Genomic DNA, 57,093 nt, shown 5'->3' with positions numbered 1-57,093 from the left:
GCCGGTCGCGCGCAGCGCCCTGTCCCACGCCTCGACGTCGGCGATCGTGGTCGCGTCCACGCCGTCGATCTTGAGGTAGTCGACGCCCCATGAGGCCATCTGGTTCGCCCACGAGTTGATGAACGCCTGCGCTCCCGGGTGGGAGTATTTCAGGCGGTACATGTTCTTGCAGTTGTAGTTCTTGTGCGTCTGGGTGGTGTCGGCGATGTCGGCCGCGTGGTAGCTCGTGCCCTCGACCGGGGTGTTGCGGGTGACGGCGTTCTTGGCGATGCCGGGCGTGACGTAGAAGCCGAACTTCAGGCCCTTGGCGTGCACGTAGTCGGCCAGCGCCTTGATGCCCGAGGGGAACTTGGCCGCGTCGACGGCCCAGCGGCCGAAGGAGTCGACCATGAAACCGTTGGCGTCGCACTTCTGGTAGAAGTCGTCGAGGTTGATGTAGACGTAGCCCTTGGCCGACAGGCCGCTGCTGACGAGCGCGTCGGCCTGGGCCTTCATCTTGGTCTCGTCGGGCCAGCGGCGGACGAAGCTCCAGCTGCTCCAGCCCATCGCGGGCCGGATGGACAGGCCGTTGTCGGACGCCGCCGCGGGGGTGGACGGGGCGGCGGTCAGGGCCGCGCCGGCGAGCGCCAGCGCCGTGACCAAGGACGCCAGTTTCCTCTTCAGCATGCTTCTCCTCGGCGATACGGCGGGCTGGTCACCCGCGCGGGTTCCTTCGGGGGTCGATACGGCTGCGCGTTTCCGCGACGGGTCGATACGGCGGGACGACGCGGACCGTCAGGAGAGGGTGATCTTGTCGAGGTCCGGTGCGTAGGCGGTGTCGTTGAAGAAGCGCAGCGTGTTGGAGCCCGCGTTGAGCGGCACCGTGACGGTCGTCGTGACGGGGGTGTTGAAGTCGGGCCCGGTCAGCGTCGCCGTCACCGGCGCGCCGCCGTTGGCGCTGACCGAGAACGACCGCGTTCCCCCGACGGTCCCCGCGATCGTCACCTGACGCGGCCCCGAAGCGGCCGAGGTGACGGTCAACGTGACCGAGTTGGCCGCCGCGTTCCCGATGAAGCGCACCTTCGACCCGCCGGAGCATGCCGTGCACGACGACACCGCGGCCGCCCCGCTCAGCGCCCCGGCCTCCCCCTCGTAGGAGGAGGCCGGAGGAGCGGCGGGCGACACGTCGAGCCTGTCGAGGTTCGGCCCGCCGTTCGCGGTCGTGGCGGTGGCGGTCACGGTGTTGGCCCCCGCGTTCAGCGGCGCGGTGACGGTCACGTCGCGCCACGTCGTCCACGCCCCTGTCCCGGGGAAGTCCACGGTGGTGGAGGTCCCGTTGACCGCGATCGTCATCGGCCTGTTCACCGTCGTCCCGTTGGCGTAGCGGAGGGTCAGCGACGCCTGACCGGCGGCGGCCGCGTTCACCTGGAAGGAGACGGACGAGCCCGCCACGTTGTCGTAGTTGACGAACCCGGTGCCCGAGTAGCCGGTGTGGTTGGACTCCACGACGCCCTGCGTGACGGTGCCGTCCTCGGCCTCGTACCGCCCAGGAGGCGCGGTGGTGCCGGGGTAGGACGTCCCGACCCACGCCTCGTCCACGCGGAGCCTGGCGATGCCGTGGCTGTTGACCTTCTCCAGGCGGACGTACCTGGTCGTGGTGGCGGGCAGGTCGATGATCTGGACGCCGCGGTGGTTGGGCAGCGTGCCGGTCTTGACGGGTGAGCCCCACGTGGTCCCGTCGTCGCTGACGTACACGCGGTAGTCGCGGATGCGCGCCGACTGGGCCACGGGGTGGGTGGTGGAGTCCTCGCGCTGGTTGATGCCGAGGTACTGCACGCGACGGGCCGAGCCGAGGTCGAAGCGGAGCGAGACCGGCTGGGTGGTGCCGGCGTCCCAGTAGGTGAGGTAGTCGCCGTCGCCCGCGGCGGCCGCCGACGTCGTGACGCCGGACAGGATGCCCTCCCGCCCACTGGAGACGACCTTGAACACGGTGTCGTAGGCGTCCCATGAGGTGATCCCGCTGAGCGTCAGCGTGCCGCCGCCCTGGCCGAAGGTCACGGGAGCGCCGGTGCGCAGGTTCGTGACGGAGGAGACGCGGTAGCCGTTGTCGCGGAGCGCGAGCGTGCTGCCGGACGGCCTGGTGAGCACGTGGACGTAGTGCAGGTTCGGGTCGGCCTTGCTGACCGTGGTGACGCCGTGGGCGCCGTCGTTCCAGAAGCCCGGCTTGAGCCCGCCGAGCATGTAGCCGCCGCCCTCCGTGCCCTTCAACGACTCCCAGATGGCGTCGAGGTAGCCGTCGGCGAAGGTGTTGAAGGACGCCTGGCTCCCTGGGAAAGTGCCGTTGACCTGCGCGGTTTCAGCCATGAGCGCCTTCACGGAGGATCCCGCGTTGGTGATCAGCCTGCCGAGGGTGAGCATGCGGTCCACGCCAGGGTTGGACCCGTCGTACCACCACGCGCCCGAGGTGGGCAGCTTGAAGTCGGCCTCGATGAGCCTGGGCAGCGCCGTGTAGACCGCCTGCGGGTAGTCGTAGGACGGCGTCATCCCGGTCTTCTGCTCGTTGCTGATCATGTCCATGATCGCGGTGTCTTCGTTGTTGTTCGACAGCGTCATGTCGGGCCGCTGCTGGTAGATCTTGGCGTAGAGGTTGTTGCGCTCCCAGTAGGCGTTGTCGTTGTCGATCCAAAACCCGGCCAGCTTGGGATAGCGCTGCATCTGCTCGAAGAACTGCAGGTAGCTGAACTCGCCGAACCCGTCGCGGGTCGTCAGGTCGACGCTGTGGCCGACGTAGGCGGAGAAGGCGGCGGAGTTGAGCCACGACCCCGAGCTCAGCCCTTCCTGGTGCCACTGCGGGTCGTCTGTCATGTAGTGGATGACCTTCAGCCCCCGCGCGTCGGCCGCGTCGATGAGCTCACCGAGGAAGTCCCTGGTGGTGCGGCAGGAGCCGGGGATCTGGGAGGGGTACGGCCTCGCGTAGCCGAGCCTGCTGTGGAAGGTGGCCAGCACGATGTACTCGGCGTGCAGTTTCTCCGCCTCGTTCACCCAGTAGCCGGCGTTCCATCCGCCGTTGGTGACGTCGGCCTCCCACTGGGCGCAGTCGGTGTGCTGGGGCGAGGTGCGCTGCCCCCAGTGCAGGAACAGGCCCGCGACCGCGTTGCGAAGGAACGCCTGGCGGGGATGCTGGAGGTCGGCGGCGGCGGGGGCGAGGACGGACATGCTGAGCAGGAGCGCGAGCAGCGTGACTCGTAAGACGCGGGAGCGCACCTACACCACCTCCACGTAGTCGAGGTTGGGACCGCCGTTGGCGGTGGTGGCGGTCAGGCGGACGGTGTTGGCGCCCGCCACCAGCGGCACGGCCAGCGACGTCGTGGCCCAGGTGGTCCACGCGCCGGTGCCGGGGAAGTCGCGGTTCACGGCGGCGCCGTTGACCGCGACGGCCATCGGCCGGTTGACGGTCGTGCCGTTGGCGTAGCGGATGCGCAGCGTGCCTGGCCCCGCGGCGGTGACGGCGAACTCGACGTAGGAGCCCGTCACGTTGTCGTAGTTGACGAAACCGGTGCCCGAGTAGCCGGCGTGGTTGGACTCCACGACGCCCTGCGAGATCGTGGCGTTCTCGGCCTCGTGCCTGGTGCCTGTGGTGGTGGAGATGTCCGTGCCGTTGACGAACACGCCGGACAGCACGAGGTTGTCGACGTTCACGGCGGTCGGCGTGGCCGTCGTGACGCCGGTGAACGCGCTGTTGGAGATCGTGACGTTCTTGATGTGGTCGGTCGGGCGTCCGTCCAGGTTGAACGCCTGGGCGGCGCCGTTGATCGTCAGCGCGTCGGCGGTGATGTTCTGCACGAGCGGCGGGATCGAGCCGCTGGTCTCGTAGTTGAGCGTGACGTAGAGGGCGCTGCGCTCCAGGTTCCTGCCGGTGATGCGGCGCAGGTGGACGCCGTCGATGAAGCCGCCCCTGTTGAAGCTGGTCTTGACGTAGAGCGCGTACTTCACCGGGTAGCGACCTGGGAAGTCGGCCGCGTTGCACGCGCAGTCCTCGGCGAAGACGTTGCGCACGCCGCCGGACATCTCGCTGCCGATGGTGACCCCGCCCCACCTTCCGCTGAACTTGCAGTCGCGGATCACGATGTTCTGGGAGGGCCTGCCGACGCGGCGGCCGTCGCGGTCGCGACCCGACTTGATCGGGACGCAGTCGTCGTTGGTGTTGAACCGGCAGCCCGTGATGAGCACATCGGTGCAGGAGTCGGGGTCGCACCCGTCACCCTGGGAGTTGGTGCTGTAGAAGGTGACGTTCCTGACCGTGACGTTGGCGCAGTAGACGGGGTGCAGGGTCCACATGGCAGGGTTGCGCAGGTTGACGCCCTCGACGAGGATGTTCGTCGAGTTGTAGATCCCGATCAGGTTGGGGCGCAGCTTGTGGCCGGCCCCGAACTGCCGCTGGGCGACCGGGGTGTCGTCGGCGCCCCACTCCCTGAGCCGGTCGCGGTCGGCGCCTCCGCCGCCCCATGACGACCACTCGCCGGCGGGCGCGTTGCCGTCGATCGTGCCCGAGCCCGTGATGGCCAGGTTGGTCTGGCCGTTGGCGTAGATGAAGGGCGAGTAGTTGTAGCACTCGATGCCCTCCCACCTGGTGAAGACGTTCGGCAGGTAGGCGCCGGTGTCGGAGCGGAATCTGATGGTGCCGTTCACCTGCAGGTTCACGTTGGACAGCAGGTGGATCTTGCCCGTGCGGAAGGTGCCGCTCGGCACGACGACCCTGCCGCCGCCCGCGGCGTTGCAGGCGGCGATCGCGTCGCGGAAGGCGCCCGTGCAGTCGGTGCTGTTGTCGCCGACCGCGCCGTAGTCGGTGATGGGGAAGGCGCGGTCGGGGAAGGTCGGGGGCACGATGCGGGCCAGGATGGCGGGGACCTCGTCCCATGGCGAGGCCGCCCTGGCGGGCAGGGCGGGTGCTCCCACCACCAGCGCGCCCCCGGCCAGCGCCCCCGCCCGCAGCATGTCGCGCCGGGTCAGGTTCATACCAGGATCTCCAGGTAGTCGAAGTTCGGGCAGCCGCCCGCGGTGGTGGCGGTGGCCCTGATCGTGTTGGCCCCCGCGACGAGGGGCACGGTGATGCTCCTGGACTGCCAGGTGCTCCACGCGCCGGTCGCGGGGAAGTCGACGTTGGTGGTGGCGCCGTTGACGGCGACGGCGACGGGGCGGGTCGCGGTGGTGCCGTTGGCGTACCTGAAGGTCAGGGTGGCGCTCCCCGCGGCGGCGGCGGCGAAGCCCCACTGCACGTAGGCCCCCGCGACGTTGTCGGTGTTGACGAAGCCGGTGCCGGAGTAGCCGGCGTGGTTGGACTCCACCGCCCCTTGCGAGATCGTGGCGTTCTCCGCCTCCAGCCTGGTGCCGGTGGCCTGGACGAGCTTGTAGGCGCGCAGGTTGGTGAGCAGCAGGTGGCAGTCCTGCAGCGAGCCCGAGACGTCGCCGAGGGAGCGGTAGATCCCCCACTTGGGCCTCACACGGTCGCCGAGAAAGGTGTCGACGCCGGTCCTGGTGGCGTCGACGACGGTGGTGCCGCCGCTCCTGACGACCCAGCGCACCGAGCCCGTGCTGCCGTCGCCGATCTTCATCTCGTACTCGATGTCGATCCACTTGTTGTGCAGCGGCGTCAGTGCCGTGCGCCCGACCAGGATGTCCTGCTCGAAGACCTTGTGCTCGATGGTCTGCGCGCCGTCCACCCTGCGCAGCGAGGTGACGGTGATGGGATCCGTCCCCGTGCCCGGCATCTTGGTCTGCATGATGTGGGTGAAGCTCGTCGTGGCCTTCAGGGTCGAGGGGATGTACATCGAGTAGGTCAGCCGCCAGGTCTCCCCGTTCAGCCACTGGAGGAAGCCGGCGGGCGTGCGGTTGCCCGTGACCTCCTGGCGCTGCCGGTCGGTGGAGGTGTCACGGTCGACCATGTGCATGTTGAAGCGGAAGTTGTCGCCTTCGGGGAAGATGTGCGGCTGTCCCGCCGGATGGGAGTCCGCCCTGTCGTCCTCGATGGTCTCGAACGCCCGCATGCCGTCGACGCGCGCCGCCGGCGACCACATCAGCTTCCACGCGGGCGCGGCCACGGTCGCGGCCGTGGCGGGGCGGGCGGTCAGCTGGGGGGCGAGGAAGGCGGCGCCGACGAGGGTTCCGAGCTGGCGTCGTGAGAGATCCATGGGGTCCTAACCAATAGTGATCTTGTCCAGGTTGGGGCCGCCGTTCGCGGTGGTGGCGGTGGCCCTGATCGTGTTGCTCCCAGCCGCGAGCTGGGCGCTGACGGAGGAGGTCTGCCAGGTGGTCCACGCGCCGGTGCCGTTGAACGCCTTGCCCGCGGCGACGACCGTGCCGTTCACCGCGATGTCCATGGGCCGGTTGGCGGTGGTGCCGTTGGCGTAGCGGAAGGTGATGGTGGCCGCGCCACCGGTGCCCGTCACCGTGAACTCCACGTAGGAGCCCGCGACGTTGTCGTAGTTGACGAATCCGGTGCCGGTGTGGCCGGCGTGGTTCGACTCCACCGCCCCTTGCGAGATCGTCGCGTTCTCGGCCTGATAGTCGGTGCCCTGGGGCGGCGTGCCGTACAGGACGCCGTTGATCCTGACGTTGTTCAGGACCACGTTGTCGGCGTTGCCGATCTGCGGGGCGGGGGTGTCGATCGCGGTGAAGGTCGAGTTGGCGATCGTCACGTTCTTGATGTGGCTGGCCGACGAGCCCGACAGCTTGATCGCGAACGGCGAGTCGTCGATGTTCAGTCCCTCGACGGTGAGGTTCTGGATGACCGGGTTGACGATGGGGCCGTGGCCCGGGCCGGTCAGGCTGTAGTTCATGTCGATGTGGAAGCCGCCGCGGTCGCACGGGCCGCCGGTCAGGTTGCGCACGTGGATGCCGTCGATCACGCCGCCGCGGCGGTTGTTGGTCTTGAGGTAGAGGGCGTAGAAGGAGTGATAGGACGAGCCGGGGAAGATCCGGTTGTTCTCGGCGAAGACGTTGCGGACGCCGCCCGACATCTCGCTGCCGACGGTGATCGCGCCCCAGCGGCCGTAGTAGGTGTTGCCGCGGATCACGATGTTCTCGCTGGGCACGCCCACGCGGCGGCCGTCGGTGTCGCGGCCCGACTTGATGACGGTGCCGTCGTCGCCGGTGTCGAAGGAGCAGTTCTCGATCAGCACGTCGGCGCAGGACTCGGGATCGCAGCCGTCGACCATGGCGCCCCTGCTGTAGACCTTGACTCGCCTTACCGTGATATTTCGGGATAGGACGGGGTGGATGGTCCACATCGCGGGGTTCCTGATGTCGAGGTCCTCGATGAGGATGTTCTCGCAGTCGTAGAGCTGGATCATGTTCGGCTTGAGGAAGTGGCCGTCGCCGAACTGCCGCTGCTCGACGGGGACGCCGTCGACGGCCTGCTCCTGCAGCCGCTCCCAGTCAGGCCCCCGCTGGGAGTCGAAGCCGAACCAGGGGCCCGCCGCCGCGTTGCCGTCGATGGTGCCCGTGCCGGTCAGGGCGAGGTTGCGCTCGCCCCTGGCGTAGATGAAGGGCGAGTAGTTGTAGCACTCGATGCCCTGCCACCTGGTGTAGACGGTCGGCAGGTAGGAGGGCGCGTCGGAGCGGAAGCGGATGGTGCCGCCCGACTCGACGTGCAGCCGCACGTTGGACAGCAGGTGGATCTTTCCGGTGCGGAACCTGCCCGTGCCGGGCACCAGGACCGTGCCGCCGCCCGCCGCGTTGCAGGCGGCGATCGCGTCGCGGAAGGCGGTGGTGCAGTCGGTGGTGTTGTCGGGCTTCGCGCCGTAGTCGGTGATGCGGAACGTGCGGTCGGGGAAGGTCGGAGGGACGACACGGGCCAGGATCGCGGGGACCTGGTCCCATGGGGAGGCGGCCGCGACGCGGGCCGTACTCGACAGTACGGGCAGCGTCAGCAGCGCGCCCTTGAACACGTCACGCCGAGAGGGTCTCATCGCGGCCGCCATCCTGGGGTGTGAGGGTTACTGGATGTTGGAGCGCCTGATCACGTCGGCGCTGCCGTTGCCGTTGTTGTCGGAGTTGGTGGAGCCGAACCAGATGGCGCTGGCGTTCGGCACCTTCTCCACCAGGCGGAGCCTGCCGTAGGTGCCGTTGAAGTAGGAGTTGGCGGAGGAGACGTTCTCGCCGTTGAGCACGATCCGCCACAGCCGCTGGCCGCGTAGCGCCGCCATGAAGACGGTGTTGCTGACGATCGCGATGCCGCTGGGCGAGGCCTCGGAGACCGACCACGTGTACTTGGGGTTGGTCATGCCGGAGACGCTGCAGTTGCCCTCGCAGGTGGGCCAGCCGTAGTTCTTGCCCGGCTGGATCAGGTTGAGCTCGTCTCGCGAGGAGTTGCCGAGCTCCGAGGACCACAGCCGTCCCGCCGAGTCCCACGCGATGCCCTGCGGGTTGCGGTGGCCGTAGCTGTAGACGCGGGTGTTGAACGGGTTGCCGGGAGCGGCCGCGCCGGTCTTGGTGATACGCAGGATCTTGCCGTTGAGCGAGGAGAGGTTCTGCGCCAGCGCGGGCGTCTGCGCCTCGCCGGTCGTGACGTACAGGTAGCCGTCGGGGCCGAACCTGATGCGGCCGCCGTTGTGGTACCTGTTCTTCTCGATGCCCTGCAGGATGGAGGTGTAGCCGCTGAGGGCGGTGCCGTTGAAGTTCATCTTCGCGACCCTGTTGCCCTCGGAGGAGGTGTGCATGAAGAACACCTCCTGGTCGGTCGTGCCGTTCCAGCCGGGCGAGAAGTCGATGCCCATGAGGCCGCCCTCACCGCCGGTGGTCTGCGCGTTGGGCACGGTGCCGACCTGCGTCTTGGTGCCGGAGGGCGTCACCTTGAAGACCTTGAACGTGTCGCGCTCGGTCACCAGGGCGTAGCTGCCGTCCGGCGCCCACGACATGTCCCACGGCACGTCCCATCCGCCGGCGATCGTGCTCGGCGTCTGCGGCACGGTGCCGCACGAGCCCGTGGTGAAGGCGGCGGACGGCGCGCTCGGCGCGGACAGCTGGTTGGCGGTGTCACGGGCGACGACGTGCAGCTGGTAGGTCTTGTTGCACTCCAGCGGCACCGTGGCGGTGGTCGCGGGCGGGGTGCCCGTGACGGTCTGCAGCACGGTGTTGGCGGCGTCGCGGATCAGGTAGGCGCGCACGCCGTTGTCGTCGGTCGAGGCGCCCCACGACACGCTCGCCTGGGTGGGCTGCACGCCTGAGACGGTCGGCCGGCCCGGCTGGGACGGCGGGTCGTCGGGTGGCGCGGGCAGCGTCCTGCAGTTGGCCTCGGGGCTGCTCGACGACACATTGCCGGAGGCGTCGCGGGCGAAGACCGACAACTGGTAGGCGAAGTCGGAGTTCAACCCCGTCAGCGTGTACGGCGAGGCCGGCGCGGTGGCGATCTGGGTTCCCTGGTGGAAGATGTCGTAGGCGACGACGCCGATGTTGTCGGATGACGCGCCCCAGGTCAGCGTGAGGCTGTTGTGCGTGATGCCGCTGCACGAGGGCTGGCCTGGCGCGGCGGGCTTCTCGGTGTCGCCTGGGCCCGTGACGCGCAGCCTGTCGAGGTTGGGCCCGCCGTTGGCGGTGGTCGCCGTCGCCCTGACCACGTTGGCTCCCGCGTTCAGCGCGGCGTCGACGGTCACCTCCTGCCAGGTCGTCCACGCCCCGGTGCCGTTGAAGTCCCTGGTCACGACCGTGCCGTTGACCGAGATGTCCATGGGCCTGTTGGTCGTGGTGCCGTTGGCGAACCTGAAGGCCAGCGACTGCTGTCCCGCCGCCGCCGCGCTGACGGTGAACTCCACGTACGAGCCCGCGACGTTGGCGTAGTCGACGAAGCCAGAGCCCGTGTAGCCGGCGTGCTTGGTGTCGACGATGCCCTGCGAGATCGTGGCGCTCTCGGCCTGGTAGTCGGTGAAGTCGGCGGGCGGCTGCACCTCGAAGTCGAGGAAGTCCCAGTTGGGGTTGCCGCCGACGGCGGAGGCGGTGGCCCTGATCTTGTTCTGGCCCGCGACGACGGGGGCGGTCAGCGTGCTGGTGGCCCAGGTGGCCCACGCTCCGGTGGGGTTGAAGGCTCGCTCGTCGGCGACGACGGCGCCGTTGACGGAGATGTCGCTGGGCCTGTTGGCCGTGGTGCCGTTGGCGTAGCGGAGCGCGATCGTGGCGGTGCCCGCGCTCGCAGCGGTGACCGTCCATTCGGTGTAGGCGCCCGCCACGTTGTCGCCGTTGACGAATCCGGTCCCCGAGTAGCCGGCGTGGTTGGACTCCACGACGCCCTGAGAGATCGTGGCGCTCTCCGCCTCGTACCGCGTGGGCGCGGCCGAGGCGAGCGCGGGAGTGGACACGAGGAGTAACCCCGTGATTACGACGAGAGTGCGTAATCTCATGTGGATCTCCGCGGAGAGATTGGAGCTTTGCACCGTGATCCCACAGATAGTCACAGCGGTCAACAGGATCGGGGACCCAATTTAGGAAAGCTTCCTAACTTCCATGGACGCGTTGACCACGATGGCGTATGAGTTGTGCAGGGCAACTCGCCCAAAACTGCGCCTCACACACTCGCTAGCCGCAGATTAGACATGGGAGGTCTTGTGCGCGTGTCAATCAGATTCCGACATCTGGCTGCGGTGGTCATGGCGCTTTTGCTGGAGGCCGAGGCCGCCACGATCTCGCAGGGTGTGGTCGAGTCCAACCACGCCGGGTTCACCGGTTCCGGCTTCGTCAACTACGACAACGTCGTGGGCTCCGCCGTGGAGTTCACCGTCGACGCGGCGACGGCGGGGCCGCACACGCTGACCTTCCGCTACGCGAACGGGACCACGGGCAACAGGCCGATGAGCATCTCGGTCAACGGAACGGCCGCCGCCGTCGACTTCCCCCCGACGGGCGCGTGGACCACGTGGCGGACGGCGGTCGTCAACGCCACGCTCGGGACCGGCGCCAACACCGTCAAGGCCACAGCCACGGCCGCCGCGGGCGGGCCGAACCTCGACTCGCTGCAGGCCGACCCCGTCGACTGGTCGCGCGCGGTCGTGGAGTCCACGATGGCCCGCCACACGCCCTCCTCGCTGGGCGGCTGGAGCTACACGCGCGGCCTGTACCTGTGGGGGCAGTACCTCGTGTGGCAGCGCACCAGGGACCCGCGCTACCTGACCTACATCAAGGACTGGGCCGACCGGTTCGTCGACTCCTCAGGCGGCATCGGGCAGAGTTTCAACAACCTCGACAGCATGCAGTCGGGCAACATCCTGCTCGCCCTCTACCGCGAGACGGGCCAGGCCCGTTACAGGACTGCCGCCGCCAAGATCAGGAACCGCCTCAACACCTACCCGAGGACGAGCGACGGCGGCTGGTGGCACTCCACCTCCGACTCACGCCAGGGCCAGCTCTGGGCCGACGGCGTGTTCATGGTCAACCCGTTCCTCGCCCGCTACGGGGCGTGGGTCGCCGCCGACTCCTTCACCCGCGACGAGCCCGCCAAGCAGCTCGAGGTCTACTACAGCCACCTCAAGCGCGCCAACGGGCTGCTCTACCACGCCTACGACGAGCCGGGCGGGCTCACCGCCTCCTGGGTGAAGCCGTCGCTCGGCAACACCAACGGCCTGTCCTGGTGCAGGGCCATCGGCTGGTACGGCATGGCGACCACCGAGCTGCTGGAGATCATGCCGCCCGACCACCCGCGCAGGGCCGCGCTGGTCGACATCCTCCGCTCGCTCGTCCAGGCCTACGCGCGCTGGCAGGACCCCGCCACCGGCCGATGGTTCCAGGTCGTGACCGAACAGGGCGACCAGGCGAACTGGACGGAGACCTCCTGCTCGGCGATGTACACCTACACGATCTCGCGGGCGGTCGAGCGCGGCTACGTCGACGCCTCCTACGGCGCCAACGCCGACCGCGGCTACCGCGGCGTGCTGGCGAAGGTGTCGCTCGACTCCGACGGCCGCACGACGATCACCGACATCAGCGAGGGAACCAACGTCGACGACGTCCTCGCCTACTACTACAACAGGGCGCGCCCGGTGAACGACTTCCACGGCCTGGGCGCCTTCCTCATCATGAACGAGCAGCTGGCCAGGGTCAGCCATCCTTCCTGAGCGCGGCGCGGCCCTCGGCCGCGCCGACGAACCGCATCTTGCCCAGCGGAACCTCCGCGGGCTCGGGCGCGGTCCTCCTGCTGGTCCGGCCCGCGTCGCGGTCGGTGGGCAGCACGTAGGGCCGCCTCAGCACCTCGTCCAGGATGAACACCGTCTCGGTGGCCTTCACCGCCGGAATGTTCGCCATCCGCTCGGTCACCAGCCTGTGCACCTCCGCCACGTCGGAGACCCGCACCTGGATCATCGCGTCGTGCTGCCCGGTGGTGATCGCGCAGTACTCCACCTCGGGCATCCGCGCCAGCTCGGCCCTGAACTGCTTCCACATCTGCTGCCGCACGGTCACGAAGACCAGCGCGGTGATGCCGAGCCCCGCGCGCAGGTGGTCGATCTCGGCGGTGAAGCGCTTGATGGCGCCGTCGGCGCGCAGCGCCTCGAAACGGGTGTAGGCGTTGGCCCGTGAGATGCCCACCCGTTCGGCCAGCGCGGCGACCGAGATCCTGCCGTTCTCCCGCAGGACCTCGAGGATCTTCATGTGGGTGTCGTCGAGTTCGAGCCCGATACCGATCCGTCCAGCCGGATCCCCGGGCCTTCCGCTATTTCCAGACATTTCACTCATTGTGGGGTCAATCCTTTCAGATCCATCTCACCCCCCTGACATGAGCTGGACATTCTGCCGCACAATCCTCGACCAACCCCAACCAACCGTCCAGCTTCGGAGGACACCCCATGGCGACCCGCTCTCAGACGGCAGCTTTGCTGGTCGTCGGTGCTCTCGCGCTCGCCGCCTGCTCCGCCGGCGGCGTCAAGTCGTCGGCCGCACCGCAGTCCGGCGCCAAGACCCTCGTCATCGACACGTCCTTCGACCTGAAGACCGCCGACCCGGGGCGCACCTACGAACCGACCGGCTTGTTCGTCGGCAAGGCCGTCTACGAGACGCTGCTGACCTTCGACGGCGCGGACGTGACCAAGCCGGTGCCCGCGCTGGCCGAGTCCTACACCCTCTCCGACGACGGCAAGGTGCTGACGCTCAAGCTCAAGCAGGGCGCCACGTTCGCCGACGGCTCGCCCGTGACGGCCGACGACGTGGTGTTCACCCTGACCAGGGTGCGCGACATGAAGGGCACCCCCTCGTTCCTGCTCGACGGGGTCGAGGTGGCCAAGACCGACGCCTCGACGATCACGCTGACCTCCAAGGCGCCCAACCCCGCCCTGCCGTACATCCTGCCCAACCCCGCCCTCGGCGTGCTCAACAGCAAGGTCGCCAAGGAGCACGGGGCGACCACGGACGCGGGCGACAAGGCCGAGCAGTACCTCAACTCGGCCTCGGCCGGTTCGGGCCCGTACACGATCGAGTCGTTCAACCTGACCAGCCAGGTCGTGCTCAAGGCGAACCCGAAGTACTACGGCAGCAAGCCCGCCTACGACCGGGTGGTCATCCGCAACGTCGAGGCGGCCACGCAGAAGCTGAACATCCAGCGCGGCGACAGCCAGGTGGCGCTCAACCTGTCGGGCGACCAGGTGGTCGGGATGCCCGCGACGCTGCAGGTGAAGAAGACCGCCTCGGCGAACGTCATCTTCCTGCTGGCCAACCAGGACTCCTCGGTCAGCAAGACCACGGCGAACGCCAAGTTCGTCGAGGCGCTGCGCAAGGGCGTCGACTACTCGGGGCTGCTGGAGCTGGCGGGCGAGGGCTCGACGCAGGCGCCGGGGATCATCCCCTCGCAGCTGCTCGGCGCGCTACCCGCCGACCAGGCGGCCAAGCGCGACGTGGAGGGCGCCAAGGCGGCGCTGGCGGCCAGCGGGGTGTCGAACCCGACGGTGAAGCTGGAGTACCCGAGCGAGCTGACCGTCAACGGGCTGTCGTTCCAGCCCCTGGCCGAGCGCGTCCAGGCGAACCTGAAGGAGGTCGGGATCACCGTCGACCTCGCGCCCGCGCCCGTCACGACCGCGCTGGACAACTACCGCAACGGCAAGGAGGAGCTGGGCCTGTGGTACTGGGGCCCTGACTTCCCCGACCCGAGCGACTACCTGGCCTTCCTGCCCGGCAAGCTCGTCGGCCTGCGCGCCGGATGGAAGGAAGGCGCGGCCAAGGACATCTCCGCCGCGGGCGACAAGGCGGCCACCGCGATCGGCGACGACGCGCGCAAGGCGGCGTACGCCGAGGTCCAGCAGAAGCTGAACAAGGGCGGCCCGTTCATCCCGCTCATCCAGCCGAGCCAGAACATCGTGACCGCGTCGTCGGTGGCCGGCCTGGAGTACCACCCGGTCTGGACGGTCGACCTGGCCGACCTCAGCGCCAAGTAGGCCCCTGAGATGACCGTCTCCGGCGACGTCTCCGGCGCGGACACCCCCGGCCCCCCGCCCGCCGCCGCCCAGCGCGGCGGCCGGGCGCGGGTCCGCCGCCATCCGCTGGCGCGCTTCCTCCTGCGCAGGGTGCTCATCGCGATCCTGCTGGCCTGGGGGATCACGCTGGTCACCTTCGTCCTGACGAACCTGGTGCCGGGCGACCCCGCCGCCGCCAACCTGGGTCAGCGCGCCCTCGGCGATCCGGCGATCGTGGCCCAGTGGCGTCAGGAGCACGGGCTGGACAAGCCGCTCCCCCAGCAGTACCTCATCCACCTGGGAGGACTGCTCCACGGTGATCTCGGCACCAGCCAGCAGAGCCACCGCCCCGTCAGTCAGGACCTCGCGGAGACCGTGCCGGCCACCCTGGAGCTGGCCGGCGCCGCAATCGTGGTGTCGCTGGTCCTGGGGGTGGCGTTCGGCGTGGTGGCGGCGCTGCGCAGGGACCGGCTGACAGACCACGCGCTGCGGGTGCTGAGCCTCATCGGCATCTCGGTGCCGACGTTCTGGCTGGCGCTGGTGGCCTTCTACGTCTTCTTCTACCGCCTCCAGATCACCCCGGGCAGCGGGCGCATCGACCCAGGGCTGACCGCGCCGCCGCCCGTCACGGGTCTGGCGACGGTCGACTCGGCCCTGGCCGGGCAGTGGGACGTCTTCGCCAGCGCCGTCGGCCACCTCCTCACTCCCGCGCTCGTGCTCGCCCTCTACACGATCGGCCTGCTCACCCGCTTCACCAGGAGCGCGGTGCTGGAGGTGCTGGGCCAGGACTACGTCCGCGCGGCCAGGGCCAAGGGCCTGCCCGGCAGGGTCATCCTGTTCAGGTACGTGCTGCGCTCGGCGCTGGTGCCGATCATCACGGTGGCCGGCCTGGCGTTCGGCAGCCTGCTGTCGGGCACCGTGCTGGTCGAGGCGATCTTCGCGTGGCCGGGCGTCGGGCAGTACGCCTACAAGAGCGCCACCACCCTCGACCTGCCCGCCGTCATGGGCGTGGGCCTCGTCGTCGGCGGCGTCTACCTGGTGATCAACCTGATCGTGGACGTGCTGTACGGCGTCATCGACCCCCGAGTGAGACTGCAGTGACACGACGACTCCCCGAAGCCTGGCGGCAGCCCCTCGCCATCGTCGGCGGGGTGGTCGCGCTCGCCTGGCTGGTGATCGCGCTGGCCGCCCCATGGCTGGCCCCGCACGACCCGCTCGCGCAGGACCTGCCCAGGCTCGCCGCGCCGGGCCCCGGCCACTGGTTCGGGACCGACCAGCTCGGCCGCGACATCCTTAGCAGGGTCCTGTACGGCGCGCGGGTCTCGATCCCGCTCACGCTGATGCTGGTGGCCCTCTCCGTTCTGGTCGGCGGCCTGCTGGGCGCCTGCGCCGGATATTTCGGCCGATGGGTGGACGAGACGATCATGCGGGTGGCGGACCTCGTGTTCGCCTTCCCCACGGTCATCCTGGCCATGGTGGTGGCCGCCGCGCTGGGCGCGAGCCTGACCAACGCGGTGCTCGCCGTCCTCGTGGTGGCCTGGCCCGCCTACGCCCGCGTCACCCGCGGGCTGGTGCTCGGCGTCCGGGAGCGGGAGTTCGTGCTGAGCGGCAGGCTCCTCGGCTTCTCTGTGTGGCGCTCCCTGCGCGTGGACGTGCTGCCGAACGTCACGGGACCCGTGCTCGTCCTGGCCACCCTCGACATCGGCACCGCCCTCCTGCTGCTGTCCGGGCTGTCCTTCCTCGGCCTGGGCGCCAAGCCGCCCTCCCCCGAGTGGGGCGCGATGGTCGCGGGCGGCGTGGAGGTCTTCGACAGCTGGTGGGTGGCCACCTTCCCCGGCCTGGCGATCCTGACCGTCGTGCTGGCCTTCAACTTCCTCGGCGACACGCTGCGCGACGCCCTCGACCCGCGTACGGCCCGCGCCATCAAGGAGCGTGCCCTCTGATGCTGGACATCACCGACCTCAGGGTCGCCATCGGCGGCAGGGACGTCCTCGGCGGCGTCCACCTCTCCCTCCGGCAGGGCCAGGTCCACGGCCTGGCGGGCGAGAGCGGATCGGGCAAGACCATGACGGGACTGGCCGTACTCGGGCTGCTCCCGCACGGCGCGCGCGCCACCGGCACGATCGCGCTGGAGGGCAGGGACCTGCTCGGCCTGCCGCAGAAGGAACTGAACAAGGTGCGCGGCGGCGAGGTCGCCATGGTCTTCCAGGATCCGGCCACGAGTCTGCACCCGATGCTGACCGTCGGCAGGCAGCTGACCGAGCACATGCGCCATCACCTGAAGCTCGGGCGCGCGGAGGCCCGCGAGAGGGCGGTGGAACTGCTCGGCAAGGTGCGCATCCCCGGCCCGTCCGAGGCGTTCGGCCGCTACCCGCACCAGTTCTCCGGCGGCATGCGGCAGCGCATCGCGATCGCCATCGCGCTGGCCTGCGAGCCCAAGGTGCTGATCGCCGACGAGCCGACCACCGCGCTCGACGTGACCGTGCAGGCAGGCGTTCTGCGCCTGCTGCGCGGCCTCTGCGACGACCTGGGGCTGGCCGTCCTGCTGGTCACGCACGATCTCGGGGTGATGTCGGCGGTGGCCGACCAGGTGAGCGTGATGAAGGACGGCCTGGTGGTGGAGACGGGCCCGCGCGCGGAGGTCCTCCGCGCGCCCTCCCACCCCTACACCCGCTCGCTCCTCGACTCGCTGCCCGACGCTCCCGCCCCGCTCGCCGCGGGGCTCGCCGACGGCGCCGCCGAGGACAGCCAGGAAGATCGCCGAGCCGACGGGGAGAGCGCATGACGACGCTGGACATCCGCGACCTGGTGGTGGAACACCGCTCACCTGGACGGCCCGTGGTCCGGGCGGTGGCGGGCGCGAGCCTGACCGTCTCGCCCGGCGAGGTCGTCGGTCTCGTGGGCGAGTCGGGCTGCGGCAAGTCGACGCTGGCCCGCGCCGTCTGCGGGCTGCATCCCGCGGCCGAGGGCGAGATCACCTTCGACGGCCGCCGGGTGACCCCGCTCGGCCTGCGCAGGCGGGCGCTGACCGGGATCCAGATGGTCTTCCAGGACCCCTACGCCTCACTGAACCCGCGCCGCCGCGTCGGCGACCAGATCGCCGACGGCCTGCGCACGGCGAAGGACACCACCACGGCCCCGGCCGACCTGCTGGAACGCGTCGGACTTCCGCGCGAGTTCGCCGGCAGGCACCCGCACGAGTTCTCCGGTGGCCAGCGGCAGCGCATCGCGATCGCCAGGGCCCTGGCGGCCAGGCCGCGGCTGCTGATCGGCGACGAGCCGATCTCCGCCCTGGACGCCTCGGCGCAGGCGCAGGTGGCGAGGCTGATGCGGGACCTGGCGGTCGGCTCGGGCGCGGGGCTGCTGTTCATCAGCCACGACCTGTCGGTGGTACGGCTGATCGCCGATAGGATCGCGGTGATGTACCTGGGCAAGATCGTCGAGGTGGGCCGCACCGAGGAGGTGTGGGCCGACCCGCGGCATCCCTACACGCGGGCGCTGCTGGCCGCCATCCCCCAGCCCGACGGCCTCGGAGTGCTTCCCGCCGAGCTGCCAGGCGACGTCCCCGACCCCGCCGACCCGCCGCCCGGCTGCAGGTTCCACCCGCGCTGCCCGCACGTGATGGACGTGTGCAGGGTGAAGGAGCCCGACTTCGGCCCCGCCGCCTGCTGGCTGCACGCTCCCGAGTGATGAGGGAGCAGCTCGTCAGGCAGGCGATGGCCGAGGCGGGGGTGGACGCGCTCGTGCTGCGCCCCTCCCCCGACTTCCGCTTCCTCGGCGGCAGCGGTGACGGGTTCCTCGTCGTCACGCGCGGCGGCCCTTTGATCGAGACCGGCGACCCCGTGCCGTGCATCCCGCGAGGGGCGCGCAGGGTGGGCGTGGACGACGAGATGCGGGTCGCCGAGCTGTTCGGCATGCGGATCGACGCGGAGCTCATCCCCGCGTCGGCGGTGCTTCGCGACCTGCGGCTCAGGAAGTCGGCGCAGGAGGTCGAGGCCGTGGCGCGGGCGGCCGCGGCGGCCGACGCGGTCATGGCGGCGGCGCGCGAGCTGGCCTGGTTCGGGGCCAGCGAGCGGGAGATGGCGCGCAGGCTGCGGGTGCTGCTGATCGAGTCGGGCTGCGAGGAGGTCGTCTCGGTGCGGGTGGCCGCAGGCGAGCACACCGCGGCGAAGGAGCACCGGCCCACCGGCCGGATCATCAACCCGGGCGACGCGCTGCAGGTCGCGGTGTGCGGCAGGTGGGACGGCCTGTGCGCGGAGGTGGCCAGGGCGTTCGCCGTGGCCGAGCCGCCCGAGGACTACGAGGCGATGCTGTCGGTGGTGCTGGCCGCGCGCGCCGCCGCCCTCGACGCGGTACGGCCCGGCGCCCCCGCCGAGCAGGTCGCCGCCCGCGCGCGCCAGGTGATCGAGGACAGCGGCTACGGCGGATTCGCCGACGTCAGCGGAAGGGGCGTCGGCTGGGGCCACGAGGAGGGCCCCTCCCTGTCCGATCCCGAGCCCCTCTCGGCGGGGATGACGCTGTGCGTCGCTCCGGCCATCTACCTGACGGGGCTGTTCGGCGCGCGGGTGGCCGACACGGTCGCCTGCGCCCCCGACGGCCCCGTCCTGCTCAGCCCAGGCTCCCCCGCCCTCCACGTACTGGACGCCTAGCCTCCTGCCCGTCCGGCCCGCCGGTGAGCGCGGCGCTCCGGCCTCACCGCCCACTCAGAGCAGGGCCACCGCCGCGTCGACGGCCGAGACCACGTCGTCGTCCGGCGGGTACAGCAGCGACCTGCCCACCGCGAGACCGCGCGCGGTCGGGCATGCCAGCGCCTTGCGCCACCTGGAGAACACCGCCTCCTGGTCGGAGTCGACCTCGCCGCCGAGGATGACGACGGGCAGCGTGGTGGCCGCCATCACCCGTTCCATGTCGTCGACGACGGGCAGCTTCAGCCACGTGTAGGCCGAGGTGGTGCCCAGCCCCGCGGCGATCGCGGCCGCTTTGACCACGGCGTCGGTGGTGAGCACGTTGCGCGCCTTGCCGTCGACCCTGCGCGAGATGAACGGCTCGACCATCGCCAGCAGGTCGCGCGAGGCGAGGTCGGTGACGGCCTTCGCGGTCGACTCCAGCGTGTCGACGCTGGCGGGGTCGGCGTAGTCGATCCTGGTCAGCGTCTTGCCGCCGTCGAACCGCATCGCCTCGATCATGGCCGCGTCGTAGCCGGTGAACCGGTCGTCCATCTCGAACACCGCGCCCGCGAGGCCGCCGCGGTTCATGGAGCCGATGACGACCTTGCCTTCGAGGGCGCCGAGCAGGAGCAGGTCCTCGAGGATGTCGGAGGTGCCGAGCACGCCGTTGACGCCGGGCCTGGCCAGGGCGGTGCAGAGCCGGTCGAGCAGGTCGAGCCGGTCGCCCATGGCCAGCGGGCGGTCGCCCGCGCCGAGCGCGCCGCGGGCGGGATGGTCGGCGGCGATGACCATGAGCTTGCCGTGCTCGCCGAGGGGGCCGGTGGGGCGGGCGCGGCGAGCGGCGGCCTCGGCGATGGCAGAGGGGCGGTTCGCCCTGGTCTCGACGAGCGCCGCGAGCCTGTCCTGGTTCATGAGGGCTCTCCTGGTGGTGTGGCTGCGGTTCCTCGGAGGACAGGCGGGAGCGGGTGGCGTGGTTCGGAGGGTGGGGGTGTCGTCCCTTCGCGGGGGTGGGCCGCCGTCGGGGGTGGGGTCACCGGCGCTCGGCCAGCCAGGTGAGGTTGTGGCGCTGGTCGGCCAGGGTGGCCTCCCATGTCTCGGGGGTGACGGGGGCGCTGTCCTGTTCGATGACGTACCAGCCCGTGTATCCGTTGGCCGTGAGCTGGTCGAGGAACGCTTCGAGGGCGACGTCGCCGCGACCGAGCGGGCAGGCGACATCGCCCCACCACTTCTCCAGGCGCGCGTCACCTCTGGCCTTGGCGGCCTCGACGACCGCGTGGCGGACGTCCTTGACGTGGACGTGGTGCACGCGGTCGGCGTACTTCTTCGCGTATGCGGCGGGTGCGGCGCCGCCCAGCTCGAAGTGGCCGCTGTCGAGGCAGAGCGCGACGTCGGTCAGCTCCATGAGCGTGTCGATCTCGGCGGCCCGCTCCACGTAGGTGGCGTAGTGGGGGTGGAAGACGGGACGCACGCCGTACGACCTGACGAGCTCACAGGCGGCGGCGACGCGGTCGGCCGCGCGGCGCCAGGCGGCGGCGTCCCACCCGCCGCTCCGCCACGGGTTGGCGCGCAGCGCCTCGTCGCCCCCGTCGGCCAGGACGGCCACCACCTCGGGGTTGCCCGAGGCGGCCAGCTCCTCCAGTGTGTGCCGCATCCCCGCCAGGTCGCCGGTCGGCGCCTCCTCCGGCTGCGACAGGTTCAGCGGCACGTAGGCCCCGACGACCGTCAGCCCGTTGTCGGCGAACGCGCGGGCGGTCTCGTCGGGGGAGCCGAAGAATCCAGGAGGGCCGAGTTCGCTGCCCGTGTAGCCCGCGGCGGCCATGGCCTCGAGGAGTTCGACCGGCTTCATGCCGATGCCGTGCCCGCTGTGGACGCCGTAGCTGCAGGGCGCGGACGCGATCTTGTTCATGCGAGGCTCCTGGCGATCTGCTGGAGGGCCGCGGTGTCGTAGGCGGCGCCGGCGGCGGTGGACAGGACGGGCGCGCCCTCGGTGACGGAGGCGTGGAAGGCGAGCAGCTCGTGGAGGAAGCCGGTGCGGTGGTCGGACCGCAGGCGCGTGGCGGCCCGCTCGCCGCCCTGGACGCTCTCCACCACCAGTGAGGCGCGGGCGTCGCGCAGGTAGGGGCCCGGCATGTTCAGGTAGAGGCGGCCTGCGGAGCCGAAGACGGCGATCTCCTCGCCGTAGTCGGGGTAGTCGGGCAGCCAGTTCCACGACAGCGACAGCTGGGCCTCGCCGAACGTGCCGAGCGCCTGCAGCTGCGGCGGCTCCTCCAGCTTCACGCCCGGCTTGAGCCCGGCGGCCTGGGCGTGCGCGATGGCGATCGGCTGCTCGCCGAACAGGGCGCGCAGCACCGAGAGCTCGTGCACGACCGAGCCCTGCAGCACGTTGGCGTAGATCGAGACGTACGGCTCGCCCAGGTCGCCGACCGCCTCGAAGGCCTTCTCCCGCCCGTAGGCGTCGTCGGGGACCACCGCGTCGTCGTAGCGCAGGAAGCGCTGGTGGGAGAACTGCGGCCGGTCGTCGGGGTGCAGCACGGTGACCCGGACCAGCCGGATCGCCCCCAGGTTCGCCAGCTCCGCCCTGGCCCTGTCCATGATCGGGTCGTACATCTTCATGTACGCCACCTGCAGCACCAGGCCCTTGGCCGCGGCCAGCGCGTCGAGCTCGACGCATTCGCCGACGGTGTGCGCGAACGGCTTCTCGGCGAGCACGTGCTTGCCCGCCTCCAGTGCCCTGCGGGTCAGGTCGGCGTGGGTGCCGGGGGTCAGCAGGAGGACCGCGTCCACCTCGGGGTCGGCCAGCACGTCCGCCGCGTCGGTGGAGTGCCGCACGGGCCCACCGTACTCGGCCGCGATCTGCGCCGCCAGCGTGGCCGACAGATCGCAGACGTGCGTCACCTGGTACTTCTCGCGCAGGGCCTGCAGGTTCTGCAGGTGAACGGCCTGAGCGATGAGGCCGAGACCGATGACGCCGAGGCGCATGGACGTGCTCCTTGAGTCGGTGGAGGTCAGTTGCTTTCTATCGAGTCCCGCGCCGACGTGTCAAACCTTTGTTAAGACATTAGGTGGATCTAATGTGTGGTCCCAGTGCGGCGCGGCAGGACCAGGACGGCGGCGACGCCGAACGCGACGATGACCGCCGTCGCGACGAGGGCGTCGTGCACGGCGGCGGCGAGCGCCTGCCGTACGGGCTCGGCGCCCGGGCCGCCGAGGGCGCGGGCGGCCTCGTCCACGGAGGTGGCGCCGCCCATCCGGTCGGCGAGCGCGGTGTTGGCGACGGCGGCCAGGATCGCGGCGCCGAGCGCGCCGCCGCCGATCCTGAAGAAGACCACGCCGCCCGTGACCACGCCCCTGCGCTCCCAGCCGACCACGGACTGGGCGCCGACCAGCATCGACACCGACAGCAGGCCGAGGCCGCAGCCGTTGACGAAGGCGCACAGCCCCGCGTACAGGAGGGAGGAGTCCGGTGTGAGCCGGACGAACAGGACCACCGACACCGCGATGAGCGCCAGCCCGGCCAGGGCGGTGTCGCGGAAGCCGTACCTGAGGTAGAGCCTGGCGGAGAAGAACACGGTCATCGGCCAGCCGAGCGACTGCACCGCCAGCGCGAAGCCCGCGGCCACGGCGCCGGCCCCGAGCACGCCCTGGGCGTAGGTGGGCAGGTAGACGGTAGGGCCGACCAGGATCATGCCGACGACCGCGCTGCCGAGGAAGGAGCCGAGCAGTACTCTGTCGCGCCACATCCACGGCGGCAGCAGCGGCTCGGCGGCGCGCGTCTCCCACCAGGCGAACAGCACCAGCACCGCCACGCCCGCCGCGACCGGCCACGGCGAGCCGTTCTGCAGGCCGAGCATGACCGTCACCACGCCGGCGACCAGCAGCGCGGTGCCGAGCAGGTCGAGGCGGTGCCTGCCGCGCTCGACGTGCTCCTTCAGGAACAGGGCGATGATGGTCACCGCCACCGCGCCGACGGGCAGGTTGAGCAGGAAGATCCAGCGCCAGGTGGCGTACTCCGACAGCAGGCCGCCCAGCGCGGGCCCGACCAGGGCGGACACGCCCCATACGGAGGAGAGCAGCCCGCTGATCTTGCCGCGCTCCTCCAGCGGGTACAGGTCCGCGGCCACGACCTGGACGATCGACTGGATCGCGCCCGCGCCGACCCCCTGCACCGCCCTCGCCACGATCAGGGCCGGCATCGACCACGCCACGCCGGCCAGCAGGGAGCCGACGAGGAAGACGGCCATGCCGGTGAGCAGCATGGGCTTCCTGCCGAACAGGTCGGCCAGCCTGCCGTAGACGGGCGTGGAGACCGCCTGGGTGAGCATGTAGCCGGCGATCACCCAGGGGAACAGCGAGAACGAGCCGAGGTCGCGGACGATCGAGGGGACGGCGGTGGCGACGATGGTGCCGTCGATGGCGGCCAGTGCCATGGCCGCCATCAGCCCGGCGGAGATCGCCGCCCTGCGGCTGGTCACAGCGTCTCGGCCAGGCGCCTCGCCTCGTCGGCCCATCCGACCAGGAACATCATCGCCTGGCCTCGCTCGCGGTAGCGGCGGGCGGCCTCGACGGGCCTGGCGCCGCCGTAGTCGAGCTGCTCGCTGTCGACGGCGCGGAGCATGCCGGGGACGAGCCAGTCATACTTGATCGCCGAGGCGCAGACGGCCAGCCGGACGAGCCGCTCGTCGCCCCGCCAGCCCGCCTCGCGCAGGCCGCGCACGTAGGAGCCGTAGCAGGCGCGGTCGAGCGCGGGCAGGTCGGCGGCGGGCACGAAGAGGTCGAAGACGCTGTCGGGGATGTGGTTGCCGAGGTCCTCGCCGAGCGCGCCGTCGCCGACGAAGGCCCAGTCCAGCAGGACGGTGTCCGGGCCGGAGGACACCAGGTTGTTCGGCCAGAGGTCAAGGTGGCACAGCGCGCGCGGCAGCGACTCCGTCAGTTCGAGGAACCACTCGCGGTCCCTGTGCAGCCTGACCAGCTCGCCGCGCAGTCCCTCGGGGAAGTGGTCGCGCACCAGCGGGTGCCGCCAGGCCTCGCCGTCGTCGAGCAGCTCGTACGGCACCGCCTTCGAGCCGACGTAGCCGCGCAGGAACGACCTGCTCAGCCACGGCCGCTCGATCTCCGGCGTGCCGCCCTGGGCCCTGCCGAGCTGGAGCGCCATCAGCGCGTGCCTGTCGAGCGACCACGAGGCGCCGCCGTCCGAGACGTCCTCCAGGTAGAGGGCCACGTCGCCGTCGTCTCGCTCGACCACCGCCAGCGGCTCCGGCGCGCGCAGGCCGCTGTCCTTCCACAGGCGGGGCAGCCCTTCGGCGTAGACCTCGGCCTCCCTGCGCCAGTAGTTCCAGTGGCGCGGATCGTGGGAGGACTCCCAGCCCGGCCTGCCATTGTCCGAGCCCGTGAGCACCTTGAGTATCACCGGCCGGTCGGCCGTGATCCGCCAGATGCCTCTGGTCACCGCGTTCATGGCGTTGTGGGTCAGCGGCTCCGACGTCCATTCCGTCCAGCCGAGAACTCTCCGGATCTCGTCAGCGCTCACCTGGAGATCATAGGCACGGGGCGATCGGAGTCCGCGGCCGCCCGTCCTCGTCAGACCCAGGGCATCTCCCCCGTGGCCACCTTGGCGCCGAGCTCCAGGTTGACCAGCCCGCCGAGCGACGGATACCGCCTGGTCATCGCCCTGCGCAGGGTCCTGGCCTGGTCGTCGCGGCGTCGGGCCTCGTGCAACTCGGTCTCGAAGGCCACCAGGTAGTCGCGGGTGAAGCGGATCACCGAGCCGTCGAGCGGGCCGCCGGCGGCGGCGCGGTGGCCCGGCACGACGTACTCGGGATCGAGCGCGCTCATCTCGTCGAGGGTCCGCCGCCAGCCCTGGCGTTCCTCCGTGGTGCCGGTGTCGGCGGTCCACAGATGGACGCCGCCGAACAGGGCGGCCCCGCCGAGGATCGCCCGGCGATCGGCGTTCCACAGGTACTCGGTGCGCCACGCGATGGCGGGGTCGCCCCGCCTCACCTCGAACACGTGCTCCTCGAGTTCGAGACAGCAGCCGAGCAGCGGCTCGGGGACCACCACGTCGGTGGCGAGGTTGCCGCCAAGCTGCTTCCAGATCTCCAGCTTGGACCGCCACGTGGCCTCGATGCGCTCGACGGTCTCCGGCGTGGCGAGCACCCGCACGTTCGGGAACGCCTGCCTGATCACCTGCAGGCCGAAGTAGTAGTCGGGGTCGGCGGCGCTGACGAAGACCGTCGACAGGTGCTTGCCGCTGTCGATCACGTCGGCGAGGACGCGATGTTGCTCGGCCAGCGTGAACTGGCCGTCGATCAGCAGCGCCTGCTGCTCGCCTGCCACCAGGACGGACGTCTTTCCCAGGCCCGTCTCCCCTGCTGTGTGAACGCTGAAGCGCACGTTGGGCATGCCGGGATCTTTCCCGAGCGCGGTCAAGTGGTAAGGCTGGGTTTCGTCCAGACTTGGTGATTTCGCGGTGCCGGCTCCCCATGCTTTCGCGGCACCTTGGGGTAGGAGACGAAGCAACGCCTGTTTTCCGGCTTCCTGCACGAATCAGCGGAGGGTCGCCGTGGCCTAGCGTCGGACGACACCCCTGCGACGAAGTGGAGACACCATGAAGATCACCGGAGTGGAGCTGCGACGGATCGCCATGCCGTTGGTCGCACCCTTCCGCACGTCCTTCGGCACCGAGACCTCCCGAGACGTGCTCCTGGTCAGAGTGGTCACGCCGGAGGCCGAGGGGTGGGGCGAGTGCGTGGCGATGTCCGAGCCGCTCTACTCCTCCGAGTACGTCGACGGCGCGGTGGAGGTGATCCGCCGCTTCCTGCTGCCCGCCCTGCCCGACAACGTCGACGCCTACGGCGTGGGCAGGGCCATGGAGCCGATCAAGGGCCACCGCATGGCCAAGGCCGCGCTGGAGACGGCCGTGCTCGACGCCCAGCTGAGGGCGGCGGGCGAGTCGTTCGGCCGCTTCCTCGGCGCGGCCACGGACCGGGTCCCCTGCGGGGTGTCGGTCGGCATCATGGACTCCATCCCGCAGCTGCTCGACGCCGTGGAGGGCTACCTGGACGAGGGCTACGTCAGGATCAAGCTGAAGATCGAGCCGGGCTGGGACGTCGAGCCCGTGCGGGCGGTCAGGGAGCGGTTCGGCGACGACGTGCTCCTGCAGGTGGACGCGAACGCCGCCTACACGCTCGTCGACGCCCAACAGCTGGCCAGGCTGGACGACTTCGGGCTGCTGCTGATCGAGCAGCCGCTGGCCAACGACGACCTGGTGCAGCACGCCGAGCTGGCCAAGCGGCTGCGCACGCCGATCTGCCTCGACGAGTCGATCGAGTCGGCCGAGCACGCCGCCGCCGCCATCTCGCTCAAGGCCTGCTCGATCATCAACATCAAGCCCGGCAGGATCGGCGGCTATCTGGAGGCGCGACGCATCCACGACCTGTGCAGGGCGCACGGGATCGCGGTGTGGTGCGGCGGCATGCTGGAGACGGGCCTGGGCAGGGCCGCGAACGTCGCGCTCGCCGCCCTTCCCGGCTTCACGCTGCCCGGCGACACCTCCGCCTCGCGCCGCTACTACGCCACCGACATCACCGAGCCCTTCGAGCTGGACGGCGGCCACCTCGAGGTGCCCACGGGCCCAGGCCTCGGCGTCGAGCCGGTCAAGGACATCCTCGACGAGGTGACCACGTCGACCGAGTGGATCGGCCGCGGCTGAGGCGGTTGGGCTGCCGGACGAAGAACCGCCAGGGCTTGATAGTCCAGGACGAATTCCTCCGGCAGCCCTTGGCATACCGTCACGGACATGCCGCTAGATCTCCACCGCCGCGCCCTTGTCGCGGACACGCATAACGACCTCCTCATCGCCGTCGCCGCCCGCCCCCCGCAGCGCTGGGCCGCCTTCTTCCGCGATCAGTGGCTGCCGCAACTGCGCGAGGGCGGCGTCAAGCTGCAGGTTCTGCCGGTCTTCATCGACGACGCCTTCCGCCCCGAGGGCGCGCTGCGCGAGACGCTCAGGATGATCGAGTGCGCGCACGTCGTCGCCGAGGGCAACGCCGACGCCGTCGCGCTCTGCACCGACGCGGCCCAGATCGACGCCGCGCTCGCCGAGAACAGGATCGCGCTGGTCCTGGCCATGGAGAGCATGCCGGGACTGGACGCCAGCGTGGAGCTGATCCCCACTCTCCACCGGCTGGGCGTCAGGGTCGCCTCCATCGCGCACTGGGGCCGCACCCCGCTGGCCGACGGCAGCGGCGAGGACGCCACGGGCAGCGGCCTGACCTCGCACGGCGTCGCCGCGCTGAAGGAGATGGAACGGCTCGGCATCGTCTTCGACATCTCCCACCTGGGCGCCTCGGGCGTCGCGCACGTGCTGGAGCTGGCCACCAGGCCGCTCATGGCCACCCACTCCTCGGCCCGCGCCCTGCGCGACCACCACCGCAACCTCACCGACGACCAGCTGAGGGCGGTCGCCGCGACCGGCGGCGTCGTCTGCGTGAACTTCGTCCCCGACTTCCTGGCCGCCGACCCCGCCGACTTCACCCTCGACAGGCTCGTCGACCACGTCGAGCACATCGCCTCCGTCGCCGGCGTCGACCATGTCGGGCTCGGCCCCGACTTCGTCCGTGAGGTGCTCACGGACACCACCCCGCCCTGCTGCGAGGACCTCGGCTACGGCGAGATCGACCCCATGGCCGCCCTGCCGGGGCTGGAGGGCCCGCGCGGGCTGCCGCTCGTCACCGAGGCGCTGGTCGGCAGGGGTGTCCAGGAGAAGGACATCCTCAAGATCCTCGGTGGCAACGTGCACAGGCTCCTCGGCGAGGTGCTGCGGTGACCGAGATCAGGGAGCTGCGCACTCACGAGGAGTTCGACGAGGCCTTCGCGGTGTTCACCGGCATCTGGGGGTTCGAGCAGGGCAACCAGCCGATCAACCCCGAGCTGATGCGCGCCCTGTCGCACGCGGGCAACTACATCGCCGGCGCCTACGAGGGCGGCCGCATGGTGGGCGCCTCCGTGGCGTTCTTCGCCGAGGGACGGGCTCTCCACTCCCACATCACGGGGGCGCTCATCGGCAGGGGCATCGGGTTCGCGCTCAAGCAGCACCAGCGCGAGTGGGCGCTGGCCCGGGGGATCGATCGCATCACCTGGACCTACGACCCGCTGGTCCGCCGCAACGCGCACTTCAACCTGGCCAAGCTGGGCGCCAGGCCCGAGGAGTACCTGCGGAGTTTCTACGGCGTCATGGAGGACGCCGTCAACCGAGGGGACGAGTCGGACCGGCTGCTGGCGGTGTGGCGGCTGACCGAGCCGTGTGTGCCGTACGCGCTGGAGGGGGCGGGGGTGGCGTTGGAGGAGGAGGACGGCAGGCCGGTCGCGGGCGAGACCGACGCGAAAGTGCTGCTGGTCGCGGTGCCCGCCGATGTCGAGACGCTGCGCAGGCAGGATCCTGGGGCCGCGAAGGCCTGGCGGCACGCGGTTCGCGACGTGCTGGGAGGGCTGCTGCAGGACGGCGCCCGGGTAACAGGTTTCCATGCGAAGGCCCATTACGTGGTGGAGCGGCCCTGAGGGGCGCAGTATGGACGCGTACCTCTCTTGAGGAGGACGCGATGATTCCCGAAGGACCGCGCGTGGTCGTCGGTGTCGACGACTCACCCGCCTCACGCTGGGCGCTGATATGGGCGGTCGGGGCAGCCAGGCTGCGTTCGATGGCCCTGGTCGCCGTCCATGTCAGCAGGGCGCCCGTGCATCCGTTTCCTGAGGCGCTGCCGTACACGAACGCCGTCAGGCAGCTGGAGGAGGCCAGGAGCGTCGAGCTCATCCAGACCCTGTTCGACGACATGGCCGGCGGGGCCCCGCCCGACATCAGCACGCTCGCCATCGCCAGGCTCGGCGAGCCGGGACCTCTACTCGTGGAGCTGGCCAGGCCGATCGACCTGCTGGTCGTCGGCAGGGGGCGCAGGGGCGCGCTGGACCGGCTGCTGTTCCCGTCCACCCGCCGCTACTGCATCAGCCACGCCCGCTGCCCGCTGGTCATCGTGCCGGCCCCGCCGGCCACCGACACGATGACGGGAGCCGGTTCCGCCTCCCTTCCCGCGTGGATCCGCTGGCTGTCGCCGCGCCACCCCGCCGGGTGAGATCTCCCGGCGAGACCGCGCGGCGAGAGCGCGTCCCGAGAGGGCCCACCGGTACCGACCGTCGAGCCGTCCGGTGAGAGCGCCTCAGGAGGCGGGCAGGCGCGGCACGGCCGCCAGCAGGGCCCGGGTGTAGTCGTGCGCGGGCGCCTCCACCACCTGGTCGGTGGGGCCGTGCTCGACGAGCCTGCCGTGACGCATGACCGCGATGTCGTCGGCGACGTAGCGGACCACGGCCAGGTTGTGCGAGATGAACAGCATCGACAGGCCGAGCTCGGCGCGCAGCGAGCGCACCAGGTTGAGCACGGCGCCCTGCACCGACACGTCCAGCGCCGAGGTGATCTCGTCGGCGATCAGCAGGCGGGGTGAGGCGCCCAGCGCGCGGGCGATCGCGACGCGCTGGCGCTGCCCGCCCGACAGCTCGCGGGGGTAGCGGGCGGCCGTCTGCGGGGGCAGCGACACCAGGCCGAGCAGGCGTTCGACCTCGTGGGCGGAGGCACTGCGCAGGCCCTCCGCCACGGACGCGCCGACGGTCATCCGCGGGTTGAGCGAGGCGTAGGGATCCTGGAAGACCAGCTGGACGCCGCCGCCGTCCTCGATCAGCCCCGTGTACGGCACCAGCCCGCTGACCGCCCTGGCCAGCGTCGACTTGCCCGAGCCCGACTCTCCCACCAGGCCGACGACGCGTCCCTGCGGGATCTCCAGCGTGACGTCGTCGACGGCGGTGAAAGCGCCGAACCTGACCGTCAGTCCCTTGATGTTCACGAAACCTCCCAGCAGGCGACGCGGTGCGCCTTGCCGTGCTCTTCCAGTGGCGGGCGCTCGGCCGTACAGCGGCTGGTGGCCAGCGGGCACCTGCCGGCGAACGCGCAGCCCTCGCCGACCTCGGCGGGGGTGGGCTGGCGGCCTGGGATGCTGGCCAGCGGCTGTGATCTGTCGGTGGCCATGTCGGGCACCGAGGAGACCAGCGCGCGGGTGTAGGGGTGGGCGGCGGCGCCCAGCCGGTCGGCGGGCAACTCCTCGACCACGCGGCCCGCGTACATGACGACGACCCTGTCGCACAGCGAGCCGACGACCGCGATGTCGTGCGAGATGAACAGGGTCGCCGCCGAGGTCTCCTCGGTCACCTCGCGCAGCAGGCGCAGGATCTCCCCCTGCACGGTGACGTCGAGGCCGGTGGTCGGCTCGTCGGCGATGATGAGCCTGGGCGTGCCCATGAGCCCCATGGCGATGACCGCGCGCTGGCGCATGCCGCCGGAGAACTCGTGCGGGTGCTGGCGGGCGCGGCGCGCGGGGTCGGTGATCCGCACGTGGCCGAGCCGGTCGACGGCCCTGCGCCAGGCGTCGGCGCGGGTGGCGCGCTGGTGCACGGTGGCCACCTCGGCCAGCTGGCCGCCGACCTTCAGCGCCGGGTTGAGCGAGGCCATCGGGTCCTGGAAGACCATGGCGAGCGAGGTGCCGAGCACCTTCCTCCGCTCGCCTTCGGGCAGCGCGTGGACGTCCTGGCCGCACAGCAAGACTGGTCCGCCCCCGACCACGCCCGGGTACGGCACGAGCCCGCCGACGGCGTAGGCGGTCAGGCTCTTGCCGCTGCCCGACTCCCCCACGACGCCGACGATCTCGCCGGGCCCGACGGTCAGCGAGACGTCGCGCACGGGGGTGACGTCGCCGGGGAAGGTGACGGTGAGGTCCCTGACCTCCAGCACCGCCTCGGTGTCGCGCCGCTCGTCGTCCTCGCCCGCGGCCGGCCGCGGAGGAACGGCCGGTGCCGCCCCGTGGACGGCCGAGCGTGACGCGGTCCTGGCCAGCGCCTCGCCGACCAGGTTGAACCCGACGCCCGCCACCACGACCATCAGCGCGGGGCCCAGCGCCACGATCGGGCTGACGTAGATCCGGCCGAAACCGTCGAAGAGCAGCCGCCCCCAGTCGTAGCTCGGCGGTTGCACGCCGAGCCCGAGGAAGGACATCCCTGCGAGCCCGAGGAGGCTGCCGCCGATCATGGTGGTCAGGTTGAGGATGAGCGGCTCGGCGATGTTCGGCAGCACGTGCCTGGTCACGATCCTCGTCCGCGAGACGCCGAGGAGCCTGGCGGCTGCCACGTAGTCGGCTCCGGCCACGGAGGCGGCCAGCGTCTGGGTGAGCCTGGCGAATCCGGGCGCGACGGCGACGCCGATGCCGAGGACCGCCCCGCGCGCGCCGAGCCCCGCCACGACGGCGGTGAACATGGCCAGCAGCAGCCCGGGGAAGGCCACCAGGGCGTTGACGACGCCGCTGACGAGGCGTCCAGGCCTGCGGGGCAGCACGGAGGGCAGCGTGCCCAGCACCACCCCGATGGCGGCGCCGATGGCGGCGGCCAGCAGGGCAAGCAGCAGCGAGAACCTGGTGGCCACCAGCATCCTGGCCAGGATGTCGCGGCCGAGATTGTCGGTGCCCAGCGGATGCGCGGCCGACGCGCCCTGCAGCGCGGCGACCGGGTCGATGAGCTCGGCCCTGTCGCCCCAGATGGGCGGCCCGATGACGGCCAGCACCAGGAGGAGCGCGACGATGGCCGCTCCGGCCAGCCCTGAGAGGGTCCGCATCAGCTCTCCTTGAGGGTCGACTTGGGGTCGAGCAGGCCGAGCAGCAGGTCCACTGCCAGGTTGACGATGAGGACGATCGCGCCGTAGACGAGGATCACGCCCTGCGCGACGGGGAAGTCCTTCTGCGTGATCGCCTCCGTCATCCGCATGCCGAGTCCGGGCCAGGCGAAGACGTACTCGACGAGCACGCTGCCGGCGATGAGCCCGCCGAGCAGCAGGCCGCCGGTCGTCAACGTCGCGGTCAGCGCGTTGGGCAGCACGTGCCTGAGGTTGACCATGGCGGCGGGCAGCCGCTTGGCCCTGGCCAGCCTGACGTAGTCCATGCCGAGCTCGCGCATCGTCTCGACCCTGACCAGGCGGGCCACGAGGGCGGCGGGCCCGATCGCCAGCGCGGCGACCGGCAGCACGTACGACAGGGGGCCCTCCTTGCCCGCGGGAGGGAACCAGCCCAGCGTGATCGCGAAGACCACGACCAGCGCGATCGAGTAGAGGAACTCGGGGACGGCCACGGCCGCGCCGGTGCCGGAGGTGAAGCCGATCTCGGTGCCCCTGTGGCGGCCGTTCTCGGTGCGGATCGCCGCCCAGAGCCCGAGGGGCACCGCCACCAGCAGCGCGGCCAGGGTGGCGAGGACGGCCAGCGTCAGCGTGTTCGGCAGCCGGTCGGCGATGATCTGGCCGACCGGCTCCCCGGTGAGGAAGGAGGTGCCGAAGTCACCGCTGACGACGCCCTTGAGGTAGGTGGCGAACTGCTCCGGCAGCGGCTTGTCCAGGCCGAGCGCCGCGGTGCGGGTGGCGACCAGCTCGGCGGGGGCGGCGGGGCCGAGGGCCGCCCTGACGGGATCTCCGGGAATGAGGTGGATCATCGCGAACGTGGCGAGCATCAGGGCGGCCAGGCCCGCGGCGAACCTGGCCACGCGGCGCAGCACGAGCAATGGTCAGCCCGCCTTCGACATGCGGATGGTGGTGGGCCTGACCTGGCCGGCGACGACCTCCACGGTGGCGCCCTTCATCGCTTCCACCACGGTGTTCTCCACCACCGGCACCAGGTCGGAGGCCTCGAACAGGGCCGACTCGGCCGCCAGCCAGTCGGCGCAGCTCTCCTCGCCCGGCCTGGCCGAGGCCTTGGCGACCAGTTCGTTGTAGCGGGTGTTGTTCAGGTGGGCGAAGTTGGCGCCCTTGGGGGCGGCAGGCCCGCTGAGGAACCCGGTCAGCTGGGAGGGCAGCGTGACGCCGATCGGCAGCCACGCCGCGTCCCAGTCCTGGGTGACGTTGAGCGACTCGGCCAGCTTGGTGTCGATGACCCCTTGGAGGCGGACCTCGGCGCCCAGCTTCTTCCACGTGCTCGCCAGGTACTCGGCGGCGGCCAGCACGCCCTGCCCCCTGGTCGTGGCGTGCAGGAAGCGGATGGTCAGCCGCTTGCCGTCCTTGACCCTGACGCCGTCGGGGCCCGGCTTCCAGCCCGCGGCGTCCAGGGCGGCGGTCGCGGCCGCCGGGTCGTAGGCGGGCACGTGCCCGCTGACGCTGTCGCCCGGGCACGGACGGGGCTCCAGGACGAGGTTGGTGGCCTTCCTTCCGGCGCCCGCGGCGGCGATCGTGGCCAGCTCGGTCAGGTTGACGCCCTGGGTGAGCGCCTTGCGCACGACGGGGTCGGCGGTGGGACGGCCCTCGCCCTGGTGGTAGAAGTACTGGCCGTTGCTCGCGCCGAGGACGACCTTCTTGATGGAGGGGTCGGCCTCGACCCGCTTCCTGTCGGGGCCCTGGACGGAGGCGAGGTTGAGCCCTCCCGACATCAGCAGGTTGACCGCGGTCTGCTCGTTGGGCACGACCTTCACCACCGCCTTGGCCGGCAGTCCTGGGGTCTTGCCCGTCACTCCGCCTGGGCCCCAGCCGTAGTCCTTGCGCAGGGCGAAGGAGTAGTGGTCGCCTGAGACGACCTCGGTGAGCTGGAAGATGCCCGAGCCCGAGGTCTGCCTGGCCAGCAGGGAGCGGTCCTTCAGGCCCTTGCCGCAGACGATGTAGACGTTGGCGGCGCTCTCGACGATGAAGGAGAACGGCTGGGGCATCGCCAGCGTCACCGTTCCCGCGGCGTCGTCCGCCTTGGCGGTCATCCCCGCGGGCACCAGCACGCCGTAGATGGGCGATTTGGTGGCGGGGTCGGAGATGTGGGTGAAGTTCTCCGCCACGACCGACGGCGTCACCTTCGAGCCGTCGGCGCAGGTGACGTCCTTGCGCAGGGTGAAGGTCACCGAATCGGGCTTGACGTCCCACTTCTCGGCCAGGCCAGGGGTGAGCGTCCCGTCGAGGTTGGCGCCGACCAGGCTGTCGTAGGCGAAGGCCAGCACGTTGTTGGTGACGGCCAGGACGGCCGTCGCCGGGTCGAGGACACCGGGGTCGGAGGGGATGGCGGTGGTGAAGGTGGCGTTCTCGACGAGGCCACCACCTGGCGTGGACGGCGCCGCGCCGCAGGCGGCGGCGAGCAGTCCAGTGACGGCGAGCACGGTCACCGTGGTTCTGTTCATGCGAAGCTCCCGGCTGGTGGGGTGGCCTCACCCTCCTCTTTGGCCTCGCGGGATTCTTCGTGCGCCGCGACGAAAGGCGCCCGTCGACTAGTGCCGTCGTCCGAAGATGCGCATCATGAGGAGGGCGGCCAGCCGCGCGTCCGGGTCGGCGAGGTCGAGGCCGCTGATCTCGGTCAGGCGGCGCAGCCGGTACCTGAAGGTGTTGGAGTGCACGTGCACGGCCGCGGCGGCGGCGTTGACGTCGCCGAAGCTGTCGAGGTAGGCCTCGAGCGTGGCGGCCAGCTCGGTGCCGTGTTCGGCGTCGTAGCGCAGCAACCGGTGGTAGGGCCCCGTCGGCATCTGCGCCTCGGCCGCGGCCAGGTCGCCCAGCTGCAGCAGCAGCGACTCGAAGTGCACGTCGCTGTAGCCGGCCACCTGCCCCGAGCCGCCTCTTGAGCGCAGCACACGAAGCGCTCTGTCGGCGTCGGCCCGCGATCTGGCCACTTCGCCCAGGTCGGCGGCCAGCCTGCCGACTCCGATGTTGGCGGTGTGGCGCGGCCCCACCCTGGACAGGAAGCTCTGCGCGACCCGCACGGCCCGCGCCTCCTCCTCGCCGCTGGCGTGCAGCGGCAGGATGGCGTAGGCCACCGAGCCGACGAGGGCGGCGGCCGCCCTGGGATGGATGGCGCCGACGTGGAGGGCGAGCGCGTCGCAGAAGCGCTGCCTGTCGGATTCCGACTGGGCGGCGTCGGCCTGCGTCCCTGTGAGCTGCGCGGCCAGCACGCACAGTCGTTCGCTGGCCACGCCGAGGCGGCCGGCCGCCTCGGCGGCGTCCCTGCCGCCTTCCAGGATGGTGGACAGCAGGTCGGCCTGCAGCCGCCTTCGCGTGTCGGCGCCGACGCGCTGGCGCAGCAGGTGCAGCGCGACGATCTTGGCCGTGTCGGTGAGCGCCCACTCGCGCTGCTCGCTGAGCGGCTCGTGGACGGCGGCCCAGATGGAGCCGAGGATCTCGTCGCCCGACCGCACGGCGATCGCCACCCTCGGCAGCCCTTCGGGCAGGACGAGGTAGACGGGCCCGGGGCTCTGGTAGATCTTGCGGAACCAGCCCTGCTCGTCCAGCATGCGCTGGTACATCTCGGGCACCTGGCGGCCGAGCACGGTGGCGATCCTGCCGGGGTCGGCCTCGTCCTGGCGGCCCGAGTAGGCCAGCACGCGCGAGGAGCGGTCCTCGATGGTGACGGGCGCGTCCAGCAGCGCGCACAGCGCGTTGGCCAGTGAGAACAGGTCGTCGGCCGGCTGCTGCCCGCTCGCGGTGAGGTCGTCTTCGGCCAGCACGGAGCGCAGCAGCGCCGCCACCTGCGACCAGGAGGCGGCGCGGGTGAGGCCGAGCACGGCCACACCGGTCTCCAGCACCTTGGTCCGCACCCGCTCGTCGGCCGCCACGGGCTGCTTGACCACGATGCCTGAGCCGGCGCGGGCGGCGTCCAGCAGGTCGCAGATGCTCTCCGCGCCCTCGACCCCCACGCCGAGCAGCAGCCCGCCCGAGGGCAGCAGCAGTTCGTCGAGGGGGTCGTAGATGTGGACGCCTGTGACCTCGGCGTCGAGGTCGCCGGGCGAGGCGGCCACGTCGAGCACCGTGCTGCCCAGGTCGTCGAGGATCCGGCGCAGACTGGCCCGCGGCCGGTTCGTCATCTCCTCACGATAGTGGACGAAGACCGACATCAGGTGCGTAGCTCATCGACCGCCTCGCGGGCCGCCGCGCCGATGACGGCGTCCGCCTTGGGCACGCGGTAGCCGAGGGATCGCGGTCTGAGGTAGACCGCGACGGCGTAGCGTTTCCCGTCGGGGTACTCCACGACGCCCGCCTCGTTGCGGATGCCGAAGATCGTGCCGGTCTTGCCGGAGACTCTCACCTCGTCGCCGAAGCCCGACGACAGCCGATGCGGCCAGATCTGCCGTCCCATGATCTGCCTGACCTCGGCGCACGCCTGCGCGGGTCCCGCCTCGTCGCGCCAGATCGCGGCCAGCAGCGCGGTGGTCTCGCGCGGGGTGGAGGCGGAGGTCCTGGCGGGGTCGAGCACCGACAGCGTGCGCAGGATCTCCGGAGCGGTACCCTCCGCCTCCTCCCACGAGGTCACACCGAGGTCGGTCAGAACGGTGCCCAGCAGGACCCTGCAGTCGCCGATCAGGTGGGTGGACTTGAGGCCGAGCTCGGCGAGGGTGGCGTTGACCCGGTCCACCCCCACCTTCTCCAGCAGCACGTCGGTGGCGGCGTTGTCGCTCATCGACATCATGAAGTGGGCGAGGTCGCGCAGGGAGAGTTCGACCTCGTCGGCGCAGCCCGAGGTGCCGATGCCGCCGTCGCGGTGCTCCTTGGTCACGGGCAGCCGCTCAGTCCTGGAGATCAGGCCCGCCTCGGCCTGTCTGGCGTACTCCAGGACGATGGGGATCTTGAAGACGGAGGCGAGCACCACGGGGTCATCCGCCCCGTGGCACACCTCGCGGTCACCGTCGATCTCCCGCGCGTGCAGGAAGCCCTCGACGCCGGCGGCCTCGAACAGCTCACGCACGCGCCACCGCCCTGCCGCCGCCGTGGAGATAGAGGCGCCCGTTCCGCTCCAGGAAGGTGATCGTCCCCTTGCCCTCGACGTCGATGAAGGACCCGTCCGAGTGGCGGACGTACTTCTCGGTCGTGCGCTCCATGCCGGCGGTGCGCATGAACTCGCCGGGGATCGTGGTCAGCTCCAGGCCGCCGTCGACCGCCGCGACCTCTTGTACCGCGGCAGGCCCTGTGTAGGTGCCCGCGTACGCGGTGGCGTCGATCCGCTCGGGCCGTACCGGCACGGAAGGCAGCGGGGTGGGCGTCACCCCTGCCAGCTCGCTGATCACGGGGAAGCCGAGGTCCTTGATGACGCCGGCGGCGTCGCCGCCGTTGCAGGTCATCGCGATCGAGAAGTCGCTGCCGGGGACGATCCGCCAGAACGTGCTCTGCCCGACGGTGCCGCCGTCGTGGCCGTAGACGGGCGCGCCCCAGTCGAACAGCTCGAAGCCGAGCCCCCACCGGTCGGCCATCAGGCCCGGCACCCCTGGCACGTCCACCTGCGCGGTGGTCATCGCCGCGACAGTGCTCTCCTCCAGCACCCTCGTGCCGTCCTCGGCGACGCCGCCGTTCAGGAACATCCGCCCGAAGCGGACCAGCTCGCGCGGAGCCAGGCACAGGGTGGAGCCTGCCGGAGCGTTCGAGCGAGGCAGCTGCCAGTTCGGGTTGACCACGTTCTCCGGCCCGAGATGCCCCGCGGAGGCGCGGAACAGGATGGTCTCCTCGGCGAACAGTCCCGCGTGCGTGACGCCGAGCGGCCGCATCAGCCGCTCGCGCACGGCCCGCTCCCAGGTGCCGCCGGTGAGCCTGGCGGCCAGCGCGCCGAGCACGACGAAGCCCGAGTTGCAGTAGGAGAACATCGCGCCGGGCTCGAAGACCTGGGCCGCGCCGTGCAGGTAGTTCAGAAACAGGTCGAGGCAGTCGTCGCCACGCCCGGTGTCCTCGAACAGGTCGCCGGCGAACCCGCCGGTGTGGGTGAGCAGGTGCCTGACGGTGACGGTCTCGGCCGCGGCCGCGTCGGCCAGGCCGAACTCGGGCAGGTACTTCCGCACGGGCGCGTCGAGGTCGACCACGCCCTCCTCGACCAGGCGCATGACCAGCGCGGCCGTCCAGATCTTGGTCGTGGAGCCGACCTGGAACAGGCTGTCGGGGGTGGTCTCCACACCCGTGTCGCGGTTGACGACGCCGGTGGCGGCCTCGATCAGCTCGCCGCCCGCCCATACGGCGATGGCGGCTCCTGGCACCTTGTGGTCGCGGGCGACCTCGTCGAGGCGGCTCTGCAGGTCCATGCGTACTCCTCAGGCGATCTTGGGGGTGGCGCGGACGCCCAGGTGGACGTAGGGAGAGCCGTCGGCCAGCTCGTAGAAGACCGCCGACAGCCACTGCGGATCGTCGCGACGGCGGCCGACGAAGGTGACCTCGTCCACGGGGGTCAGGTCGATCTCGACCGGCTCATCGAGCCCGGCCAGCGCGCCCGTGGCCTCCATCAACAGCCGCAGACCGCCGTCGCGGTCGGTGACCTTGAGGCGCGCGCCGACCCGCTCGTACACGCCCGCGAAACGGCCCGCGTCGACCTCGACGGGCTGCTCGGGCGGTCCCAGCACCGGCGGTACGGCCACGCCGTCCGTCTCCAGGAACAGCTCGGTGGCCAGCTGGTGGAAGAAGGCGGCGCTGTGCCCGCCGTTGACCAGGGCGCACGCGATGGTGCCCGTGTCGGGCAGCATCCACAGCATCGCCGACTGGCCGATGGTGTTGCCGCCGTGGGAGACGACGCGGTGTCCCTCCCATTCGTCGAGGATCCAGCCGATGCCCCAGTGCGTGCCCAGCGTGTGCGGGTTGGGGATGGCGACCTGCGGCTCCCACATGGCCCGCGGGTCCTTGAGCAGGCCGCCTTCCAGGTGGGCGCGGGCGAAGGCGACGACGTCCGCGGGCCTGGCGGTGATCAGCCCCGCGGGGCCGCAGGAGCGCATGAGGCCCCAGGCCGGGCTGACCTCGCCGTCGACGTGGCCTACGGCGGCGCCGAAGCGCAGCACGTCCTCGGGCAGGGTCCAGGTGTGGGTGAGGCCGAGCGGCTCGATGACCTGCTCGCGTAGCGCCTGGTCCCACACCTTGCCCGTCAGGTGCTCGACGATCCTGCCCGCGATGATGAAGCCCGAGTTGCAGTAGGACTGGGAGGCGCCGAGGGGGTGGTTCTGGGCCAGGTCGGCGCAGGCGGCGACGTAGCGTTCGATGCAGTCGTCGCCCCGGCCCGTGTCGAGGAAGAGGTCGCCGTCGATGCCCGAGGTGTGGGTGAGCAGGTGACGGACGGTGACCTTCGCGGTCACCTCGGGGTCGGCCACCTTGAAGCCGGGCAGCAACTCGGCGACGGGGGTGTCGAGGGTGAGCGTGCCCTGCTCGACCAGGAGCATGAGCTGGGTGGCGGTCCACACCTTGGTGACCGAGCCGATCTGGAAGAGCGAGTCAGGTGTCACCTCCGCTCCCGTGTTCCGGTTGAGGACGCCTGCCGCGCTTTCGTGCACCTCTCCCTGGTGGAGATAGGCGAGGGCGGCTCCAGGCACGTCGTATTCGGCGATCAGCTCTCGGAGCCGATCACCCATTGCTCCAGCCACGCGACGATCCTTTCGTTGTAGTCGATCCTGTGAGACGGACGTCCGTTGAGGATGAACAGGTGCGAGCCGCCCGGGTAGCGCACGAGGCGGGTGGGGACGCCGCGCTCACGCAGCGCGGCGAACCACTGCTCGGCCTGCCCGACGGGGCAGCGGTCGTCGCGCTCGCCGTGCAGGACGAGAGTGGGGGCGGTCACCCCGGCGACGTGCGTGAGCGGGGACTGCGCGGCCAGGTCGCCGCAGCTCTCGAACATCTTCAGGTAGTACCCGGCGTCCGAGGTGCCCGACATGCTGGTCAGGTCGCTGACGCAGCCGCCGGGGATGGCGGCCTTGAACCTGTCGGTGGTGGCCGACAGCCAGCAGGTCATGTAGCCGCCGTAGCTGTAGCCGGTGACGGCCAGGCGGCCGGGGTCGGCGACGCCCTCCCTGACGAGGTCGTCGAGCGGGCTCAGGAAGTCGTCGGCGTCGGCCAGGCCCCAGGCGCCGATCGCCGCGGTGTAGAAGGCCTCGCCGTACCCGTCGCTGCCGCGGGGGTTGAGCGTGAGCACGCTCCAGCCGCGGGCGGCGAGGAGCTGGTGGTAGAGGTGGACGCCGTCGAAGACGGGCGCCCACGCGTTGTGCGGCCCGCCGTGCACGTCTAGCAGGAGCGGGCCCGGCTCCTTCAGCGCGGGATCGCACAGAAGGAAGCCCTCGACGGGGGTGCCGTCGGGCGCGGTGAACAGACGGCGCTCGAGCGGGAACAGCTCGAGGTCGGGCAGCGCGTGGTCGGTGAGCCGCTGGTCGTCGAGGTAGACGTCGCCGGGGCTGCCAGGGGTGGCGGCCACGTAGGCGAGGTGACCGCCCGCGGCGCTCACACCGAGGACGTTTCTCTCCCCTCCCACCCTGGTACGGCCGGGCGCCGCGAACAGGTGGGTGAGGCCGCCGTCGCGGGCGCAGAACAGCAGCGCGTCGCCGAGCACCGCGGGCGGGGCGCCGGGATAGCCGGGGGCGCCGACCATGACGTTGCGGTCCAGGCCCGTCTCGATCTCGGTGAGCCCTTCGGCTTCGAGCGTGAACAGGCGGGTGTGCCCGGTCGGGTCGCCCTTGAAGCCCGCCACCACGAGGCGCTCGCCGAGCCACCAGACGCCCGTGCAGATCACGCCGGGGTCGGTGAGCCGCTTGGGTTCCGCGCCGTCGAGATCGACGACGTAGACGGCGCCGTCGGGCGTCAGGTCCCTGTCGGGCTCCATGCTGGAGACGAAGGCGAGCTGCTGCCCGTCGGGCGACCAGGCGGGCTCTCCGGCGTGGAAGTCGCCGCCGGTCAGCCTGCGCCACTCGCCCGATTCCACGTCCACGACGACCACGTGGGCGCGCAGGTCGCGCAGCAGGCCGGCACCGTCCGCCTTGTACTCCAGGGTGTCGGTCACGACGGGCGCGTGCTGTTCCGCCTCTCCGTGCGGGGCGGTGAAGGCCAGGTGGCGGCCGTCCGGCGACCACACGGGCGGGCCCGCGCCCTCGGTGGTGACCACGCGCGGCTCGCCGCCGTCCATCGGCAGCAGGTGGATCTGCGGCTTGCCGTCCACGGGGCGGAGGAAGGCGAGCGTGCGCCCGTCGGGCGACCAGCGGGGCGTCTGGTCGCCGGGGCCGCTGGTCAGGCGGCGCGGTTCCCGGCCTGGCTCGGCCAGCCACAGCTCGCACCGGTTCTCGTCGGCGTCCCTGTCCGCGGTGGTCACCGTGTAGGCGACCGCGCCACCGTCAGGGCGCGCCTGCGGATCACCGGGTACGGCGATGCGGAAGAGGTCGTTCAGGGAGAGGCGGGACATGGTCGAACGGTAGGCCAGGTGTTTTCCGGCTTCTTCGGCCGCGCGGACGAAGCGGGAGCCGTTCGTTGTGCTGGCGGACACACCAGGACCGACGTCGCATGCCGAGCGGGCCTGCGGGCGCCGGCCGGGCCGGTACGGATCTCCAGCTCGCGGACGCCGGACATGCCGAGCCTGGCGTCGATCACCGGCTCGAGGTAGACCTTCTTCTCCTGCGGGCCGACCCGGATGATCGTGCCGGCGGGCAGGACGACCTTCTTGCCGAAGAAGCAGAAACCGGTGTCGCCGACCGCGTCGCGGTGCTCGGCCATGCGGCCACCGCGGCCCATTCCACGGCCCGCCTCACCAGGCTGCGCGTCCACCGCCGATGTTGATCATATGGATTATCGTGGGTGGATGCCGCAATTGATGCTCACCCACCAACACCTGCCTGGTGCCACGCTGATCAGCGTGGTGGGAGACCTGGACATCTCCACCTGCGGCCAGATGGACACCTACATTCAGCAGGCCCGCCAGGAACCAGGCGACCACCTGGTATTCGACATGACCCGGATGACGTTCATGGACAGCTCCGGCCTGCGCGTGCTCGTCAACACGCACTCCTTCAGCGTCCAGCAGGGCGGCAGCATGCGTCTGGCCGGTGTGCAGCGACTCCCGGCCCGCATCTTCGAGATCACCGGCGTGGACAGGCTGATCCCTGTCCATGCGACGGTCGCCGACGCTCTGGCGGCCCTGGAGCTCGACTAGCGGAACCGAGGAGAAGCAGGGCCGGTACGGCCTCAGCCCTGCCGCGGACGGCGGCGGGACCTGACCTTCACCACCGTCATGATCACCGCGAGCACCACGAACAGCCCCGCCGACCCGGCCACCAGGGGGTTGACGAAGCCGGGCACCAGTTCCGGCCCGCACGTGGTGTCGTGCAGCGGCCACATGCTCTGCGTCCCGCCGTCCGGACCGCGATAGCCGTAGCCGTAGGTTTCCGGTTGTGCCAGCGCACACCGGTCGTCGGGGTCGGTCCACGCCCCGAAGGTGGTCGCCACCAGCCCATACCCGTAGGCGGCGGTCGCCGTGCACACCGCCGCGGCGGTCAGCAGCCACCCCGCCCGCGTCAGCGTCCTGCCCCGCACGGCCATCCGGCCGGACCTGAGGCAGGTGAGCAGGGCCAGCGCCACCAGCACGAAGGCGGCCACCGCGAGCACCGGCCAGGCCAGCATCAGCAGGGCCAGCAGCAAGAGCACGGCGGCGAGGATGAAGTCCATGGGAGCGCAAACATACCGACAGCTCCGCTCACCCCGCCGGCGAAGGCTCCGCACGGCAGCGACCGACCGCTCACCGTGGGCTCATCGCCCGACCCGAGCGCTATCGCTGACGGACGTCGTGCTCCCACCACACCCGCAGCCACGACCGGCGATCCCATCGCGCTCTGGTCCCCTCCGGCTGGAACCGCTCCGGCGGCGGCCTGCGGCGATCCCAGTGGTAGATCGTGCCGTTGACCTTGTCGGAGGTGATCCATCGGTAGCCGCCGCGCGTACGGTACCGGTCAGGTAGCGACATCACCGCGATCAAGAACCGCATCAACGGAACGCATACCAGGGTGAAGAACGGGCCGTCGTAGTCGGGTCTTCGAGCGGATCGGTAACGAGTCCACGGGGGCCGCCTGCTCATCCAGCGATCACCACCCCTCCGGTCGCCACTCTAGACATGCGCTCTCGACCGGCGCCAGGGATCCGGCCGGAGCGCCGCGCGCCTGCCGTACCGGCGGCTTCGGCTGCCTGCCCGGCGCGGCTGAGACGTCCAGCGTGCCCCTCACGGCGGGCACGGTCGCCGACCGGCGTGGGGTGGAGCGCAGGTCGCGTCGGCGCGGAGCGCTCTCGTGGTTGCGCTCGCGCACGGAGAGGCGCGGAGCGGCCGGACCCGTGGGGGTCCGGCCGCCGTCGCGTGGCTGGTCGGGGGTTGCTAGTCGAGGACGGCCAGCACCGTGCCCGCGCCTACCGTCAGCCCGCCTTCGCGGATCGCGAAGCCAAGCCCGGGCTCCAGGGCCACCGCTCTGCCCAGCTCCACGACCGCCTCGAGCGTGTCTCCCGGCTCGGCCGCCTCGTCCATGACGATCTGGCCCGGCACGTCGGTCGTGCGGAGGTAGAACTGTGGCCGGTAGCCGCTGGCGATGGGCCTGCGACGCCCGCCCTCGGCCTCCGTGAGCAGGTAGATCCTCGCGGTGAGACGCCGGTGGGCGCTCTGCGAGCCGGGCGCGGCCAGCACCTGGCCCCGACGTACCTGCTCGCGCCGTACGCCGCGCAAGAGCACGGCGGCGTTGTCGCCGGCCTCGCCGCGGTCCATGGTCCGGCCGAAGGTCTCGACGCCGGTCACCACCGCGGTGAAGCCTTCGCCGAGACCGACGACCTCGACCGTGTCGCCGACCTTGACAGCGCCGCGCTCGATCGCGCCGGTGACGACCGTGCCGCGCCCGGTGACGGTGAGCACGTTCTCCACCGGCATGAGGAACGGCGCGTCGACGTAGCGGACCGGGACCGGGATGTGGTCGTCGACCGCCTGGAGCAGCGCCTCGATGGACGTCGTCCACTCGGGGTCGCCCTCCAGCGCCCGCAGCCCGGAAACCCTGACCATGGGCACGTCGTGGTAGCCGTGCTCGGCCAGCAGCTCGCCGAGCTCCAGCTCGACCAGGTCGGCCAGCTCGGGGTCGGCGCCGTCGGCCTTGTTGAGCGCGACGACCAGGTGCTCGACCCCTACCCGCTTCGCGAGCAGCACGTGCTCGCGCGTCTGCGGCATGATGCCGTCCTGCGCGGACACGACCAGGATCGCGCCGTCGAGCTGCGCCGCCCCCGTGATCATGTTCTTCACGTAGTCGGCGTGGCCTGGCATGTCCACGTGCGCGTAGTGGCGGGTGGCCGTCTCGTACTCAACGTGCGAGATATTGATCGTGATGCCCCGCTGCGCCTCCTCGGGCGTGCGGTCGATCCGCTCGAACGGCGTGTACGTCGCGCCGCCCCGCTCGGCGAGCACCTTCGTGATCGCGGCGGTCAGCGTGGTCTTGCCGTGGTCGACGTGTCCCATCGTGCCGATGTTGAGGTGCGGCTTGTTCCGCACGTAGGCCTGCTTGGCCATGATTGCTTTCCTTCGATGCTCGTCGCCTGGTGACCCGTCCGGCCGTCAACCCTTCCCCGCCGGGTCACGGTCGGACGCACGGGAAAGGGTCAGCGCTCCAGGCCGTCGCGGAGCATCGCGGCACGGCCCAGCGCGCCTGCTGCCGCAGGCGTGAGCTGAAGGACGTACCGGAACATGGTGACCATGATGGCGAGGGAAATGTCCGCAGGCAATGGATTTATTCCAGCGAGCCGTACCAGAGCCGGTCAGGACCCCGGCGGACCCGCCCGCTCATGACCGGGACGGGCCCGAGGTGACCTCATAGATGTAGATGACCAGGTTGGAGTATCCGGGCGTCTCGATGAGCAGCGCGAACCACGTGCGCGGTCGCGTCGGAACGTAGGAGCTCTCGGCGACGCTCACCTGGCCGGTGGAGCAGCAGGAGGTCTTGGGGTTCGGCCTCACGAACGGGACGGCTCGCACCGGTCCGACGCCGACCGAACGGGTGAAGCCGGCGTCCATCTCACGGCTCTCCGTCGCGTCGAACGGGTCGCCCATGCCGTTGGCGCCGACGACCTGTCCCGCACTACGCGCGCCCAGTTCCCCTTCGCACGGGGCGGCCATGGACTCCGTCCTGAACGTCATGTTCGCGGTGATCATGTCGCCGCTGCTGATCCGCCGGACGGGGCGGGTGAAGTTCCATCTGAATCGGAGCTTCTCCTTGCCGCCGGGGCAGAGCTGGTACTTGTCGCCCGGGACGTTGATCCGCATCTCACCGCCTCGAGCGTTGGGCGGGCGGACCTCCTCGAACGTGGAGGTCGGGTCGGTCTGATGGAAGCGGATCTCGGCCAGCCTCCATGTGGTGGGCTGCGGCTCCGCCGCGATCACGGGCCGAGCGCCGAGGAAGCCGAGCATAGCCGTGCCGACGGCGAGGAACATACGGATGCGGCTCATCGTGGCAGCCCCCTGTCCGGGCCGGGCGATGCTGATCACCAGGAGTGAAGCAGGCCTCCGTTCCACTGTCTCACCTGGTCAGAGCTCCTCTGAGGGCGGGCCGGCCTCCCGCGCCCGCGGCCTCGGTGACAGCGACGAGCTTCGCGAACGGCGACCACTGCGTACCGGCGGTTTCTCACCAGCGCTCCGCGGACCTGACCCGGGCCGGGCCGGCCGCATGGCCGGGCCCCTCGAAGGAGGGACCCGGCCGTCGCGCCTTCGGCTACACCGCGGAGAAGCGGAAGCCGAAGCGCGTCTCACTCGCCCGCAGCTCGTACCGCGGCAGCACGCCAGGGCCGCAGGCCGCGGTGCCGACGCCGTGCTGCGCGTGGTCGAGGTGCACGTGCACCCGATCCCCCGGCCGCAGGTCGGTCAGGTGGGCGGCGCGCTCCAGCTCGGCGGTGCTCCACCTGCGCACGGTCAGCCCGAAAGCGGGCTCGCCCGCGACCCTCACCCCCCTGCCCCGGTCGTCGACGAGCGTGGCCCAGCGCACGTCGGCGCGCTGCCCGTTCTCCTGTGGATACACGTACGGCGTCTGCAGCTCCTCGATCGTGGCTCCGAAGCCGCCCGTCACGGCCGCCATGCCCGTGTCGGGATACGCCTCACCCGGCCCCCTGCCGAACCAGCGGACCTCCGCGATGCTCTGCGGCAGCGTCATGGCGACGCCGAGCCTGGGCAGCGGCAGCGTCCACTCCCCTTCGGGGACCACGTGCACGTCGAGGGAGATTCCCGTCGCGTCGGCGGTCCATCGGTAGGTGACGCCGACGCCCAGGTCGCTGGCCGCGGGCGCGACCCGCGAGCGGACGGTCAGCGACCCGTCGGCGTGGGAGACGGACTCGACGCGGTGGGTGAGGCGGTGCAGGCCGAGGTTGCGCCAGTTCCAGTCGAGCCCGCCGAAGCGCTCGTTGTCGACGGGCGCCCGCCACAGGTCGAGCCTCGGGCCCTCGACGTCGAGCCCGAACAGCGTGGTCAGGCGCCCCGTCCTGACGTCGAACACCCCTCCGCCCAGCTCGATCGTCTCCCCGCGCACCACGAGCGCGGGCCCTTCTCCCCGCGAGGGCTCGGCCAGGCCCTCGTCCACCTTGAGCTCGCCCCCAGCGATCTCGTGCCCCGCCCCCGCCCACGGCAGGTCGTCCGCGAGGACCGCCCGCACGGCGAACCACACCTCGCCCGGCTCCCCCACCTCGGGCAGATCGGGGAGCTTCACCTCGGCCCGCTCCCCTTCGGGCACCTCAAGGACGCCCTCGGCGACGAGCACACCGCCCGCCGTCAACGCCCAGGGGAACTCCAGCGGGTACGGCACGGCCCGCGTCACCGTCACCGTCCCGTCCGAGAAGGTGATCTTGACAGGCTCGAACACCTTCTTCAGGTCCAGCAGGCCGGGCGAAGGCGTGCGGTCGGGGAAGACCAGGCCGTCCACGACGAAGTTGGAGTCGTGCAGCGGCTCGCCGTAGTCGCCGCCGTAGGCGTAGCCGTACTTCTCGTGGGTCAGCCCGTGGTCGATCCACTCCCAGATGAACCCGCCCGCGAGCCTGGGGTAGGCGTCGAACAGCTCCTGGTACTCCACGAGCCCGCCTGGCCCGTTGCCCATCGCGTGCGCGTACTCGCACTGCATGAACGGCATCGCCCTGCGCCGCGCGTCCAGCTCGGGGTCGTCGAGCGGGTCCTCCGTGCCGCGCCCGATCGCCTCGACCTCGGCGTGCGAGGCGTACATCCTGCTGTAGACGTCGACGTTGGCGCACGACAGGTCGCCCTCGTAGTGGATCGGCCTGGACGGGTCGCGCTCGCGCGTCCAGTCGGCCATGACGGCCAGGTTGGCGCCGACGCCCGCCTCGTTGCCGAGCGACCACATGACCACGCTCGGGTGGTTCTTGTCGCGTTCGACGGTCCGTCTCATCCTGTCGAGCAGCGCCTCGCTCCAGCGCGGGTCGTCGGTCGGGTTGCCCCGCCAGCCGACCTGTCCGAACCCGTGCGTCTCCAGGTCGCACTCGTCGACCACCCACAGGCCGTACTCGTCGCACAGGTCGAGGAACGCGGGATGCGGCGGGTAGTGGCTGGTGCGGACGGCGTTGACGTTGTGCCGCTTCATGAGCAGCACGTCCTCGACCATCGTCTCGTACGGCACCGCCCGCCCGTGGTCGGGGTGGAACTCGTGCCTGTTGACACCCTTGAAGACCAGCGGGACGCCGTTCGCCTTCAGCACGCCGTCCTCGATGGTGATCGTACGGAAGCCGACGCGCAGCCGTACGGTCTCCTCGGCGGTGGTGAACGTGGCCTCGTACAGGCGCGGGTTCTCGGCCGACCAGGGCTCCGCCGCGACGCGCACCTGCGTGCCGGGCGCCAGGTCGATCACGCCGAGCTCGGGGACGGACAGCAGCCCCTCGCCCTCGAAGCTCAGCGTGCCGTCGGCGGCGGCGTGCACGAACACGTCGGCGGTGGAGCGGGTGAGCGTCACCTCCCTGAAGATGCCGGGCAGCCACCACATGTCCTGGTCCTCCAGGTAGCTGGCGGCCGACCACTGGTGCACCCGCACCGCGAGCACGTTGCGTCCCTGCCTGAGGTACGGCCCCGCGTCGAACTCCACGGCGAGCCTGCTGCCCGTCGTGAAGCCGAGCTCGTGGCCGTTCAGCCAGACCCTGGCGCAGGAGTCGACGCCCTCGAACCGCAGCCGCCCGCCGTTCCAGCCCTCCGGCAGGTCGAACGCGCGCCGGTAGTCGCCGGTGGGATTCTCGTCGGGGACGTACGGCGGGTCGACGGGGAAGGGGTAGGCGACGTTGGTGTAGGCGGGCTTGCCGTAGCCGTGCAGCGGCCAGTGGGAGGGGACGGGCAGCGTGTCCCACGCGGCGTCGTCGAAGGCGGGCGCGGCGAAGTCGTCAGGCGCGTCGGCGGTGGCCGACAGGCGGAAGCGCCAGTCGCCGTTGAGGTCGATCGAAGGGGCGTCGGAGTGGAGCGCGGCGCGCGGGTCGAGTCGGCCCGCTCCCGGAGCGAATTCGGCGAAGTACACAAAAACCGATGTTTTCCCAATTAATCACACATGTCCAGACGGTTTCCCGACCTCCCAACGCAAGACCACCAGTCGCGACCCCGGTCGCCGGCATCGTCTCCCCCACCATCGAGCAGGTCCAGGTGGCTGGTCGACGTGGAGTGGAACACCGGCCGCACGGGCGTGATCGCGCCGCGCGCCGTGTTGGAGCCGGTCGAGCTCGACAGGACCGTTCAGCACGGCATGGCCCAGGCCATCCGGCTCGGCTACCGCATCGTTGACAGGGCCTGCGACGCCGAAGCGCTGGTGGCAGGCTACGTGGACTCTCGGGCGACAAGGGTGGCCGTCATCGGCGGCAAAGGTGGCGCGGTTCCAGTTTCGATGAGCTGGGTGAGCGTCTGCGCGATGAGCCGACTCGGCGGTACGTCGAGGCGTATCGAGGTGAGCCGAGGACGCTGCAGCCGCCCGAGGAGCAGATCGTCTGCCCCAACCATGGCCACCTCGCCGGGTACATCGATGCCGACATCCTGGAAGGCACGCATGAGGAGCGCAGCATATTCATCGTTGTAGGCGAAGACGGAATCGAGGCCGAGCTTCGACCAGCCATCGGCTAGATCCGCAGCTGCCTCCTCCGCGTAGTCCAGCGGCACCTCGGTAACGCTGGCCCCCCGCGCGACAGCAGCGCGTCTGACTCCTGTCAGGCGGGGCTTGGCAAAGACTTCCAGTCCTCGCTCTTGAGGCATGACCACACCGATGTTCCTGCGTCCACGGTCGACAAGGTGCTCGGCAGCCGCCGCACCGATCTCGGCATGATCGAACAGCACCGTATAAGCACCGGGCACAGGAGCAGCGGCGTACGTGAACAGAGCGCGAACTCCGGATCGCCGCAGAAGCTGCACCACTTCCGGCGTGAACCGCTCTTCCGCGAGAGCGAAGATCGCGGTGGGTCGCATCTCGGCCCAGGCGCGTGCGGCGGACTCGAGGTCAGCGAAGCGGCCACCGTGCATCACCACGGTGTAGCCCAGCCGATGCAACTCGCTATGCAGGTCTTCGAGCCAGCCGCTGACCAGTCGCCCGATCGCGGAGACAGACGTGGGCACGAGCACCAGATTGGTGTGCCCGGCGCGCAGCGAGCGAGCCACCGCATGCGGTACGTACTCGAGTTGTTCGGCTGCGGCCAGCACGCGCTCGCGAGTGCGCTGGCTGACCCGCTGCGGCTGAGTGGCGTTGAGCACAAAGGACACCGTGGCGCGCGACACGCCAGCCAGGCGCGCCACATCGGCACTCGTGGCCCGATGTGGCTCGGTCAGCTTGTCGTCAGCCATGGCGTCCCTCGCCCTCCCCTGAGGCAGGCAGCACGTCATCAATAAGTTACACGAGTTACCTACTCTTACACATGGCTTCAGCAAGAGCCAAGATCGCTAGAGAGCCCCAAGAACTCTTTACTCGACAGGGTCTGGCGCTCAATCAAAAGCGATGTTCAGACTAGTTACACGAGTAACGGTTACACGAGTAACTTCCCAGGTAGGCCGATCATGCACATTCCCACCGCGAGATTCTGCCGCTTCACGCTCGAGCCAGCGGGCACACGACGCAGCCATGAATGGCGTCTGTGCGAGAACCTTCCACGCCCCGCGCGTATGACCATCGCCGACCTGGCGTGTTCCGCAGCCGCCTGGCCAGCACAGCAGGAGGATCCGGTCGGTCCAGACGATCACTCGCTCGTTCACTGGACACTGCCGGCTGTAACCGCCACCGTTCCAGAGGCTCGGCGCCTGCTGCGTGATGTCCTGCATGGTTGGCAGATTCACAGTGACGTGGAGGACACGCTGCTCCTGATAGCCAGCGAGCTGGTGTCCAACAGTGTGGAGCACGCAGCACCGTTCTCCGATCAGGTTCGCGTGACGATGATCCTCGAAGACGGCGTGGTTCGCCTTGAGGTGGGCGACGACCACCCGTTCCTGCCGCCGCCCTTGACCGATGCGGACGCGGAGTCCGAGACGGGTCGCGGACTGCTCATCATCAAACTCCTGGTCGCCGCGCTCGGGCAGTTCCTTGGCCGTGTCCAGGCTTCGGCTGGACTCCTCGACGTGCTCGACGTAGTTGAGCCCGACACCAATGATCTTTCCGGGCCGCAGAGGGGCGTGGAGCGTCACCTGCCCAAGGGGGCGGAGTGCCTCTGACGCTTCGGCCAGGTCCCGCTCCAGCAGCGTCTGGGCCCTGTCGAATACCGGACGTCCGGCTTGGATGAACGAAAGCAGGTCCGAGGGCAATTCGGTGCCGGCCTCAGCGGCCAGCAGAGCCAGGTCGACCACGTGGGCGTCCTTCTGGACGCCGAGCCGCCGCGTGTTGTCGGACAGAGAATAGGTGATCAGTCGCATGTGTGTTCCTCAGGCGGCGGGCTGGTGCCCGTCGTTGTCGGTGTGGGCCTCTTCCCGGTAGAACCCGAGGGAGTTCATGACCGGGAAGTCGTTGAAAGAGAACAGGCAGGCGTCTTCTGACTGGTCGAGGTTGGCGTGCTCGTGCCAGGCCCAGGACGGCACGCAGAAGATGTCGCCCTGCTTCCACTCGAACCGCTGCCCGGCGATCACCGAGTAGCCCCGGCCCTTGGCCACGGTGTAGATGACCGAGCCGGTGTGGCGGTGCGCCTTGGTCGCCTGACCGGGGCGGAGTAGCTGCATGTGCGCGCCCATGGTGGGCATCACCGAGCCACCGGTGACGGGGTTGGTGTACTCCATGATCACGCCGTCGTACGGCGAGCCCTCGGTGGTCTTGGCGAAGCCGAGCAGCGCCTCGTAGATCGCCTCCCAGGGGTAGGCCAACAGCGGGGAGTACGGCCGGGTCCACTTCTCCATGGCGTAGGGCAGGAGGCTGCCCCCGTATGCCAGCAGCGAGGAGTTGATCACTTGGCCGTACTCCTGACGAAGGTCAGGGTGAACCTCGTAGAAGCCGGCGTCCAGGGCGTTGACCAGCGGGATGTCCAGCCCGTCCTGCCAGATGACGGGATCGTCGCCGGACTCGTTGCCGTGCTCGTGCCAGGTGTTGTTGGGCGTGATGGCGAAGTCACGGGGGCCTACGCGCAGCTTCTGTCCGTCCACGACGGTCCAGGCGCCGGTGCCCTCGATGACGAAGCGGAGGGCCGCGGCCTGGTGGCGGTGGGCGGTCATCGACTCTCCCGGGCCCATGATCTGCAGGCCGGTGTACAGCAGGCCGACGGCGGCGCTGACGTCTCTCCTGCCGGGGTTGACGAGCATCACCACGCGACGCCCGGCGTCGTCGGCCTTGACCATGGCCAGCGCCTTGCGCACCAGCGGGGCGCTTTGATCTCGCTGCTCGTCGGCGGCGGCATGGAGTCTCCATCGCGCACCCGATCGTCTGCTGACCAGCAGGTGGAGCCGCCCGTCGGCCAGGTCGCCCGATGCCGCCGCCCACACCCACGAATGCTGCAAGAGGTCTTGCGAGATTGCCGAAATGCGGGGTCGCCGCGCGCAAGATATGGCTCTCCAGCTTCTGCAGTGATTGGGGTGGAAATGCTGAGTCGCAGGAAGTTACTCACGCTCGGGGGAGTCGCAGGGGCGGCGGTCGTCTTGCCCAAGGCGATGGACTCGTTGGCCGTGACCCAGGAAACCCCGCCCAGCCCCGGCCACACGCACGGTTCGACCTCCCCCAAAGCCGTCACCTCCACCCGGGCGCCGGTGGCCCCCTTCTCTGTGCGCATGCCCGTGCCGCCGGTGCTGCGGCCGATCGCCCAGCTGCCCGAAGCCGACGTCTACGAGCTGGCCATCCGCCAGATCGAGGCGGAGATCCTGCCCGGTGTCCGGACTCCCGTGCTCACCTACGGCAACCAATTCGTCGGTCCGACCATTCGCGCCAAGAGTGCGCGCCGTACCCTGATCACCTTCCGCAACCACCTGCAGGCGCCCTCCAACGTGCACCTGCACGGAGGGCACGTACCGGCCGTCAGCGACGGCCACCCCATGGACCTCATCCAGCCCGGGGGGGCCAGGCTCTACAGCTATCCCAACCGGCAGCAGGGCGCGACGCTGTGGTACCACGATCACAGCCACCACACCGAGGCCGAGCACGTCTTCCGTGGCCTGCACGGTGCCTACCTGCTGGAAGATGACAGCGAGCGGCATCTGGGGCTGCCCGGCGGCGAGTACGACATCCCGATCCTGCTGCGCGACGCCGCCTTCGACGAGTCCGGGGCCCTCGTCTTCGCCGAGCCTGAGTACCGCACCACCCTCCTGGCCAACGGCAAGCCCTCGCCGTACTTCCCTGTCGCGGCACGCAAGTACCGCCTGCGCCTGCTCAACGTCTCCACCCACCGCGACTTCACCCTCAGCCTGGGCGGAGTCGAGATGACGCAGATCGCCACCGACGGCGGCCTGCTGCCCGCCCCTGTGCCGAGGACCACGCTGCTGATCAGCCCCGGCGAGCGCATCGAGATCGTGGTCGACTTCTCCCGCCATCCCCTGGGCACCCAGCTGGTGCTGGCCGACACGACCGGGCCGGTGCTCCGCTTCGACGTCGTACGGCGGGCGCGCGACAACAGCCGAGTACCCGACCGGCTGCGCGAGCTGCCTCCCCTGCCGGAGGCGACCGCCACCCGCGAGGTCGTGCTCGCATTCGGGTTCGTCGGCGACGTGCCGATGGGCCTGATCAACGGCCGGCCGTTCGACCCGAACCGCATCGACGCGAAGGTCAAGCTGGGCACCACCGAGATCTGGCGCATCACCAACGGCGACGTCCAGTACCAGGTGCCGCACAACTTCCACACCCACCTGGTGCAGTTCCGGGTGCTGGACCGCGACGGCAACCCGCCGCTGCCGGGCGAGACGGGCCGCAAGGACACCGTGCACGTCCGGCCCGGGGAATCGGTTCGGGTGCAGGCCACCTTCGGCGACTACACCGGGCGCTTCCTCTACCACTGCCACCTGCTCGAACACTCCCAAATGGGCATGATGGCCCAAATGGAGATCACCCGGTAGGTGCGGCGTACAGTTCAGGATCAAGAACGTGGGCTGGCACCGGCACGCACTGTCGGTCAGAGGGCCCGGAGTCCGCAGCACCTCCGCGGTCATCGAGCCCGGAGAAAGGACAACGCTCACAGTCGCCCTGAAGAAGGGCCGATATCTGCTGTGGTGCCCGGTGGGCCACCACCGCCAAAGGGGCATGTGGACCTGGATCTGGGCGAGGTAGCACACCTGTAACGCCCACCATCCGATGGAGGGCCGAGCCACCGGCACCGACGACGTCAAGGACGAACGCCGTTCCCGCCTGGTGGGCGCCGCCGCCGACCTGATCGACTGCGGCACCGCCGCCTCCTCGAGCTCGCCCACCGCAACCGAAGTGGCCTTGCGATCCTGCGTATGGCGTCTTCTACTGGGCCAGCCCTGCGGGGCCAGCGTCGGAGTCCCGTGACAACTGGCTGGCCGCCTTGGGGACAGGAGAAGACGACCGCGGCGGCGCTCGCCGAGCACGAGCGCCGCCTCGCGGCCGCCACCGGCGAAATCCGACGCCTGGCCGCCGAGCTCGACCGGTGCCACGCCGATGTCGGAACTTTTCTTGGCTTCGAGATCACCTCGTGACGGCGGAACGACAGGATTCCTCCGTATGAAGCGCCTAGCACTCGTAGCCGCCGCGACCATGGTCGCCGCGCTCTTAACCGGTGGTGGTCAAGCGCAAGCTTCCGCGCCCACGGACCCGGTCAAGGCCTTGAAGAAGCAGTTCGCCCCTGGGCGCGGTGTCCGGGTCTCCGAGACGAACCGGACGGTCGTCAGCGGGATCAAGGGCGCCATCCCCACCCGGACCACCGGTGTGATCGGATTCGGGAAGTCCGCGGCCGTGGACTACGACCTCATCTCGAGGACGACGCTCACCGACGAACAGAAGGCAGACCTCTTGGGAAGCCTCGATTATGAGCTGACGCCCCTCCACGCGATCAAGGTGGGCCGCTACACCTTCGTCAAGGGCTTCCACTGGGGAACCATGCCCGAAGGCAAGCATTGGATCCGGTTCGGCGGCAGCGCCTCATGGGGCGACGACGGGCAGCGCGGCGACCAGCATGTCGACGTCCTCGACCCGGCGATTCTGAAGACGGTGATCTCGAAGGCGGCCATTGTCAAGTCCGGCGAGTACCGCGGCACCCTTACCGCCGAGGAACTGTACAAGGAGAAGTACGGTCACGAGGTGCGCAAGATCTCCTTCAGGCTCTTCGTCAACCGTGATCAGTTGCCTGTCCGACTGATCACGGAGTACACCCGCAAAGCCGAGGTGCCCGACAAGGATGGCAAGCTGGTCAAGGAGACCGAGCACAACGTCATTGACACGCGCTACAGCGACTGGGGCGCGAAGGTGACGATCTCGGCGCCGCCGGCCGACGAGGTCATCGACTTCGACGACGTGAAGTGGCCCTCCAACGAAGAGACCCCGACCGGCACCGTCACCGACCGCCTGCAGGACGCGGCGCCGACGAAAGACTGAATGGGCACTGCCGAAAGTCGTGGACGGATGGCCCGATCAACGGCATGACGCGTAGCAGGCGGCATGGCCGCATCGGCCGGTCCCGGCGTGTTCCGGCGTTCGCTTCGCGGCGTGCGAGAGCGAACACGAACCAGGCGATGGTGCAGGCGGCGGCCGACAGCAGCAGGGCCCATGCGGTGCCGGCGGCGTATCGCGCTGTGAGCATTTCGATGGCGCGCTGTGCGTCGGTGACCGCCTCGGCGGACGCCTCGGCCGGGAGGAATCCAGCAATCGCTGGGCCACCCAGGTGTCGGTGGCATCTGCCCCAAGATGAGCATGTAGCCGCACCGGTCATAGATCTGCGTGCATGCCTTCAGCAGGGCGGAGCCGACGCCGTGGCGGCGGGCTGTCTCGGTGACGGCGTCGTCGGGGCAGGCCACGAACTGCTCGGCCATGTGTCGGAGGAAGCCGTCGTCGCGTCGCCCTGCCCGCAGGGCCGCGCCGCTGAGGCCGGACCGTTCCGCGGTGGCCACCACGTCATCCAGCCTGACGCCGGCAATCGGCGCCAGGGCCCGCGACGCCCTCCATATCCTGCTGGGAGAAGGCGTGTCGTGCTGTGGCTGCGGGTAGTCGCGACCTGACAGGTGGAGTGACAGGCTGCGGGATGGACCCATGACCCCACGAGACACCGAGAGGCTCGTCCACGCGGCGGTCCGGGCCGGGGTCACCGACGACGCCGTGCTGGACGCGGTCAGGGCCGTGCCTCGATCCGCGTTCGTGCCGCCCGAGCGCGCCGCGGAAGCCTACCGGGACGCGCCCCTGCCCATCCCCCGCGGGATGGTGACCAGCCAGCCCTCGCTCATCGCCAGGATGGTCGCGGCCCTCGGCCTGACCGGCGTCGAGCACGTGCTGGAGGTCGGCACGGGATACGGATACCAGACCGCACTCCTCGCCTATCTTGCCGGCCACGTGGTCAGCATCGAACGCTGGCCGGAGCTGGCGGCCCGGGCCCGCGCCAACCTCGCCGCGCAGGGGATCGCCAACGTCGAGGTGATCGTGGGCGACGGGACCGAGGGCGTGCCGGAGCACGCGCCGTACGACGCTGTGCTGGTCTCGGCCGCCTTTCCCAAGGTGCCCGAACCGCTCGTCGAGCAGCTCCAGGTCGGCGGGCGGCTGGTCCAGCCCATCGGACCAGGCGGACTCGATGACGTCACGGTGTTTCAGCGCACTCCCGTCGGACTGGCCCGCCTGGGCCACGTCTGTCCCGCCAACTTCGTGCGGCTGTACGGCAGGCACGGCTACCACTGACCGCAGCGCGTGAGGCGGTGTTGATCGGGGTGGCCGTAAGAACCATTTCGGCAAATCGCGCCCTGTGACACAAGGGACGAGCAGGGCACTACGGTTGCGAAGCCGGTGGTGACCTTGGAGCATCTCCTTACCGACGCGTGCGACGTTCCGGGAGTGCCCTGTGATCATCGAGGATCTGTTCGAGCCGGAACTCGCCCTCTGGGAGGCGTTTCCCGCAGCGCGTCCTGTAGATCTTCCCGGCACCTCCGTTCGGGCTGCGGTCATCGCAAGGATGCTGCTCGGCGCCCGGGAACGCCTTCCAGGGCATACGCCTGGGATGCACCTGTCCGGAGCCAGGATCATCGGCCGGTTGGACCTGTCGTACGCCGAGGTTCAACACCCTCTGATCTTGACTGAGTGCGATTTCGAGGAAGCGCCGGTCTTCACCGGAGCCCGCACCGGCCTGGTCGACCTCGCGGCTTTGCGCCGCTGATGGAGATCGGCAGCGGGCTGCGAGCCACACCGGGCTTCGTGGCGACCGGAGAGGTCTTCCTGGACTCGACGCAGGTCCGCGGATCGGTCAACGTCGACGGCGGGAGGCTGTCCAACCCGGGTGCGACGGCGCTTTCACTGCGGCGGCTGGGGGTCACCGGCAGGCTCAGCTGTGGCGAGGGCTTCAGTGCCGATGGGGAGATCGTGCTCATCAACGCCAGAGTCGAGGGCGGCGTGGAGTTTCACGGTGCTGCCCTCAGCAATCCCGAGGGTCGGGTTCTGGCCCTGTGGGAGGTGATCGCGGGCGGTGGCATCGACTGCTGCGAAGGCTTCACGGCCAAGGGAGCCCTCTCGATCAGAGATTCCCGGATCGCCGCCACACTGTGCTTGCGGAGACCACCATCGACGGGCGCCCGCCTGCTCGGCCTCCGCGATGATCTCGTCGACCCGCGCCTCGCTACGGACGACGTAGGTGAGGACCAGCCCGCTGAAGCCGCTGCCTT

At 70.4% G+C, this 57,093-nt stretch carries 48 protein-coding genes and 1 pseudogene (1 of these 49 only partly in view); 19 read left to right on the top strand and 30 right to left on the bottom strand.

Annotated elements, in window-relative coordinates; translation table 11 throughout:
* The 6 genes from AB0B45_RS35080 to AB0B45_RS35055 form a co-directional block, all read right to left on the bottom strand.
* Positions 1-666, bottom strand: the 5' portion of a protein-coding gene (locus tag AB0B45_RS35080) for a CBM35 domain-containing protein (RefSeq protein ID WP_358139471.1). Its footprint begins 1,428 nt before the window's first position; the window shows 666 of its 2,094 coding nt (coding positions 1-666); its start codon is at positions 664-666; its stop codon lies beyond the left edge, outside the window.
* A gap of 108 nt (positions 667-774) precedes the next feature.
* Entirely contained in the window at positions 775-3,243 is a 2,469-nt protein-coding gene (locus AB0B45_RS35075; RefSeq protein WP_358139468.1) for a CBM35 domain-containing protein, read from the bottom strand.
* The gene (locus tag AB0B45_RS35070) at positions 3,244-4,995 is read right to left on the bottom strand and encodes a glycosyl hydrolase family 28 protein (RefSeq protein WP_358139465.1); all 1,752 of its coding nucleotides are present in this window, start codon (positions 4,993-4,995) and stop codon (positions 3,244-3,246) included. It abuts the gene before it with no gap.
* Positions 4,992-6,167: a carbohydrate-binding protein gene (locus tag AB0B45_RS35065; protein WP_358139462.1), complete on the bottom strand. Its 1,176-nt coding sequence runs from the start codon at positions 6,165-6,167 to the stop codon at positions 4,992-4,994. The genes AB0B45_RS35070 and AB0B45_RS35065 overlap by 4 nt, the downstream gene beginning before the upstream one ends.
* A gap of 6 nt (positions 6,168-6,173) precedes the next feature.
* A complete protein-coding gene (locus AB0B45_RS35060) occupies positions 6,174-7,946 on the bottom strand; it encodes a glycosyl hydrolase family 28 protein (RefSeq protein ID WP_358139459.1) in 1,773 nt (590 codons plus the stop codon).
* 27 nt (positions 7,947-7,973) lie between these two features.
* Complete coding sequence (locus AB0B45_RS35055; RefSeq protein ID WP_358139457.1) at positions 7,974-10,370, bottom strand: PQQ-dependent sugar dehydrogenase; 2,397 nt, start codon at positions 10,368-10,370, stop codon at positions 7,974-7,976.
* 246 nt (positions 10,371-10,616) lie between these two features.
* On the opposite strand from AB0B45_RS35055, the gene AB0B45_RS35050 reads away from it, so the two are divergent.
* Positions 10,617-12,077, top strand: coding sequence for a glycoside hydrolase family 88 protein (locus tag AB0B45_RS35050; RefSeq protein WP_358139454.1), 1,461 nt, complete (start codon positions 10,617-10,619; stop codon positions 12,075-12,077).
* On the opposite strand, the gene AB0B45_RS35045 is transcribed toward AB0B45_RS35050, so the two are convergent.
* The gene (locus AB0B45_RS35045) at positions 12,061-12,684 is read right to left on the bottom strand and encodes an Lrp/AsnC family transcriptional regulator (RefSeq protein ID WP_358139452.1); all 624 of its coding nucleotides are present in this window, start codon (positions 12,682-12,684) and stop codon (positions 12,061-12,063) included. The two genes, AB0B45_RS35050 and AB0B45_RS35045, sit on opposite strands and share 17 nt — an antisense overlap.
* A 119-nt stretch (positions 12,685-12,803) precedes the next feature.
* Here AB0B45_RS35045 and AB0B45_RS35040 point away from each other — a divergent pair, with 119 nt between their 5' ends.
* From AB0B45_RS35040 to AB0B45_RS35015, 6 genes are read left to right on the top strand one after another with little or no spacing between them, the layout of a single operon-like run.
* Positions 12,804-14,381 (top strand): ABC transporter substrate-binding protein, encoded by a 1,578-nt coding sequence (locus AB0B45_RS35040; protein WP_358139449.1) that lies wholly within the window; start codon positions 12,804-12,806, stop codon positions 14,379-14,381.
* A 9-nt stretch (positions 14,382-14,390) separates the two neighbouring features.
* Positions 14,391-15,500, top strand: coding sequence for an ABC transporter permease (locus AB0B45_RS35035; protein WP_358139446.1), 1,110 nt, complete (start codon positions 14,391-14,393; stop codon positions 15,498-15,500).
* Complete coding sequence (locus tag AB0B45_RS35030) at positions 15,497-16,342, top strand: ABC transporter permease (RefSeq protein WP_358139443.1); 846 nt, start codon at positions 15,497-15,499, stop codon at positions 16,340-16,342. The genes AB0B45_RS35035 and AB0B45_RS35030 overlap by 4 nt, the downstream gene beginning before the upstream one ends.
* The gene (locus AB0B45_RS35025; protein WP_358139440.1) at positions 16,342-17,184 is read left to right on the top strand and encodes an ABC transporter ATP-binding protein; all 843 of its coding nucleotides are present in this window, start codon (positions 16,342-16,344) and stop codon (positions 17,182-17,184) included. Before AB0B45_RS35030 ends, AB0B45_RS35025 begins: the two co-directional genes overlap by 1 nt.
* Positions 17,181-18,089, top strand: coding sequence for an ABC transporter ATP-binding protein (locus AB0B45_RS35020; protein WP_358139437.1), 909 nt, complete (start codon positions 17,181-17,183; stop codon positions 18,087-18,089). The genes AB0B45_RS35025 and AB0B45_RS35020 overlap by 4 nt, the downstream gene beginning before the upstream one ends.
* On the top strand, positions 18,089-19,048 hold the full coding sequence (locus AB0B45_RS35015) for a M24 family metallopeptidase (RefSeq protein ID WP_358139434.1): 960 nt from the start codon (positions 18,089-18,091) through the stop codon (positions 19,046-19,048). The genes AB0B45_RS35020 and AB0B45_RS35015 overlap by 1 nt, the downstream gene beginning before the upstream one ends.
* Positions 19,049-19,102: 54 nt before the next feature.
* Here the strand turns inward: AB0B45_RS35015 and AB0B45_RS35010 are convergent, their stop codons facing one another.
* The 6 genes from AB0B45_RS35010 to AB0B45_RS34985 form a co-directional block, all read right to left on the bottom strand.
* Positions 19,103-19,978: an aldolase gene (locus AB0B45_RS35010; RefSeq protein ID WP_358139431.1), complete on the bottom strand. Its 876-nt coding sequence runs from the start codon at positions 19,976-19,978 to the stop codon at positions 19,103-19,105.
* Between the two features lie 118 nt (positions 19,979-20,096).
* Positions 20,097-20,972: a sugar phosphate isomerase/epimerase gene (locus AB0B45_RS35005; protein WP_358139430.1), complete on the bottom strand. Its 876-nt coding sequence runs from the start codon at positions 20,970-20,972 to the stop codon at positions 20,097-20,099.
* Positions 20,969-22,045 (bottom strand): Gfo/Idh/MocA family oxidoreductase, encoded by a 1,077-nt coding sequence (locus AB0B45_RS35000; RefSeq protein ID WP_358139427.1) that lies wholly within the window; start codon positions 22,043-22,045, stop codon positions 20,969-20,971. Before AB0B45_RS35000 ends, AB0B45_RS35005 begins: the two co-directional genes overlap by 4 nt.
* Before the next feature lie 89 nt (positions 22,046-22,134).
* Positions 22,135-23,538, bottom strand: a complete 1,404-nt coding sequence (locus AB0B45_RS34995; RefSeq protein WP_358139424.1) for an MFS transporter — start codon at positions 23,536-23,538, stop codon at positions 22,135-22,137.
* Positions 23,535-24,593, bottom strand: a complete 1,059-nt coding sequence (locus tag AB0B45_RS34990) for a phosphotransferase (protein WP_358139421.1) — start codon at positions 24,591-24,593, stop codon at positions 23,535-23,537. The genes AB0B45_RS34995 and AB0B45_RS34990 overlap by 4 nt, the downstream gene beginning before the upstream one ends.
* 50 nt (positions 24,594-24,643) lie before the next feature.
* Positions 24,644-25,465, bottom strand: a complete 822-nt coding sequence (locus AB0B45_RS34985) for an MBL fold metallo-hydrolase (RefSeq protein ID WP_358139418.1) — start codon at positions 25,463-25,465, stop codon at positions 24,644-24,646.
* A 205-nt stretch (positions 25,466-25,670) separates the two neighbouring features.
* Between AB0B45_RS34985 and menC the strand changes: the two genes are divergently transcribed.
* The 4 genes from menC to AB0B45_RS34965 all read left to right on the top strand — a co-directional run bounded on the left by menC (position 25,671) and on the right by AB0B45_RS34965 (position 29,190).
* A complete protein-coding gene (gene menC / locus AB0B45_RS34980) occupies positions 25,671-26,774 on the top strand; it encodes an o-succinylbenzoate synthase (protein WP_358139415.1) in 1,104 nt (367 codons plus the stop codon).
* Positions 26,775-26,861: 87 nt separating this feature from the next.
* Positions 26,862-27,890 (top strand): membrane dipeptidase, encoded by a 1,029-nt coding sequence (locus tag AB0B45_RS34975; RefSeq protein ID WP_358139412.1) that lies wholly within the window; start codon positions 26,862-26,864, stop codon positions 27,888-27,890.
* Positions 27,887-28,621, top strand: coding sequence for a GNAT family N-acetyltransferase (locus AB0B45_RS34970; protein WP_358139410.1), 735 nt, complete (start codon positions 27,887-27,889; stop codon positions 28,619-28,621). Before AB0B45_RS34975 ends, AB0B45_RS34970 begins: the two co-directional genes overlap by 4 nt.
* A gap of 41 nt (positions 28,622-28,662) precedes the next feature.
* The gene (locus AB0B45_RS34965) at positions 28,663-29,190 is read left to right on the top strand and encodes a universal stress protein (protein WP_358139407.1); all 528 of its coding nucleotides are present in this window, start codon (positions 28,663-28,665) and stop codon (positions 29,188-29,190) included.
* Positions 29,191-29,274: 84 nt separating this feature from the next.
* Here the strand turns inward: AB0B45_RS34965 and AB0B45_RS34960 are convergent, their stop codons facing one another.
* The 10 genes from AB0B45_RS34960 to AB0B45_RS34915 form a co-directional block, all read right to left on the bottom strand.
* Positions 29,275-29,952 carry an ATP-binding cassette domain-containing protein gene (locus AB0B45_RS34960; protein WP_358139405.1) on the bottom strand — a complete coding sequence of 226 codons (678 nt, stop codon included), beginning with the start codon at positions 29,950-29,952 and terminating at the stop codon, positions 29,275-29,277.
* The gene (locus AB0B45_RS34955) at positions 29,949-31,766 is read right to left on the bottom strand and encodes a dipeptide/oligopeptide/nickel ABC transporter permease/ATP-binding protein (protein ID WP_358139403.1); all 1,818 of its coding nucleotides are present in this window, start codon (positions 31,764-31,766) and stop codon (positions 29,949-29,951) included. The genes AB0B45_RS34960 and AB0B45_RS34955 overlap by 4 nt, the downstream gene beginning before the upstream one ends.
* Positions 31,766-32,692: an ABC transporter permease gene (locus AB0B45_RS34950; protein ID WP_358139775.1), complete on the bottom strand. Its 927-nt coding sequence runs from the start codon at positions 32,690-32,692 to the stop codon at positions 31,766-31,768. Before AB0B45_RS34950 ends, AB0B45_RS34955 begins: the two co-directional genes overlap by 1 nt.
* Before the next feature lie 9 nt (positions 32,693-32,701).
* Entirely contained in the window at positions 32,702-34,285 is a 1,584-nt protein-coding gene (locus AB0B45_RS34945) for an ABC transporter substrate-binding protein (protein ID WP_358139400.1), read from the bottom strand.
* An 87-nt stretch (positions 34,286-34,372) separates the two neighbouring features.
* The gene (locus AB0B45_RS34940; RefSeq protein WP_358139397.1) at positions 34,373-35,956 is read right to left on the bottom strand and encodes a helix-turn-helix domain-containing protein; all 1,584 of its coding nucleotides are present in this window, start codon (positions 35,954-35,956) and stop codon (positions 34,373-34,375) included.
* A 29-nt stretch (positions 35,957-35,985) separates the two neighbouring features.
* Positions 35,986-36,834, bottom strand: coding sequence for a serine hydrolase (locus tag AB0B45_RS34935; RefSeq protein ID WP_358139394.1), 849 nt, complete (start codon positions 36,832-36,834; stop codon positions 35,986-35,988).
* Positions 36,827-38,152, bottom strand: coding sequence for a serine hydrolase domain-containing protein (locus AB0B45_RS34930; protein WP_358139392.1), 1,326 nt, complete (start codon positions 38,150-38,152; stop codon positions 36,827-36,829). The genes AB0B45_RS34935 and AB0B45_RS34930 overlap by 8 nt, the downstream gene beginning before the upstream one ends.
* A 9-nt stretch (positions 38,153-38,161) precedes the next feature.
* On the bottom strand, positions 38,162-39,472 hold the full coding sequence (locus AB0B45_RS34925; protein WP_358139390.1) for a serine hydrolase domain-containing protein: 1,311 nt from the start codon (positions 39,470-39,472) through the stop codon (positions 38,162-38,164).
* Positions 39,436-41,271 carry a S9 family peptidase gene (locus tag AB0B45_RS34920; protein WP_358139387.1) on the bottom strand — a complete coding sequence of 612 codons (1,836 nt, stop codon included), beginning with the start codon at positions 41,269-41,271 and terminating at the stop codon, positions 39,436-39,438. Before AB0B45_RS34920 ends, AB0B45_RS34925 begins: the two co-directional genes overlap by 37 nt.
* The gene (locus AB0B45_RS34915) at positions 41,253-41,579 is read right to left on the bottom strand and encodes a hypothetical protein (RefSeq protein WP_358139385.1); all 327 of its coding nucleotides are present in this window, start codon (positions 41,577-41,579) and stop codon (positions 41,253-41,255) included. The genes AB0B45_RS34920 and AB0B45_RS34915 overlap by 19 nt, the downstream gene beginning before the upstream one ends.
* Positions 41,580-41,664: 85 nt before the next feature.
* Here AB0B45_RS34915 and AB0B45_RS34910 point away from each other — a divergent pair, with 85 nt between their 5' ends.
* Positions 41,665-42,015 carry an STAS domain-containing protein gene (locus AB0B45_RS34910; RefSeq protein ID WP_358139383.1) on the top strand — a complete coding sequence of 117 codons (351 nt, stop codon included), beginning with the start codon at positions 41,665-41,667 and terminating at the stop codon, positions 42,013-42,015.
* Between the two features lie 32 nt (positions 42,016-42,047).
* Here AB0B45_RS34910 and AB0B45_RS34905 read toward each other — a convergent pair whose 3' ends face one another.
* The 6 genes from AB0B45_RS34905 to AB0B45_RS34880 all read right to left on the bottom strand — a co-directional run bounded on the left by AB0B45_RS34905 (position 42,048) and on the right by AB0B45_RS34880 (position 49,671).
* Positions 42,048-42,527 carry a hypothetical protein gene (locus AB0B45_RS34905; protein WP_358139381.1) on the bottom strand — a complete coding sequence of 160 codons (480 nt, stop codon included), beginning with the start codon at positions 42,525-42,527 and terminating at the stop codon, positions 42,048-42,050.
* 100 nt (positions 42,528-42,627) lie between these two features.
* Complete coding sequence (locus AB0B45_RS34900) at positions 42,628-42,843, bottom strand: hypothetical protein (RefSeq protein ID WP_358139378.1); 216 nt, start codon at positions 42,841-42,843, stop codon at positions 42,628-42,630.
* Positions 42,844-43,224: 381 nt separating this feature from the next.
* Complete coding sequence (gene tuf, locus AB0B45_RS34895; protein ID WP_358139375.1) at positions 43,225-44,391, bottom strand: elongation factor Tu; 1,167 nt, start codon at positions 44,389-44,391, stop codon at positions 43,225-43,227.
* A 270-nt stretch (positions 44,392-44,661) separates the two neighbouring features.
* Positions 44,662-45,324: a hypothetical protein gene (locus AB0B45_RS34890; protein WP_358139372.1), complete on the bottom strand. Its 663-nt coding sequence runs from the start codon at positions 45,322-45,324 to the stop codon at positions 44,662-44,664.
* A gap of 262 nt (positions 45,325-45,586) precedes the next feature.
* Entirely contained in the window at positions 45,587-48,367 is a 2,781-nt protein-coding gene (locus AB0B45_RS34885; RefSeq protein ID WP_358139370.1) for a glycoside hydrolase family 2 TIM barrel-domain containing protein, read from the bottom strand.
* Positions 48,368-48,660: 293 nt separating this feature from the next.
* Positions 48,661-49,671, bottom strand: a complete 1,011-nt coding sequence (locus tag AB0B45_RS34880; RefSeq protein ID WP_358139367.1) for a LacI family DNA-binding transcriptional regulator — start codon at positions 49,669-49,671, stop codon at positions 48,661-48,663.
* Between the two features lie 210 nt (positions 49,672-49,881).
* Here AB0B45_RS34880 and AB0B45_RS34875 point away from each other — a divergent pair, with 210 nt between their 5' ends.
* Positions 49,882-50,529 carry an ATP-binding protein gene (locus AB0B45_RS34875; protein WP_358139364.1) on the top strand — a complete coding sequence of 216 codons (648 nt, stop codon included), beginning with the start codon at positions 49,882-49,884 and terminating at the stop codon, positions 50,527-50,529.
* 207 nt (positions 50,530-50,736) lie between these two features.
* On the opposite strand, the gene AB0B45_RS34870 is transcribed toward AB0B45_RS34875, so the two are convergent.
* Complete coding sequence (locus AB0B45_RS34870; RefSeq protein ID WP_358139361.1) at positions 50,737-51,780, bottom strand: cupin domain-containing protein; 1,044 nt, start codon at positions 51,778-51,780, stop codon at positions 50,737-50,739.
* A gap of 96 nt (positions 51,781-51,876) precedes the next feature.
* Between AB0B45_RS34870 and AB0B45_RS34865 the strand changes: the two genes are divergently transcribed.
* The 6 genes and pseudogenes from AB0B45_RS34865 to AB0B45_RS34840 form a co-directional block, all read left to right on the top strand.
* Positions 51,877-53,337: a multicopper oxidase family protein gene (locus AB0B45_RS34865; protein ID WP_358139772.1), complete on the top strand. Its 1,461-nt coding sequence runs from the start codon at positions 51,877-51,879 to the stop codon at positions 53,335-53,337.
* Positions 53,338-53,766: 429 nt separating this feature from the next.
* On the top strand, positions 53,767-53,937 hold the full coding sequence (locus AB0B45_RS34860; RefSeq protein ID WP_358139359.1) for a hypothetical protein: 171 nt from the start codon (positions 53,767-53,769) through the stop codon (positions 53,935-53,937).
* A gap of 58 nt (positions 53,938-53,995) precedes the next feature.
* The gene (locus AB0B45_RS34855; RefSeq protein WP_358139356.1) at positions 53,996-54,832 is read left to right on the top strand and encodes a hypothetical protein; all 837 of its coding nucleotides are present in this window, start codon (positions 53,996-53,998) and stop codon (positions 54,830-54,832) included.
* A gap of 651 nt (positions 54,833-55,483) precedes the next feature.
* On the top strand, positions 55,484-56,119 hold the full coding sequence (locus AB0B45_RS34850) for a protein-L-isoaspartate(D-aspartate) O-methyltransferase (RefSeq protein ID WP_358139354.1): 636 nt from the start codon (positions 55,484-55,486) through the stop codon (positions 56,117-56,119).
* 160 nt (positions 56,120-56,279) lie between these two features.
* Positions 56,280-56,591, top strand: a complete 312-nt coding sequence (locus tag AB0B45_RS34845) for a hypothetical protein (protein ID WP_358139351.1) — start codon at positions 56,280-56,282, stop codon at positions 56,589-56,591.
* A pseudogene (locus tag AB0B45_RS34840) lies at positions 56,591-57,093 on the top strand (hypothetical protein); the annotation flags it as partial. The gene AB0B45_RS34845 and the pseudogene AB0B45_RS34840, both read left to right, overlap by 1 nt.

Origin of the sequence: Nonomuraea sp. NPDC049152, assembly GCF_040648355.1 — a bacterium.
Taxonomy (GTDB): Bacteria; Actinomycetota; Actinomycetes; order Streptosporangiales; family Streptosporangiaceae; genus Nonomuraea.
Note: the sequence above shows the minus strand (reverse complement) of the source record. Positions and strands in the feature narration are given on the sequence as shown.

Excerpts from the sequence above, each read along its gene's own strand:
- AB0B45_RS34865 (WP_358139772.1), top strand. The coding sequence starts at position 51,877 with ATGCTGAGTCGCAGGAAGTTACTCACGCTCGGGGGAGTCGCAGGGGCG.
- AB0B45_RS34905 (WP_358139381.1), bottom strand. The coding sequence starts at position 42,527 with ATGGACTTCATCCTCGCCGCCGTGCTCTTGCTGCTGGCCCTGCTGATG.
- AB0B45_RS35040 (WP_358139449.1), top strand. The coding sequence starts at position 12,804 with ATGGCGACCCGCTCTCAGACGGCAGCTTTGCTGGTCGTCGGTGCTCTC.
- AB0B45_RS34955 (WP_358139403.1), bottom strand. The coding sequence starts at position 31,766 with ATGCGGACCCTCTCAGGGCTGGCCGGAGCGGCCATCGTCGCGCTCCTC.
- AB0B45_RS34965 (WP_358139407.1), top strand. The coding sequence starts at position 28,663 with ATGATTCCCGAAGGACCGCGCGTGGTCGTCGGTGTCGACGACTCACCC.
- AB0B45_RS35015 (WP_358139434.1), top strand. The coding sequence starts at position 18,089 with ATGAGGGAGCAGCTCGTCAGGCAGGCGATGGCCGAGGCGGGGGTGGAC.
- AB0B45_RS34880 (WP_358139367.1), bottom strand. The coding sequence starts at position 49,671 with ATGGCTGACGACAAGCTGACCGAGCCACATCGGGCCACGAGTGCCGAT.
- AB0B45_RS34910 (WP_358139383.1), top strand. The coding sequence starts at position 41,665 with ATGCCGCAATTGATGCTCACCCACCAACACCTGCCTGGTGCCACGCTG.
- AB0B45_RS35000 (WP_358139427.1), bottom strand. The coding sequence starts at position 22,045 with ATGCGCCTCGGCGTCATCGGTCTCGGCCTCATCGCTCAGGCCGTTCAC.
- AB0B45_RS34915 (WP_358139385.1), bottom strand. The coding sequence starts at position 41,579 with ATGGCCGAGCACCGCGACGCGGTCGGCGACACCGGTTTCTGCTTCTTC.
- AB0B45_RS34900 (WP_358139378.1), bottom strand. The coding sequence starts at position 42,843 with ATGCGGTTCTTGATCGCGGTGATGTCGCTACCTGACCGGTACCGTACG.
- AB0B45_RS35020 (WP_358139437.1), top strand. The coding sequence starts at position 17,181 with ATGACGACGCTGGACATCCGCGACCTGGTGGTGGAACACCGCTCACCT.
- AB0B45_RS34875 (WP_358139364.1), top strand. The coding sequence starts at position 49,882 with ATGCACATTCCCACCGCGAGATTCTGCCGCTTCACGCTCGAGCCAGCG.
- AB0B45_RS34945 (WP_358139400.1), bottom strand. The coding sequence starts at position 34,285 with ATGAACAGAACCACGGTGACCGTGCTCGCCGTCACTGGACTGCTCGCC.
- tuf (WP_358139375.1), bottom strand. The coding sequence starts at position 44,391 with ATGGCCAAGCAGGCCTACGTGCGGAACAAGCCGCACCTCAACATCGGC.
- AB0B45_RS35065 (WP_358139462.1), bottom strand. The coding sequence starts at position 6,167 with ATGGATCTCTCACGACGCCAGCTCGGAACCCTCGTCGGCGCCGCCTTC.
- AB0B45_RS35035 (WP_358139446.1), top strand. The coding sequence starts at position 14,391 with ATGACCGTCTCCGGCGACGTCTCCGGCGCGGACACCCCCGGCCCCCCG.
- AB0B45_RS34890 (WP_358139372.1), bottom strand. The coding sequence starts at position 45,324 with ATGAGCCGCATCCGTATGTTCCTCGCCGTCGGCACGGCTATGCTCGGC.
- AB0B45_RS35045 (WP_358139452.1), bottom strand. The coding sequence starts at position 12,684 with ATGTCTGGAAATAGCGGAAGGCCCGGGGATCCGGCTGGACGGATCGGT.
- AB0B45_RS34920 (WP_358139387.1), bottom strand. The coding sequence starts at position 41,271 with ATGTCCCGCCTCTCCCTGAACGACCTCTTCCGCATCGCCGTACCCGGT.
- AB0B45_RS34850 (WP_358139354.1), top strand. The coding sequence starts at position 55,484 with ATGACCCCACGAGACACCGAGAGGCTCGTCCACGCGGCGGTCCGGGCC.
- AB0B45_RS34985 (WP_358139418.1), bottom strand. The coding sequence starts at position 25,465 with ATGCCCAACGTGCGCTTCAGCGTTCACACAGCAGGGGAGACGGGCCTG.
- AB0B45_RS35070 (WP_358139465.1), bottom strand. The coding sequence starts at position 4,995 with ATGAACCTGACCCGGCGCGACATGCTGCGGGCGGGGGCGCTGGCCGGG.
- AB0B45_RS35060 (WP_358139459.1), bottom strand. The coding sequence starts at position 7,946 with ATGAGACCCTCTCGGCGTGACGTGTTCAAGGGCGCGCTGCTGACGCTG.
- AB0B45_RS35055 (WP_358139457.1), bottom strand. The coding sequence starts at position 10,370 with ATGAGATTACGCACTCTCGTCGTAATCACGGGGTTACTCCTCGTGTCC.
- AB0B45_RS35025 (WP_358139440.1), top strand. The coding sequence starts at position 16,342 with ATGCTGGACATCACCGACCTCAGGGTCGCCATCGGCGGCAGGGACGTC.
- menC (WP_358139415.1), top strand. The coding sequence starts at position 25,671 with ATGAAGATCACCGGAGTGGAGCTGCGACGGATCGCCATGCCGTTGGTC.
- AB0B45_RS35050 (WP_358139454.1), top strand. The coding sequence starts at position 10,617 with ATGGCGCTTTTGCTGGAGGCCGAGGCCGCCACGATCTCGCAGGGTGTG.
- AB0B45_RS34930 (WP_358139392.1), bottom strand. The coding sequence starts at position 38,152 with ATGGACCTGCAGAGCCGCCTCGACGAGGTCGCCCGCGACCACAAGGTG.
- AB0B45_RS35005 (WP_358139430.1), bottom strand. The coding sequence starts at position 20,972 with ATGAACAAGATCGCGTCCGCGCCCTGCAGCTACGGCGTCCACAGCGGG.
- AB0B45_RS34855 (WP_358139356.1), top strand. The coding sequence starts at position 53,996 with ATGGTCGCCGCGCTCTTAACCGGTGGTGGTCAAGCGCAAGCTTCCGCG.
- AB0B45_RS34975 (WP_358139412.1), top strand. The coding sequence starts at position 26,862 with ATGCCGCTAGATCTCCACCGCCGCGCCCTTGTCGCGGACACGCATAAC.
- AB0B45_RS34940 (WP_358139397.1), bottom strand. The coding sequence starts at position 35,956 with ATGACGAACCGGCCGCGGGCCAGTCTGCGCCGGATCCTCGACGACCTG.
- AB0B45_RS35010 (WP_358139431.1), bottom strand. The coding sequence starts at position 19,978 with ATGAACCAGGACAGGCTCGCGGCGCTCGTCGAGACCAGGGCGAACCGC.